Here is a 44,024-nt window from a genome sequence, read left to right as displayed (position 1 = left end):
ATGTGTATAAGAGACAGGACCGGGTCCGCCCGCCGGTACGCCCGTGGTGACTCTCGGGCCGGACGGCGCCTGGGCCGAACTCCGGGCGGTCGACACCGACTTGATGGGTACGGTCCCGGCCGGTGCCGACCTCGGGGCCATCAGCACCGTCCCCGTGGCCGGCGCCAGCGCCCTGCGCGCGCTGCGCCGGATCGGTCCGCTCCTCGGCAGGCGGATCCTGGTCACCGCCGCGACGGGCGGCACGGGGCGGTACGCCGTACAGCTCGCCCGGCTCGGCGGCGCGCACGTCATCGCCTCCACCGGCGACCCGGACACCTACGGGGACGGCCTGCGGGCGCTCGGCGCGCACGAGGTGGTCGCCGGTCCCGCCGGTCTCGGCGCGCCCGTCGACGGAGTCGTCGATCTGGTCGGCGGCGGTCAACTCGTCGACGCCTTCACACGGTTGACGAAGGGCGGGACGCTGGTCTCGGTCGGGCACGTCGCGACCGACGAGGGTGAGAACTTCCCGTACGGCGCGCTGTTCGGCGACGACGGACGGCACGACCGCTCGCTCGTCACCTTCTACCTGCTCGACTGCCCGGACCTCGGGCCGGACCTCGCCCTGCTCGCGGCCAAGGTCGCCGCCGGCGAACTCGACGCCCACGTCTCCTGGCGCGGCGGCTGGGACAAGGCGCCGGAGGCGGTCGAGGCCCTGCTCGAACGCCGGCTTCACGGCAAGGCCGTCCTCGACCTGCGCTGATCCGGATACGGCGTCGGCCCCCGGGACAGGTCCCGGGGGCCGACAGTCGAACTACGCGGAGACGAAGGTCAGTTGGAGTTGACCAGTTCGTGCGCCGGCACCTTCACCGTGCGCGCGCCCGGCTTGCCGCCCAGGACGACCTTGCGCAGCGCGCTGTTGTTGGTGAGGCTCGTCTCCTTGAGACGGTTCTCGGGGTTGGCCAGCACCTGGATGTAGTAGGTGCCGTTCGCCAGGTTGGTGATGTCGAAGGACTGGCCCGGCAGGTCCTGCGTGTACGTGTCGCCGGAGCCGACGTCGAGCACCTCACGGACGGAGATTGAGTTCTCCTGGCCGCACGCGGTGGACAGGTCGGTGTTGTCCGGGTGCCAGTTGGCGTTCTTCACCGTGTAGTCGACGGCGTCGGTGTTCGCCAGGCAGAACGCCTCCTTGCCGCTGCGCACCTGCTCCTGCTGGTCCGCCTTCAGCAGCCGGTAGCTGGCGAAGTCGGTGAAGTGCCAGTGCTCGTGACCCGGACGCGGGTCCCACTCCATGGTGCCGGTCGGGGTGTAGCCGATCTGCTTGCCGTCGGCGTCGTAGAAGTACTGGTAGGCGTCCATCAGCTCCTTGCCGGGCTTGCGGAAGCCGTCCACGACGAGCTGCGCGGGGCCCGCGTTCCAGACGTTGGCGCTGAAGGCGAGGTAGTCCTTGTTCTTGACGTCCTGGTCGCCGTCGCTGATCTGGATGCCGTAGGCCGGCAGCGAACGCAGGTCGGGCTTCGGCACGTCCGGGACGGACGCCTTGCCGGTCGGGCGCTTGGCGTTGGGCTGCGCGCCGGGGGCCTGGCGGGAGCCGTCGGTGCGGCCGGGGCCGTCACCGACGGGCGCCACCGCGCTCCGGAGCGAGGACTTCTTCAGCGCCCACGGCAGGGCCGGCGGGGCCGGGATGAGCGGGCCGTGGCCCACGTTGTACGAGGGGATGGCGCCGCTCGTCGGGGCCGCGGGGGCCTTGGGGCGCATCGAACCGTGCCCGGCCATGGCCGACATGTCGTGGCCGCTGTGGCCGGACGCCGCGCTCTTGCTGCGCATGCCGACGCCGTTCTCGTCCTCCCAGCTGCGCTCACGGACCGTCAGCTTGATGATCTGCGGCTTGCTGGAGATGCCGAAGAGGTCGCGGTAGCGCTTGGTCACCGTCACCTTGGCGGTGTACTTGCCGGCGGCGAGCTTGACCGGGGCGGAGTCGAAACCGGCGTACGTGTTGGACGCCCAGCCCTTCTCGACGCCCCACACGGAGCCGAGGGTGAACGCGTTCGGCGGGCAGCTCTCGGGGTACTTCGACTTCGCCGGTCCGGCCGGGTCGATCCGGCCGGCGGCGTTGTTCGGGCAGTACTTCTCGCTCTTGTTGAGCACGACCTTGCGGTTCGTGTCGGTGACGCTGATCTGCGCGAAGTCGGGCAGCCCCGAGAAGTCCTTCACCAGGCCCGCGGGAAGCGTCTTGGTGCTGGTCTTGTCGCCGTCGTGGATGATCTGCTTGGCGACGACCGGGTCCTTGTACGACTTGCGGGTCACCTTGAGCTCGAAGGGCCCGCCCTCGGCCGTCAGGTAGGTGCCGAGGTCGAGATAGACGCCCGGATCCTCCTTCCACGAGTCGAGCGTCAGCGAGTTGGTCGCGGCGATCAGGCTGAGCTTCGGCGTGGTCTGCGCCGAGCCGCTGTCGGGCGCCGCGGCCACGACGCCGGCGGTCACGGCGAGCGCCGCGGTGGCGGCCAGGGCCGAACGCCGGAGCCGGGCGTGGTGCGTTCTGGTCATCGTTCCTCGTTTTCCGAGTTCTCCGAATGCCTGCGTGGACGGTGGACGAACAGCCGGCGCGAAGTGCGGAATCCTGTCGCGGAACTGTTTCCCATGTACTGAGAGGCGGGAGAGGGTGCTGTGGGTTGTCTGTGAACCGGTTAGACCTGAATCGTTGGCCGAAAGTTGCCGTCCGTTGCCGGATCAGGTCGTCTTTGTAACATTTGTGACCGACGTGCGTTCCGGTCGTGGTACCGCGCCGCAGGACGGGCGTACAGGCGGACGAACAGGCGGGCGGGCCGCGCTCAGTCCAGGTCGCGCTCGGGCGACGTCGCCCACCAGTGGATGAGCTGGTAGACCGTCTCGTAGCCCAACTCGGTCCGCAGATTGGTCAGATGGACGTTGATGGTGCGCGAGCTGTAGCCGAGGGCCGTCGCGATCTGCTGCTGGTCCTGCCCGGATACCAGCGCGCGCAGGATCGAGCGCTGGAGCTGCGTACTGACGGCACTGCCCGCGGTGACCTCGCCGGGCCGCTCCGGAGCGTGCCACTCCTGTCCGAGGGTCCACTCCTGCTCGAAGGACTGGGCCAGATACGCGCACACGGCCGGGTCCCAGACCATCCACACACCCGCGGAGTCCGGGCGGCCCTCCAGATGGTCGGAGAAGAAGGCGACCTTCCGGTCGAACAGGAGTACGCGCATAAATGGCCTGGCGAGAGTGCGGAACGACCCACCTATCGGCGCCATGATGGCGACCCGTTCGCGTACGTCGGGATTGGTGCGCGCGCTCACGTGGTACAGCGTGCGTACCCTGGCGCCTTTGGCCAGTGCCTTCTTGTCCCGGTCCAACGCCCTCGCGAGGACCTGCCGAGGGCGGATGCCGGGCTGCGCGGCGAGCATTTCGCGTGTCTCGTCGGCGGCCTCGCCGATGTGGCGGTTGGCGGCGTCGAGGCCCTCGATGTACCGGGCCCCGGTCCGCAGGGCATCGGCCGTCGAGGGCTGGTGCGAGCGGAGTTCGCCGAGCAGGGCCGGAATCTCGTCGAGGCGCCGGGCGGTCCGCAGCAACTCACCCCGTACGGACGCCTGGAGGCGACGCTCCAGTCTGTCGAGGCTCACCGGGACGTAGCCGCCGAGCGGGTCGGCCATGACGGCGCCCAGCGCGAGGAGCGGGGCGAGTCCCGCCGCGTCCTCCGGCGTGTCGTCCGGCACGGTCTCGCCCGCGACGAGGCGCGCGTAGACGGCCCGTGACGCGGGCGGCAGGGTGGAGTCGATGTCGACCGAGTCCGCTCTCGGGTTCGTGGTCTTCGGCTTCGTCGCCTTCGGGTTTGTCGCCTTCGGGTTCGTCTCAGCCGTCATCGCTTCTACGCACGCCTTCACATCCCGGAACTTCCGACGTCCGAACAGCCGTATTCCTTGATCCAGGCCGCAGGACGAGACAGCCTACTTCTCACCGGCCGCTTGCGCTTCGGACGTCCAGATCCAGCAGACAGGCCCTCCGAGCGAGGACAGGCGAAAGGGTGTGCTCAGGCGAGAGGGAGACAATGAACGTTCGGCTTCTGGGCTTGATCGAGCTGTCCGACGGCGGTCGCGCACTGCCACTGCCGTCAGCCCGTGCCCGCGCTCTCCTCGCGTCGCTGGCCTGGCAGCCGCGCACCGTGGTCACCGATTCGGTGCTGATGGAGCGCATCTGGGGAAGCGAACTGCCGGAGAATCCACGGGACTCCCTCTATACGGCCGCGAAGCGGCTGCGCCGGGGCCTGGAGGTGTCCGGCTACACCCACCGGCTGGTACGGCTGCGCGGCGGCTATCTGCTGGACGTGACTCCGGCCGAGGTCGACGTCCACCGCTTCCGGTCGCAGGTCGTGCCGGCCCGGGACGCCGTACGCCGTGGCTTTCTGTACGAGGCGAACGACGCGTTCGAGGCGGCGCTGAGCGGCTGGACGGGCACGGCCCTGGCCGACGTCGACAGCGCCTGGGCGGTGCGGTGCCGCGCGTCGCTGGGCCGGGAGCGGCTGCTGGTCCAACTGGCCGCCGTCGAGGTGAAGGTACGGCTCGGCAGACACAGCGAGGTCGTGCCCGAACTGTCCGAGCTGGCCGCCGAACACCCCCTGGACGAAGGCGTCGCGGCCCTCCTGATGCTCGCGCTGCACCGCTGCGGTCTGCGCGGCGCCGCACTGGGCGTGTACGCCGAGGCCCGTCGGCACCTCGTCGCCGAGCTGGGCGTCGAGCCGGGGGACGCGCTGCGGCGGATGCACGGGGAAGTGCTCGGGGAGAGCGGCGCCGCGAGGGGAGACATGGCAGCGTGCGGCGATGTGCAGGAGACGCCGTCGACGCGGCTCCGACTCGCGGGGTGATCTCGGCCGGATTCCTTGGCCGTTGGCCAGTTGACCGTTGGCCGTTGGCCCGTTGGCGCCTCAACCCGCCGGCCCTTGGCCCTTGTGTCCTTTGTCCGGCTTCCGAGCCCGGCCGTCCCGGCCGCCGGCCGGCCGTACAGTGCGGAGCCCGCGCACGCTGTCCGCCGGGTGGCCACCACGACGGACGGCGTGAACTCCCCCGAGTAAGGGACTTCCCGCACCTACGGCTCGGCCCTGCCGGGGCCGCCCCCGATCGTGCGGGACACCGCCGCACGGACCGGACAGGCCACAGCCTGGTTCAGCCGTCGGTCCCGGCCCGGTCTCCGGTCGGTCCCCGGCCGGTCACCCCGCGGTCACCGGCAGACCTGGCCGCGATCGGGGCCGGGGCCCCGAGGGGACACGCGCTACCGCAGTCGTGCCGTCAGGCTGCGCCCGTGCGCCCGGCGGGTGTCGACGTCGACGCGGGTGCCGCCGAGGACCCTGCGGACGCGGACCCGGTCGTCGGACGACACCGCACGCAGCCAACGGCCGCGCAGGGTGACCGAGACCGTGTTCCGCTCCGTCGTCGGGTCGGACACCGCGATCGAGACCGTGCCGTCGCGTGACGTCCGCAGGAGTACCGACGCGGCGCCGTCGATCGACAGGCGGTCGGCGCGGTGCGTGCCGGGCGTGAAGGTGTTGGCGGCGAGGAGGGACAGGCCGCGGTGTTCGACGGCCTGGACCCGGGTGGTGTTGGCGACGACCGACAGCGGGCCGCGCCCACGCCCGTACGCCGTCAACTGCCGCTCCGTGGCGTTCGGTACGAGCGCGTGCGCCGTCGACAGGCGCCGCGCGCCCGCCGGTTGGTCGACCGAGAGCGAGAACACCTGTTTGGTGACCGGGGTGTCGGGGTTGGACGTGCGCACGAGGCGGCGGCTCCTGGTGACGGTGTCGAGCGCGGCTGTCGGAAGACCGCCCCTCGGGTCCCGGTCCGCGCGCCTGCCGATGTCGCTGTCCCCGTCCCCACCCCCGTCCAGGAAGACGTACCCGACCGACACCCCCTGCCCGGCGTCCGCGTAGCGCAGCCAGGCCACCGGGCCCGGAGCCGTACCGCCCCCCGACCAGGCCGCGCCGTCCCGCAGCCGCCCCGTGACCGTGACGGCGTCCGACGCGGCGGCGATCCTGCTGTCGAGCGTGGTCGTCACCGCGCGGCCCGCCGGGTCACCGACCCCGGCCGCCAGGACGACGATCTCGTCGTCGAACATGAACCACGACTTGGTGGCGGCGGCGTTCCGGTACGCGACGAAGTCGTCGGGCAGCTCGCCGGCCCGCTTCGCGGCGTACGCGACGTCGTCGCCGAGCACGAGTCCGACCGCGCCGTACGTGCCCAGGCGGGCGCCCCCGGACAGGGTGTTGGTGCCGCGCGGGAAGTAGACGTAGGTGTTCTGCGACTCGGAGGACGAGGTGAAGCCGCGCTCCGGGTTGTCGTACCACGCCGTGCCGTACAGCTCGGGGACCGTGCGCCGGGTCTCCACGGGCGCGGTGACGCCGGCCAGCCGGTACGGCGACACGGTGGTGAAGTAGTCGACGCCGAAGGCGCGCGTCTGGTCCTGGCCCGCGAGGTACAGATAGTGCGCGCCGTCGCCCTGGAACCACGGCATCAGATTCTCGCCGCTCATGTACTCGTACTTGCTGATCCGGCTTGAGCTGCGCGCCAGCGCGAACGCGTAACCGGGCCGCCGGTGCACGGTCCTGTCCATCGAGTTGAACGCGGTGTGGCTCTCGGCGTCCCCGAGGTCCCGCGCCGGCACGGACGTGTCGGCGAGGATGTCGGCGTAGCGCGCGACGCTGACCGGTGAGACGAAGACGACGGGGTCGAGCGCGGCCTTCGACGTCTGCCGTACGAACTTCACGTACCCCTGGAGCGCGGTGGCGTCGGCGCCGGCCGCGTGTCCCGAGAGGTCGACGACGGCCTCGACGACGACGGCGACGTCCGTGTAGCCCGTCGCCGTCCGCGACACCCCCCGGCCCTTGACGACCTCCATCATCCAGCCCTCGAAGACCAGCGGGGCGAAGCCGTCGGCCACCCAGCCCCGCACGACGGACACCAGGGCGGCGGTGTCGATGTAGTCGGTGCCTTCGAGGATCTTGACGGTTTGCACGGCGCGGGTGAGCAGGACCTTGCCGTACGAGCCGGTGTAGGCGACCGAGTCGTGCTGGATGAAGGAGCCGTCGGCGTAGAAGCCGTCGGTGACGCCGTGCTGCGGCTGGTACGGATCGACCGTCGCGTACACGGTCAGCTGGTCGGCGACGGCCTTGGTGACGCGCGCGTCGTCGCCGGTGGCAGCGCCCTGGAGGATCCGGTTGGTGGTGATGTCGGCGAGGTTGGCGCCGGTGTGGAAGCGCGAGTCGAGGTCGACGTCGCCGTCCTCGCCGTTGCGCAGATAGGCGTCCATGGAGGCGACGTATGTGGCGGTCAGACCGGGCCGGTACGCGGCGAGCTCCTCCTTGAGGAGGACGAGGGTCTTGGTCACGCTCGCCGATATGCCGATCTCCCAGTTGAACCAGTTTCCGTAGTAGCCCCTGGCCTGGTCTCCGTAGTACGTGTCGTGGAGCAGCGTCAGGGCGTCGATGACGCGGCGCTGGACGCCCGCGTCGTCCCGGAGATCCGAGGCGGCGGGGCCGGGGGCGCGGGTGGCGAGGGCGATCTCGTACAGGTACTGGTACGACGTGTTGAGGTTCGCGTCGCTCGTGCCGAGGGCGAGGCCCTTGAACAGCTCCCCGGGGCCCGCGGCGTTCAGGGCGGCGAGGCGGGTGCGCGCCGTCGAGGTGAGGGCGGCGAGCTTCGCGGCGACCTCGGGGCGGGCGTTGGACTCGGCGGTGCCGGCGAAGATCGCGAGGGTGTTGGCGAGGAGCGCGGCGTGGTTGGGGCCGGGGCCGGGGTCGGCGGCGCCCGCGGATGTGGGCCGCGCGGCGGCTCGCGCGCGCAGTGGCGCGGCCAGGGCGAGCAGGGCGGACGCGGGCAACGTCGTCAGCAGGGTGCGGCGCGAGAGCTGCAAGGGAATGCTCCAAACTCGGCAAACCGGGCGCGTGAAAGCGCTTGCCGGATCGCCCCGCATCCAAACAACCGGGATGGTGCCTGTCAATGAATCCGCGGCCGTGAACGCATGGGCCGCACGGGTCCCGCGGTCCGTCGCGACCTCGCTATACACGGCATGTATACGCGGTGTGTAGAGTGTCCGCCATGTCAATCGGTCACACCCTTCTCGGGCTCCTCGAATCCGGCCCCCAGCACGGCTACAACCTGAAGCGCGCCTTCGACGACTCCTTCGGCCACGATCGCCCCCTGCACTACGGACAGGTCTACTCGACCATGTCCCGGCTGCTGAAGAACGGGCTCGTCGAGGTCGACGGCATGGAGGCCGGGGGAGGGCCCGAGCGCAAGAGGTACGCGATCACCGAGGCCGGGATCACCGATGTCGAGCGCTGGCTCGCGCAGCCGGAGAAGCCGGAGCCGTATCTCCAGTCGACCCTCTACACGAAGGTCGTCATCTCGCTGCTCACCGACCGCAGCGCCGCCGAGCTGCTCGACACGCAGCGGGCCGAGCATCTGCGGCTGATGCGCGTCCTGACCGAGCGCAAGCGGCACGGCGACCTCTCGGACCAGCTCATCTGCGACCACGCGCTGTTCCATCTGGAAGCCGATCTGCGCTGGCTGGAACTGACCGCCGCCCGCCTGGACATGCTCGCCGAGGAAGTACGCCGATGAGCGCCGCACCCACGACCCCCTCGTCCCGCGCCTCGGGCACCCCCGCGGCCCCCGAAGGCTCGCTGCTCACGGCGTACGACCTGCGCAAGACGTACGGCACCACCCCCGCCCTCGACGGCGCCTCGTTCTCGATCCACGCCGGCGAGGTCGTCGCCGTCATGGGCCCGTCGGGATCCGGCAAGTCGACGCTGCTGCACTGCCTCGCCGGCATCGTGCCCGCCGACTCCGGGACCATCACCTACCAGGGCCGCGATCTCACCGAGCTGTCCGACAGCGCGCGCAGCACGCTGCGCCGTACGGACTTCGGCTTCGTCTTCCAGTTCGGCCGGCTCGTGCCCGAGCTGACCTGTCTGGAGAACGTGGCGCTGCCGCTGCGCCTGAATGGCATCCGCCGTAAGGAGGCCGAGCGGATCGCGCTGGAGTGGATGGAGCGCCTGGAGGCCGCCGACGTACGGGCCCAGCGCCCCGGCGAGGTCTCCGGCGGTCAGGGGCAGCGCATCGCCGTCGCCCGCTCGCTCGTCACCTCGCCCCGCGTGCTCTTCGCCGACGAGCCGACCGGCGCGCTCGACTCGCTCAACGGCGAGCGTGTGATGCGGCTGCTGACCGACGCGGCGCGGACGGCGGGCACGGCCGTCGTCCTGGTCACGCACGAGGTGCGGGTCGCCGCGTACTCCGACCGCGAGGTCGTCGTACGGGACGGCAGGACGCGCGACATGGACGCGTACGCCGGCGGCGGCGGAGGCGGTGGTGGTCACGACGGCGGCCACGGCGGTGGCGGTCGCGATGGCAGTCGCGACACTGGCCACGGCGGCGGCGTGGGGCGAGCGGCATGACGCTTCTCGACCGGGAGGCACCCCCGCTCACCCCGCCCCGGCCCACCGCCGTCGCTCCCACCGGCGTGCGCGCCTGGGCGCGGGACCTCGCGCTCGGCATGCGCTTCGCCGTGTCCGGCGGACGCGAGGGCTGGACCCGTACGGCGCTGACCGCACTCGGTGTCGGTCTCGGTGTCACGCTGCTCCTCGCCGCCGCCGCCGTACCGCAACTCCTCGACGGGCGCGAGAGCCGCGCCGAGGCGCGCGAAACCCCGAAGTCCACCTCGCAGGCGGTCGGCAAGGGCAGCACCGACACCACCTTCCTCTGGGCCGAGGCGAGCACCGAGTACCGCGGCGACGCGGTGGGCGGCCGGCTGCTGCGCCCGGAAGGCGCCGACGCGCCGCCACCGCCGGGGGTCGCGAAGATCCCCGGCCCCGGCGAAATGGTCGTCTCGCCCGCGCTGCGCGATCTGCTCGCGTCGTCCGAAGGCGCGCTGCTGGCGCAGCGGTTGGACGACCGGATCGTCGGCACCATCGGGGACGCCGGACTGGTCGACCCCGGCGAACTGCGCTTCTACGCGGGCAGTTCGACGCTGCGCGTCGACGGCGTCGGCATCCGGTCGTCCGGCTACGGCCTCGACGGGTCCAAGGCGCCGTTCGACCCACTGCTCGTGGTGCTGGTCATCCTGATGTGCGTCGTGCTGCTGGTGCCGGTGACCATCTTCATCGCCACCGCCGTCCGCTTCGGCGGCGACCGCAGGGACCAGAGGCTGGCGGCGCTGCGCCTGGTGGGGGCCGACGCCAGGACGGTGCGGCGTATCGCGGCGGGGGAGGCCCTGTTCGGGACGGTGGCCGGGCTGGCCGTCGGTGCTGTCCTCTTTCTGGTGGTGCGTCAGATCGTGGGCCACGTACGGCTCTGGGGGTACAGCTCCTTCCCGTCCGACGTGACCCCGATGCCCCTGGCGGCCCTGCTCATCGTGCTCGCGGTGCCGGTCGCCGCCGTCCTGGTCACCCAGGCCGCGCTGAGCTCGGTGGCCATCGAACCGCTCGGAGTCGTACGCGACACCGGTCCGCGCAGGCGAAGGCTCTGGTGGCGGCTGCTGCTGCCCGTACTCGGCCTCGGCGTTCTCGCGACCACCGGGAGCGTGGACGCCATGTCGCAGTCGATCGGGGAGATCCCCATCGCCTTCGGCGCCGCGTGTGTGCTGCTCGGACTCGCCGGGCTGCTTCCCTGGCTCGTCGAAGCGGCCGTCTCCCGGCTGCGCGGCGGACCGGTGCCCTGGCAACTGGCCATCCGCAGGCTTCAGTTGAGCAGTGGCGTGGCGGCGCGGGCGGTGAGCGGCATCACCGTCGCGGTGGCGGGCGCCATCGCCCTGCAGATGATGTTCGGCGCCATGCAGAAGGACTTCCTGGAGATCACCGGGCAGGACACCGAGCGGGCCGACTTCTACGTCTCCAGCGACTACGGCGACTCCGTGCTCGCCGAGCGGATGATCCAGGACTTCCGTGACACGAAGGGGGTCTCCGAGGTCATCGGCACCGTCGAGGTCTATGTGGCCGCCACCGGCGCCCCCACCGAGCACGGCTGGCAGCCGATCACGACCCTCACGGTGGCGACCTGCGCGACGCTGAGGGAGATCGCCGAGCTGCCCACCTGCCGGGACGGGGACGCCTTCGTCGGGCACCTCGACGCCAGGGCGGCCAGGACGGTCGGGGCGGCCGGGGTGAAGGAGCAGAACGACCGTACGGACGAGGCCGCCGTCCCCGGCAGGCCCGTCGACCTGACCGGGAACCTCGGGGAGGGCAAGGGCGAGCCCCGGCTGTGGACGCTGCCCGAGTCGGCCCGCACGGTGACGGCCTTCCCCGATCCGATGGGCGACCTGCACGACGGCATCCTCGTCACGCCCGGCGCTCTCGGCTCCGTGGAACTGCCCGGGGCCACGGCCCGGGCCTCCATCAAGGTCGACCGGACGGTGCCGGACGCGGCCGAGTACGTACGCGGAACGGCGGCGGACATCGACCCGACGCTGCGGATCAACCCGCTGGAGAACCTGGAGCGCGACAAGCAGTACGACAGTGTGCGCAGCGGCCTCCAGGTCGGCGGCACGCTCACGATGATGCTGATCGCCGCCAGCCTGCTGGTCTCCCAGATCGAGCAACTGCGCGAGCGCAAGCGCCTGTTGTCCGTCCTGGTGGCCTTCGGTACGCGGCGCGGGACGCTGGCCTGGTCGGTGCTGTGGCAGACGGCGGTGCCGGTGGTGCTGGGCACGTCCCTCGCGGTCGTCGGCGGGCTCGTCCTCGGCAGGTTCATGCTGGGCATCGTCGGGAAGCCGATCGGTGACTGGTGGGTCTTCGTGCCGTACGCGGCGGTCGGCGCGTCGGTGATCCTGCTGGTGACGCTGGCGAGCCTGCCACCGCTGTGGCGGATGATGCGACCGGAGGGTCTGCGTACGGAGTAGCGGGCGCGGGCGGGCGCGGGTCGGCGGCCCGGCGGGGGCGGACGCGGGCGCGGGTCGGCGGCCCGGGGGAGGTACGCCGACCGGCCCTGCGGTTGTCCATCCGCTCCCTCGAAGCCTCACCAAATATTCATGAACGGGCTAATCCGCCAGCTTCCGGGTCGAGTTCGTACAACGCGACAACCCGATACCTCCTTGACACGCCTATTGGTCTAAGCCAACATCCGATTGGCCTGTACCAAGTTCAAGGGCGGTTCGCTGAGCCGGCCGCCGAGCGATGCGCCTTCGGAGGACCCGCATGGAGCCGAGCAGCCGGCCGAGCAGCCGTCACCAGCAACTGACGCGTCTCGCGGGGACGGTGCTCCAGCCCGGGTTCGTGGGCACGACCGTGCCCGACTGGGTCCGCCGCGGAATCGCGGACGGCCTCACCTCCGTCGTCCTGTTCGGCCGGAACATCGTCGACCCCGAACAGGTCGCGCGCCTCACCGCCGAACTACGCGCGGAGAACCGCGACCTGATCATCGCCATCGACGAGGAGGCCGGCGACGTCACCCGGCTCGAAGCCTGGACCGGCGCCTCCCGGCCGGGCAATCTCGCGCTCGGCGCCGTGGACGACGTGGATCTGACCGAGTCCGTCGCCCGCGACATCGGGCGCGAACTCCACGCCGCCGGTATCTCCCTCAACTACGCGCCCAGCGCCGACGTCAACTCCAATCCCCTCAACCCCGTCATCGGAGCCCGCTCCTTCGGCGCCCGTACGGATGTCGTCTCCCGGCACACCGCCGCCTGGGTCCGCGGACTCCAGTCGGCCGGCGTCGCCGCCTGCGCCAAGCACTTCCCCGGCCACGGGGACACCTCGGTCGACTCCCACCACGGGCTGCCGCAGGTCTCCGCGAGCGCCGAGGAGATCGCCGCCACCGCGCTGCCGCCCTTCGTCGCCGCCATGGAGGCGGGCGTACGCGTGGTGATGACCGCACACCTGCTCGCGCCCGCGTACGACCCCGAACTCCCGGCCACCCTGAGCCCTCGCATCCTCGTGGATCTGCTCCGCGGTGAGCTGGGCTTCGACGGGCTGGTGGTGACGGACGGCATCGAGATGAGCGCGGTCACCGCCCGCTACGGCATCGACGGGGCCACCGTACGGGCGGTCACGGGCGGCGCCGACGCGGTGTGCGTCGGCGGCGAGCACGCCGGCGAGGCCACCTTCGACCAGCTCACCGACGCGCTTGTCCAGGCCGTGCTCGACGGCACGCTGCCCGAGGCGCGGATCTGTGAGGCGGCGGCGCGGGTCGCGGAGTTCGCCGCCTGGTCGGGCAGCCGTACGCGCGCCGTGGCCACCGATGGCGCCGCGTCCGACATCGGCCTGGTCGCCGCCCGGCGCGCGCTGCGCGTACGGACCGAGCAGGGCCGGGAGTCGGTGCTGCCGCTCGTCGGCGCGCCCCACGTGGTGGAGCTGTCGCCGACGATGAACCTGGCCGTTGACGGGCAGACCCCGTGGGGCGTGGCGGCTCCGCTGAGCGACCTGCTGCCCGGCACGACATCCGTACGGCTGACGGAGGCCGACCTGACGGAGTCCGGCGCCCTGCCGGACCTGCTGGACCTGCTGGAACGCAAGGTGCTCGACCCGGCGGCCGAGCGTTCGCTGGTCGTCGTCGTGCGCGACGCGGCGCGGCACGGCTGGATGTCGGCGGCGATGACACGACTGCTGGGCAGCCGGCCCGACGCGGTGGTCGTGGAGATGGGCGTACCGAACGGTTCGGCGCCCGGTGCCGTCCACCTGGTCACCCACGGCGCGACGCGCGTCTCGGGGGTCGCGGCGGCGGAGTTCCTGGCGGGGCGCCGCTGACGTCGGCCTGCGGGCGGGTGTTGGGTCCCCGGGAGCCCGGGGTCCCAACACCCTTGCCACAGCGGTGTGTTGAGACCTGTTTACGGTCCCACCCGTCCCGCTTGTCCTACTCGGTCGCGTCCGGTGCGACGTTGCCGTACGGCTGCGTGATCACTTCCAGATAGTGACCCGCCGGATCGAGGAAATACACGCCCCGCCCGCCGTGGTTGTGGTTGATCCGGCCGGGAAGCCCGCCGTGCGGGTCGCCGAAGAAATCGACTCCGGCGTCCTTGATCCGCCCGAAGATTCCGTCGAAATCCTCCTCGGGCACCAGGAAGGCGTAATGCTGCGGGGTGATGGACTCCTGACCGATGGTCGCGAAGTCGAGTGTCACGCCGTTGCCGGTGTCGACCGGAATGAAGGGGCCCGATTCGGTGCCGATCTCCAGATCCAGGATGTGCGCCAGAAATTCGGCGGAAGCCCGGTTGTCCCGGGAGTGAACGATCGTGTGATTCAGCTCTACTGACACAGTGGAATGCCTCCAGAGGCATCTCACGGGAACCTCCACGCTTCACCCGGCCGGTGACCAACGCGCGATGCCCACCCGGGATCGTAAACGCCCAGGGAGCGAGGCTCCAACCTTTTTATCCGCCCGGTCGCACGGCGGTTTCCCCGGCCGGGCGACGTCCGACCCGGTGACCTGCTCGGCACTCTCACCCGCCGTCGTCGCCTCACGCACTCGCCTCACGCACTCGCCTCACGCACTCACTTCGCGTACTCACTTCGCATCCGAATACCGCTCCACCGTCGCCGTCGTGAAAGGAAACCGCACCGGCGTCTCCCCGAAGGCGATCCGGCCCGCCAGCTCACCCGCCTCGCGGATCGCCACCGCCACGTCCGCCGCCTCCGACAGCGGACAGTGCACGATCACCTCGTCGTGCTGGAAGAAGACCAGCTCGGCCCGCATGCCCGCGGTCGCGCTCCGCAGCGCCGCCAACATCAGCAGAGCCCAGTCGGCCGCGCTGCCCTGCACCACGAAATTCCGTGTGAAGCGCCCGCGCGCACGGGCGTTGGACGACGCGTACCCCGGCGTGAACTCGTCTCCGCCGGAAGGCACTTCGGTGGACGACGGGTCGTCGGCCTCCTGGGGGATGCCCGCCTCGCCGCCGTCCTCCGAACCGGCCGCCGGAGGGCTCGTCCGGCCCAGCCACGTCCGTACGAGCCTGCCCTCCTCGCCCGCCCGCGCCGCGTCGTCGACATACTCGACGGCCTTGGGAAACCTTCTTCGCAGGGCGGCCAGATTCTTCAGGCCGTCACCGGACGTCTGGCCGTAGATCGCGCCGAGCAGCGCGAGCTTGGCCTGCCCTCGGTCACCGGCGAACGCCCGGTCCGACAGCACTTTGTACAGATCGTCGTCATGCCCGGCGACCTCCATGAGCCCCCGGTCGCGGGAGATCGCGGCCAGCACGCGCGGTTCCATCTGGTCGGCGTCCGCCACGACCAGCCGCCACCCGTCGTCGGCGACGACCGCTCCCCGTATGACGCGCGGGATCTGCAACGCGCCGCCGCCGTTGGTCGTCCAGCGGCCGGAGACCGTACCGCCCGGCAGATACTCCGGGCGGAAGCGGCCGTCCCGCACCCAGTCCTGGAGCCAGCTCCAGCCGTGCGCCGTCCAGATGCGGTACAGCTTCTTGTACTCGATCAGCGGAGCCACCGCGGGATGGTCGATCTCCTCCAGCTCCCACCGCCGCGTCGACTTCACCTTGAACCCGGCCCCCGTGAAGGCCTTCACCACGTCCGCCGGCAGATCGGGCCGTACGCGCCGCCCGAACGCCTCCGAGACCTGGTCAGCCAGCTCCGCCAGCCGCCGAGGCTCACCCCCGCCCGCGTACCGCTCGCCCAGCAACTCGTCCAGCAGCCCACGGTGCACATCCGCCCGCCACGGCAGACCCGCGGCGTGCATCTCGGCGGCCACCAGCATCCCCGCCGACTCCGAGGCCGTCAGCAGCCGCATCCGGCCCGGATGCGCCGCCTCGTCGTGCCTTCGCTGCTGCTCCGCGTACACCTCCAGCAGCCCGTCGAACGGCACGTCCGCCCCCGCCCGCGGCTCGAAGAGCGCGGACTGTGAACCCGGCTCGGCGGCACGCTGCGGCGGATCAGGCGGTACGGGCCCACGCCGCAGCCGCGCCCAGGCGGCGGCGGCCGACCTGGGCTCCCCGAGCCGCCCCTCGTGGCCGAGGAGCAGCAGCTCCGCCGCCTCGATGTCGTAACACCGCTCCACCCGCACCCCGGCGGCCAGCAGCCGGGGCGCCAGCTCGGCGGTGGACCGCCACACCCACCGCGTCACCTCCGGGAGCCGTGCCCGGACCGCCTCGACGAGATCGGGCTCGCGCAGCACGGGACCGGCGGGGCGCGCGTCCGCGCCCAGCGGCGCGAGCCACGCGCCGCCGCCCTCCGCCGGGGCCAGAGCCCACCGTCCGATCATGCGTCCGAGTCTCCCAGCAGGGTCTGACAACGGGCCGGTGCGCAACTGACCCGGTGGAGCGGACGCGGACGGAACTGACCCGGGCGGAACATTCGAGAGGCGGACGGGGCTGTGCCCGGAGAACATCGAAATGACTCACATGACATGACTCACTCACTCACTCCGACCACATCGACATCGCTCCACGGAGTTCTACGGAGGCTGACATGCAGGCGATCGTTTTCGAGGAGTACGGCGGTCCTGAGGTGCTTCAGCTCACGGACATCGAGCAACCGCAACCGGGGCCGGGTCAGATCCGCGCGTCCGTCCGGGCGGCGGGGGTCAACCCGGCCGACTGGAAGATCCGTAAGGGCTGGATGCAGGAAGCCTTCCCGATGAGCTTCCCCGCCGTCCCCGGCAGTGAGTTCTCCGGGGTCGTGGACGCCGTCGGCGACGGCGTCATCGGACTCTCCGTAGGAGACGAGGTCCTCGGCTGGTCCGTCGGCGGCGCCTACGCGCAGTACACGCTGGCCACCATCGTCGTGCCCAAGCCGGCCGGGCTGAGCTGGGACGTGGCGGCGGCACTGCCGGTCGCGGGGGAGACGGCCCGGCGGGTGCTGGACGACCTGGCCCTCAAGCGGGGGGAGACCGTCCTGGTGCACGGCGCGGCCGGATCGGTCGGCTCGATGGCGGTCCAGCTCGCCGTGGCGCGCGGCGCGACGGTCGTCGGCAGCGCCTCCCCGGCCAACCACGACTACGTACGGCTGCTCGGCGCCACCCCGGTGACGTACGGCGACGGCCTGGTCGAGCGCGTCCGCGCCGCCGCGCCCCAGGGCGTGGACGCGGTCTTCGACGCCGCGGGCAAGGGCGCCTTGCCGGACTCGATCACCCTGCGCGGGGGCACGACCGACCGGATCATCACGATCGCCGACCCGACGGCCGCCGAGCACGGCGTGCCGTTCTCCTCTGGCGGCTCGACCCCGGAGGAGAGCCGCGCGGGCCTCACCGAGCAGGCCCGACTGGCGGCGGACGGCACGCTGCGCGTCCTGGTGGCGCAGACTTACCCCTTGGCGGACGGGGCCCAGGCGCAATCGGCGAGCGAGTCGGGCCACACGCGCGGCAAGCTGATCATCAAGCCATGACCTGACGGACCCCTGGGACGGGACGGGGCTGGACGAGGTGCTGGACGAGGTGGGACGGGACGCGGCGGGGCTGGACGAGGCGGGGCTGGACGATGCGGGACACGGAGGGACGGTGGACGGGGCCGGTCGGAGTCGGGGACTCGCGGTGTCGGATGTCGGGGGTCTGTCAGCTCCCTGTCGGTCGCCGCTGCGAGCCTTGGAGCCGTCGGACGGGTGAAGGCGGCGCGCGTGAGCGCGCCGCCCCGTCCATCTCCGGCGAACCCAGCCGGCCAGTCGGCCGGTTGTCCCGAGTACGAGGAGCCCGCCCTCATGTCTTCCCGATCCGGCACCCGGCCGTGGGACGTTCGACAGCTGCCTCCTGCCCCGGGCCGGACCTTCCTGGTCACCGGCGGCAACGCGGGGATCGGCTACTTCGTCGCGGAGCAGCTCGCCGCCACCGGAGCCACGGTCGTGCTCGGCAGCCGTAGCGGCGAGAAGGCGGAAGCCGCGAAGGTCTCCATCCGCTCGCGTGTCCCGGGCGCCGACATCCGCCACCTGCCGCTGGACCTCGCCGATCTGTCGTCACTCAAGACCTCGGTGGACACCCTGGAACTCGACCATCTCGACGCGGTCGTCCACAACGCCGGGGTGGCGCTCGACGAGCCCCCGCGCCGCGAGACCGACGGCGGCGACGAGCTGATGTTCGGGACCAATCACCTCGGTCACTTCGTACTGACCCAGTGGCTGGCGCCCTTGCTGTCCGCCGCGCCGGAGGGGCGCGTCGTGACGGTCGGCAGCTTCGCGGCGAAGTCCGAGCGACTGGACCTGGCCGATCTCCAGTCCACCGTGGACTACCGCCCCAAGCGCGCCTACGGCCGGTCGAAGCTCGCTCAGATGTACTTCGGCCTCGAACTCGACCGCCGCCTGCGCGCCGCGAACAGCACGGTGCTCAGCGTGCTGGCCCACCCCGGAGGCGCGCTCGACTCCCTCACTCCGTCCCGCCCGCCGGTCCACGTCCGTACCGCCGGTGAACGGCTGCGTGGTCTGCCCGTCGGTCTCCTCATCCAGGGCAAGGAGGCCGGAGCGTGGCCCGCCGTGCGGGCCGTCCTCGACCCGGAGGTGAGCGGAGGGCAGCTCTGGGGGCCGCGAGTCTTCGGCCTGCGCGGCAGGCCGCGGACCGAGACCGTCCGGGGCCACCTGGCCGACACCGCTGTCGCGGCGCGCCTGTGGGACGCCACTCGCGAGATGACCGGCGCCGATCCCGCCCTCGGATTCGGCCCCCGCCTCCAGTAGTGCGCGGGGCCCGTTACTCCAGCTCGCGGACCACCCGCGCCGGGTTGCCGACCGCCAGGACCCCGGCCGGCAGGTCCTTCGTGACCACGGCTCCCGCGCCGACCACCGTGTTCTCGCCGATCGTCACGCCCGGACAGACGATCACGCCGGCGCCGAGCCACACGTTGTCTCCGATGATCACGGGCGACGCCCGCTCGAAGCCCGCCCGGCGGCGCTCGGTGTCGAGTTCATGGGTAGGCGTGAGCAGTTGCACGTTCGGGCCGATCTGGACGTCGGAGCCGACGGTGATCGGCGCGCAGTCGAGGAAGACCGCGCCGAAGTTGATGAACGTGCGGGCGCCGATGCTGATGTAGGTGCCGAAGTCGCAGTTGAACGGGGGCCGGATCCGTACGCCCTCGGCCACCGACCCCAGCAGCTCGCCCAGGATCCGCTCGCGCCCGTCCGCGTCGGGCAGCCCCTCCCCGCCCGTCCCGTTGTACGCGGAGCACAGATCGGCCCGCCGCCGGGACTCCGCCTCAAGCTCCTCGTCGTCCGGCAGGTACCACTCGCCGGCCAGCATCAGCTTCTTGTTGTCGCCCATGTGCGTGCGTGTCCTCTCGTCGGGAGTTCCACCACGGTAGGGCGGGGCGCCGGATCGCGGGGCGGAACCCCCTCATCCTGTGGACAGACGGGCGACTGTGCAGGTCGCGCAGTAGTTCGATATGCACAGCCTGTGGATAACTCATCTTCTGGGACCATGGACGGTGGCCCGTCGTCGCGACGGCCGGGGGCGGGACGATCAAGGGACAAGGGGAGACGCTGCCATGCCAGGTGCGCCAGGCGAGTCGGAAGCGGTCGGCGGAACGGTCGACGGCGCCTTCGCCGCCGCGCTCTACGCCGACGCGGCGGCGGGCGGCGGCAGGGGCCTGGACACCGGCGCCTCGCTGCTGGCCGCAGACCCGGCGGCCGACACCGAACTGCGCCGGCGCGGCGAGCGATTCCTGCGCCGCTCCTGGGAGCGGGGCTGGCAGCCCGCCGATGTCGTACGGCTCGTGAGCCGTGACCTCGACGAGCCGCACATACGGCTCGTCGGTGAGCTGATATCGGCGGAGGCCGTCCGGTACGAACGGGTCGCCCCGCGCTGGGGCGCCCAGCTCGCGGAGATCGCGGCGGACCTCGAAGCCGACCGCAAGGCCGGGACCGCGCCCCGGTCCACCGACCGCTTCTCGTACGCGACCACCGCGCTGGAGCTGTACCGGCTGCTCGTCAGGCTCCCGGCGATCGAGGCCGTGGGACCGGTGCCCGGCACGCCCGTCCATGTTCCGGCGGCCGACGGCGAACCGCGCATGCTCACTCGGATCCGCGCCCTGCTGGCCAAGGCGGAGGGCACCGACTTCCCGGAGGAGGCCGAGGCGCTGAGCGCCAAGGCGCAGGAGCTGATGGCCCGCCACAGCATCGACGAGGCCCTGCTCGCCGACCGCGCGCACCGCGGTGACGTACCGGGCGCCTGCCGGATCGGGGTGGACGCGCCGTACGAGACGGCGAAGGCGATCCTGCTCGACGCCGTCGCGTCCGCCAACCGCTGCCAGTCGGTGTGGAACAGCGGATTCGGTTTCTCCACCGTGGTCGGTTTTGAGCCGGATCTGGAGGTGGTGGAGCTGCTGCACACGTCGCTGCTCGTGCAGGGGACCGCGGCGATGACCCGCGCGGAGGCCGCCCAGCGGGCGTCGGGCCGCAGGCGGACGAAGACTTTCCGGCAGTCGTTCCTGATGGCGTACGCCCACCGGATCGGCGAACGGCTCGCGGCCACGGCCGAACAGGTCACGGCCGACGCCGCCGGCGCCGAGGCCGCTGGTGCCGGCTCCGGTACGAGCGCCCTGACGGCCGGCGGAGAAGGGCGGCTGCTGCCCGTCCTGGCGGCGCGGGACATGGCGGTCACCGACCGCGCGGAGCGGATGTTCCCCGAAACGGTGCGGACGAGGGTGCGCGGCGTGACCGACGGCGAAGGGTGGGCGCACGGCACGGCGGCGGCGGACCGGGCCCGCGTCACCTCCTCATAAAGAGGGCGCCGTTTTCTCGTAACCCGGCGCCCTCATCGAGAGAAAGCGGTCTCCATTACGGCACCGGAATGTCCGTCGGCAGCCCCTCGGGCAGTTTGCCGGGCTCCGTCTTGGCGAGGCTGTCCTTCGTGCCGCCCTCCCACGAAAGCACCAGCGTCTTCCCGTCGTTGGAGTCGATCGACCCCATCGTGCGGTCGGTGTCCCCGTCGGCGCACTTGAGCGACAGCATCGGCTTGCCGCCCATGTCCTGGACGTCGCCCTGGCAGATGTGCTCGTCGGCGATGAGGGCGGCCTTGCCCTCCTTGACGGACAGCGCGACCGCCTTGCCCTCCGTCATCCCCGCCCAGCTGCCTTCGAGGCTGTCGGCGGTGGAGCCGGTGTCCGGGGTGGATTCGCCGGTAGCGCCGTCCGGCTCGCTCGGGGCCGGTGCGCCGGTGCCCTTGTCCTTGCCGGAGTCGTCACCGCTGTCACTGCCGCCACAGCCGGTGAGAGTGAGCGCGACGACGAGTCCGGCCGCGGCGACGCTGCTTCGTACGAGCTTGTGCATGTCTCTGTCCCCCATCACTTCCACGACCGCGCCAAGCTACCAGGACGGCCGCCGCGAAACTGCTGCGGCGAGTTCCGGACGAGTACGGGAAACACCGGCACCGAAAGGGCTTTCCGTTCGTCTCAATGAATGAGGCATAGTTCGCAAGCCTGTAGTCAAGGGAACACCCCCCGTGCACGTGCATCTGCTCATGCATTGGCATGTGAACACAGCTATGATCCGAGCTAGTTGACACTTGCACCATGCAACTCGGGGAGCGTCCTGTGCACCACGCGTACAATGGCATGGCGGCCACCGAGCTTCACGGAGTCGTCTGGCAGAAGAGCAGGCACAGCAATTCCCAGGGCTCCTGCGTCGAGTTCGCCAAACTGCCCGGCGGGGGTGTGGCGGTCCGGAATTCACGCCACCCCGAAGGACCCGCCCTCGTGTACACCCGGGCCGAGATCGTGGCCATGCTGGCGGGTGTGAAGGACGGGGAATTCGATCATCTGACGGCCTGAGGTCAAGTCCTCAAGCCGCCCGTCGGTCATTCGGTCCGTAGCCGGAACAGTGCCCAGACCACCTTGCCGTGCAGCGAGCCGGCGAGCGGATGCCAGCCCCACGTATCGCTGAACGAGTCCACCAGGAACAGTCCCCTGCCGGACTCCGCGGCGAAATCCTCGTCCGACTCGCGCGCCGCGGGACCCGCGTGGCTGGGATCGCGCACCGCGCACACCAGCCGGGTCGTCCAGCGCATCAGATGCAGCCGTACGGGTGGTTCCTGCGGTTCGCGAGGCGTGTCCGAAGGGAGGGCGTGCCGCAGTGCGTTGGTGACGAGTTCGGAGACGACCAGCGCGACATCGTCGAACCGGTCGTCGAGTTGCCACTGACAGAGTGTCGTCCGGGTGAACTGCCGCGCGCCGCGCACCGCTTCGTAACGGGCGGGCAGCGCGCACGACGCCGAACTGGAGACGGCTGCGGGATCGATCGGCGGAAGCCCCTGCCTTAACGGCTCGAGCACGGTCGATCCATTCGTCCCCATGCGAGGCACTCCCCGGGATTCGCGGCCGTAGCGATACTGCGGTGGTACAGCGTCACAACACGTCAAACACGAACGAGCACGCAGGTGCGGCGAGGCCCATGGTTCCCAATGCGCAGAGCAGATGCAAGGGCAGATGCACGTGCACGCGCCCGACTTATCCAAGAATGTGGCGTTCCGGATTATTTCTTCTCTCGACCACTTTCTTGCTCTTCCCAAAGGCTTCTCATTTCTGTAATCGAATGAGTACGGGCTGAAGCGTTTGATGGCACAATCCGGCTCTCAGGGTTCGGGGGTGCTCCGAGGGTGTCGTGGGACAAATAGTGGGAGATGGACCGTATGGGGAGGGTTGGAGACGTGACCGCATTGGAACCGGGCGGATCCGTGGTGCGGCGCATACTGCTGGGCTCGCAGCTGAGGCGGCTGCGCGAGTCGCGCGGCATCACGCGCGAGGCGGCCGGATACTCGATCCGCGCGTCCGAGTCCAAGATCAGCCGTATGGAGTTGGGCCGGGTGAGTTTCAAGTCCAGGGACATCGAGGACCTGTTGACGCTCTACGGAGTCGCCGACGAGATGGAGCGAGGGTCCCTGATCGGTCTCGCCCGTGAGGCCAACGTCGCCGGCTGGTGGCAGAGCTTCGGCGACGTACTGCCCGGCTGGTTCCAGACGTACATCGGACTCGAAGGCGCCGCCTCATTGATCCGTATCTACGAAGTCCAGTTCGTGCACGGCCTGTTGCAGACCGAGGCGTACGCGCACGCGGTCGTCAAGCGCGGCATCCCGAACGCACCCCAGGCGGAGATAGACCGCCGCGTCGCGCTGCGTCAGGAGCGCCAGAAGGTGCTCGTCTCCGAGCGCGCCCCGCGCTTCCACGCGGTGCTGGACGAGGCCGCCCTGCGCCGCCCGTACGGCGACCGGTCCGTGATGCGCGGCCAGTTGGCCCATCTCATCGAGGTCTCCGAGCACCCGACGGTCACGCTCCAGGTGATGCCCTTCAGCTTCGGCGGGCACGCGGGCGAGAGCGGCGCCTTCACGATGCTGCGCTTCCCCGAGTCCGACCTCTCCGACCTCGTCTACCTGGAACAGCTCACGAGCGCGCTGTATCTCGACAAGCGGGAGGAAGTCACCCAGTACGAGCGGGTGATGACGCGGCTGCACGAGGACAGCCTCGGGCCGGCCGAGAGCCGTGATCTGCTGCGAGGTCTGCTGCAACTCTCCTGAACGAGCGCGCGGTCGACCATGAATGACCGTCAGTGACCACGAATGACCGCAACCGATCGAAGCCGTCCGAGCCGCGCGAGCGACGATATTCGGACGTTCTTGAAGCCCCTTGACTCTGATGCGGCGTAAGTATGATGACGTGACATCAGTTTTCCGGTTCTGAGGTTAGGGATCACATGTCCTTCTTCGCCGAACTCGACCAGCAGTACATCGACGGCGAGTGGCGGCCCGGCAGTGGCTCGTGGGACATCATCGTTTTCAATCCCTACAACGGCGAGAAGCTGGCCTCGATCGCGGTGGCGACCGCCGACGAGGTGGACCAGGCGTATCAGGCCGCCGAGCGCGCACAGGCGACGTGGGCGGAGACCAACCCGTACGCCAGGAGGCAGGTCTTCGAGCGCGCGCTGCGCGTCGTCGAGGACCGCGAGGAGGAGATCACCGAGGCGATCATCGCCGAACTCGGTGGTACGCGTCTGAAAGCGGCGTTCGAGCTGCGCCTCGCCAAGGAACTCCTGCGCGAGGCCGTACAGCTCACGCTGCGCCCCGAGGGCCGGATACTCCCCTCGCCCGTGGACGGCACGGAGAACAGGGTCCACCGCGCGCCCGTCGGCGTGGTCGGTGTCATCAGCCCCTTCACCTTCCCCTTCCTGCTGTCGCTCAAGTCGGTCGCCCCGGCGCTGGCGCTCGGCAACGCCGTCGTACTGAAGCCGCACCAGAACACGCCGATCTGCGGCGGGTCCCTGGTGGCCAAGGTGTTCGAGGACGCGGGGCTGCCCGCCGGACTGCTGAACGTCGTCATCACCGACATCGCCGAGATCGACGACGCGTTGATCGAGCATCCGATACCGAAGGTCATCTCCTTCTCCGGCTCCGACCGGGTGGGACGGCACGTCGCCGTCGTCTGCGCGAAGAACCTCAAGCGCTCCGTGCTCGATCTCGGCGGGAACAGCGCGCTGATCGTGCTCGCGGACGCAGATGTCGACTACGCGGTCCACGCCGCGGTCTTCAGCCGGTTCGCGCACCAGGGCCCCGTCCGTATGGCGGCGAACCGCATCCTTCTCGACCGCGCGGTCGAGAAGGAGTTCACCGAGAAGTTCGTCGCGAAGGTCAGGACGCTGACCGTCGGCGACCCGGCCGACCCGAAGACGGTCATCGGCCCGCTCATCAGCTCCCAGCAGGCCGACGCCGTCGGCGCGCTGGTCGACGAGACCGTCGCGGCGGGTGCGACCGCGCTGGTGCGCGGCACCGTCGACGGCAATCTCGTCTCCCCGACCGTGCTGACCGGTGTGGCCGTCGACTCCCCCGCCCTGACCCAGGAGATACTCGGCCCGGTCGCGATCCTGCTGCCGTTCGACAGCGAGGACGAGGCGATCAGGATCGCCAACGACACCCGGTGCGCGCTCAGCGGCGCCATCCACACCGGCGACATCGAGCGGGGTGTACGGGTCGCGCGGCGGATCAACACCGGCATGATCCACGTCAACGACGGCACCGGCCGCGACGAACCGATCGTCCCGTTCGGCGGCGAGAAGCACTCCGGGGCGGACTGGCTGAACGCCGAGTCGATGGTCGACGCCTTCACCACCCAGAAGTGGATCTCGGTGCAGTACGGGCGCTCCAGCTTCCCGTTCTGAGCCGGAGACGGCCGGGAGCTAGCGGCTCTCCGCCGGGATGTCCGGGAGATGCCGGAGTGACTCCAGCAGTTCCGCGGCCCGCCCCGTGTCGTCACTCACCTCCGTGCGTTCCGCCTCCGTCAACCCGACGGCGGCGGCCCTGTCGAGGAAGCCACGTGCCTCGTCGATGTCGTCCAGACGCTGCGCGATGTCGCCGCGCAGCACGAGCATCCGGTAGAGCTGCACGGCGGTCGGCGACGCTCCCTCCTTACGGATGCCGCCGTCGCTCGCCTCGGCGTCCTTGAGGGAGCGGTCGAGGATCTTCACGGCGGCCCCGAGATCCTGCTTCGAGTCGGCGAAGGCCACCGCCAGGTGCAGGGCTCGCGCGTACGGCTCCTTCGGAGGACGCTGATGGTGCCCGTCGCTGTCGGCGTCGTTCGGCTGTCCGATCCGGATGGTGTTGCCGGCCGGGTCCGTCATGAGGAACTGCCGTACGCCGTACGACATCTCCTTGACCGGCCCGATCCGGGGCAGCCCGCGGGTCGGGATCCTCCCGTACGCCGCTTTGAGCCCGGTCCGGAAGGCGCTGTGCATCCCGTCGACGTCGTCGGTCAGCACGTAGCAGCCGCTGAACGACTCGGTGGGCTCGTACTTCTTCATCCCGAAGAACTGCAGCTCCACGTCACCGCGCTCGACGACCGCGTAGGCGTAAGGACTCTTCTGTATGAAGGTGATCTCGAAGCCGAGTGCCGAGTAGAAGTCGACTACGGGTTGGATGGTCTGGCACGGGAGGAGCGGGATGGTCTTCTCTGTCATGTCGAGTAGTCTAGTCAAAGTTGAATAGAAGGGTACGGCGATGTCAGCGATCCGGCTGCTGGTGCTCGGCGCGGTGCGCCAGCACGGCCGCGCGCACGGCTATCAGATCCGCAACGACCTGGAGTTCTGGGGCGCGCACGAGTGGTCGAACGCCAAGCCCGGCTCGATCTACCACGCTCTCAAGCAGATGGCGAAGCAGGGCGAGCTGCTGGCGCACGAGGTCGCGCCGAGCACGGCGGGTGGTCCTCCTCGTACGGAGTACGAGCTCACGGAGGCCGGGACCGCGGAGTACTTCCGGCTGCTGCGTGAATCCCTGGTCGCCTACGACCAGAAGACGGACGTGCTGTCGGCCGGTGTCGGCTTCATCGTCGACCTGCCACGCGCGGAGGCCGTCGAGCTGCTGAAGGAGCGCGTGCGGGCGATCGAGGGCTGGCGGGCGTCCGTGACCGAGCACTACGTCCCCGAGGATGGCCCGGAACAGCTCGGGCACATCGGCGAGATCATGAATCTGTGGATCAGTCAGGCCGACTCCGGGGCGGAGTGGACACGCGGATTCATCGAGCGCATCGAGGCCGGCGCGCATGTCTTCTCGGGTGAGGGGGACCCCTTCGTCGGGGTGCTCGCCAAGGGTGAGGAGAACCCGTACGCGACGGGCGTCCCCGCCGAGGGTGACGACGACTGACCATGGCGGACCCGGCGGGAAATCGCAACTAATCAAGTTTGATTAATCTCCTCCCGGGGGTTATCTTTCTGCTCGTAGTCAAGTTTGACTACGAGGTGGAGGGGCTGGAGGCGAAGGCATTGACCGACGTGACGGAAGTGATCGTCATGGCAGGTGTACGCAAGCGGTACGGCGAGAAGGCCGCGCTCGACGGGCTCGATCTGGTGGTGGCGCGCGGCACCGTGCACGGGGTCCTCGGGCCGAACGGAGCGGGCAAGACGACGGCCGTACGGGTGCTGGCCACGCTGCTGCGGCACGACGAGGGCGTGGTGCGGGTGGCAGGGCACGACATCCGTACGGAGGCGCGGGAGGTACGCCGGCGGATCGGGCTGCTCGGGCAGCACACGGCGGTGGACGAGGAACTGAGCGGACGTCAGAACCTGGACGTGTTCGGGCGGCTCCACCACCTCGGCGCCCGGCGGGCCGCCTCGCGCGCCGAGGAACTGCTGGAGCGCTTCGGGCTCGCCGACACCGGACGCAAGGCGATCAAGCAGTACAGCGGGGGAATGCGGCGCCGCCTCGACCTGGCGGCCTCGCTGATCACCGATCCGGCGGTGCTCTTCCTGGACGAGCCGACGACCGGACTCGACCCGCGCGGGCGGGCCGAGGTGTGGGCCGCCGTGCGCTCGCTCGTCGGCGGAGGCACGACCGTACTGCTGACCACGCAGTATCTGGAGGAGGCGGACCAGTTGGCGGACCGGATCTCGGTCGTCGACGGCGGACGCGTGATCGCCGAGGGTACGGCGGACCAGCTGAAGGCGGAGGTCGGCGGCGACCGGATCGACATCGTCGTCCGCGACGCGGGGCAACTGGGCGCGGCGGCGGGGCTGTTCGGGGACGAGGCGACGGTGGACGAGGACCGCCGGCGGATCGGGGTGCCCGCCGCGGACCGGATGGCGGCGCTGACGAGGACCGTACGGGCGCTGGAGGCGGCCGGCATCGAGGCGGAGGACATCGTGGTGCGCAGGCCGACGCTGGACGAGGCTTTTCTGCGACTGACGCACCGTACGACGGAGGCCGTATGAGTACGACGAACGCCTGGGTGCTCACCGACAGCTGGACGATGACGCGGCGCGAACTGGCCCGCTGGCAGCGGCAGCCGGTCCAGGTGGTCATCGGGTTGATCTTCCCGGTGCTGCTGTTGCTGATGTTCGGCTACCTGATGGGGGCGGGGCGTGGTATCGAGGGCGAGTACATCGGCTTCCTCGTCCCCGGAATGCTCGCGCTGACCATGGTCTTCGGGCTTGAGGCGACGATGTTGGCCGTCACCCAGGATCTGGGCAAGGGGGTCATCGACCGGTTCCGCTCCATGCCGATGGCGTCCTCGGCGGTGCTGGTCGGCCGGAGCGTCGCGGACATGTTCCAGTCGGCGCTGAGCCTGGTGGTGATGATCGGGGTCGGGTTCGCGCTCGGCTGGCGCTGGCACGGCGGATTCGCTGCACTGCTGGGGGCGGTGGGGCTGCTGCTCCTGCTGCGGTTCGCGATGCTGTGGCTCGGCATCCAGCTGGCAATGGTGGCCGGCAAACCGGAGATGGTGCAGGCGGTGCAGATCCTGGTCTGGCCGATCGGTTTCTTCTCCAACGCCTTCGCGACTCCGGAGTCCATGCCGGGCTGGCTGGGGGCCGCGGTCGAGTGGAACCCGCTGTCGGCGACGGCGACCGCGGTACGTGATCTGGGGGGCGTGCCGGGGCAGTTGAGCGGCTCGTGGGCGGCGGAGCACGCGCATCTGCTGGCGGTGGCGTGGCCGGTGGTGCTGATCGCGCTGTTCTTCCCGCTCGCGGTCGGGCGGTTCCGCGGACTGAGCCACTGACCGTCCGGCGATCGGCCGGCGTCCGGACGCCGGCCGATCGCCGGGTGGAACCTTCCCGGGGTTCGCGGTGTATCAGAGGCAGAACCGCACGCGGCGCACGGTGCGCCGCGGATCTCGGGGGGACTCCATGCGCGCAATCTCTACGCCCAGGCGCCGGTCAATGGTGGAAGGCCGTGGCCGCCGACTTGTCCCGGCCCAAGGGGTGCGGCTGGCGCCGCAGTTCCGGCAGCAGCAGCCGCAGATCGGCGAGCAGCAGCGCGGCGAGGTCGGCCGAGAATCCGTTGCGGCACACCACGCGCAGGACGGAGAGATCCTCGCGGTTGGCCGGGAAGGTGTAGGCGGGCATGAGCCAGCCGTGCTCCCGCAGCCGCCGCGAGACGTCGAAGACGTCGAAGTTCGTCACATGGGGCGCGGTGGTGAAGGCGAAGACGGGCAGTTCGTCGCCGTGGGTGAGCAGCCGGAATTCGTCGATCGCCCCGATCTGGTCGGCCAGCCCGCGGGCCACGTCCCGCGCCGCCTGCTGGACGGCCCGGAATCCGTCCCTGCCGAGCCGGAGGAACGTGTAGTACTGGGCGACCACTTGCGCGCCCGGCCGCGAGAAGTTCAGCGCGAAGGTGGGCATGTCCCCGCCCAGGTAGTTGACGCGGAAGACCAGTTCCTCGGGCAGTTCGGCCGACGTGCGCCACAGCGCCCAGCCCACGCCCGGGTAGACCAGGCCGTATTTGTGCCCGGAGGTGTTGATCGAGGAGACGCGCGGGAGCCGGAAGTCCCAGACGAGCTCCTCGTCGAGGAAGGGCGCGACCATGGCGCCGGACGCGCCGTCGACATGGACGGGGACGTCCAGACCCGTGCGCTCCTGGAGGGAGTCGAGGGCCGCGCAGAGCTCGGCGACGGGTTCGTACGAACCGTCGAAGGTGGAGCCGAGGATGGCCACGACCCCGATCGTGTTCTCGTCGCAGAGATCGACGGCCGCCTGCGGGTCGAGGTGGAAGCGGTCGCCTTCCATGGGAAGGAGTCGGGCCTCGACCTCCCAGAAGTTGCAGAACTTCTCCCAGCAGACCTGGACGTTGACTCCCATGACGAGATTGGGCTTGGCGCTCCCCGGATAGCGGTCCCGGTTCTTCGCCATCCAACGGCGCTTGAGCGCGAGCCCGGCGAGCATGCAGGCCTCGCTGGAGCCGGTGGTCGAGCAGCCGACGGTGGCGGACGGGTCGGGCGCGTTCCAGAGGTCGGCGAGCATCGTGACGCACCGCCGCTCCAGCTCGGCGGTCCGTGGGTACTCGTCCTTGTCGATCATGTTCTTGTCCCGGCACTCCGCCATCAGCACACCGGCCTGGGTTTCCATCCAGGTGGTGACGAAAGTCGCCAGATTGAGCCGGGAGTTGCCGTCCAGCATCAGCTCGTCATGGACCAGCTGGTAGGCCGTGGACGGGGGCATGGGGCCGTCGGGCAGCCGGTGGGTGGGCGGGGCGGACGTCATCCCGTTGGTGGGGTCGGCCTCGCCGAAGAAGGGGTTGAGCGACAGCCGGAGCCGCTCGGTGTGGTCGTCCGCCGGATCGTCCGCCGGGCCTCTCATGTTGCCTTCGGCGCGCTGCTTGCCGCGGTCAAGTGCCATCGTTCTCCCTGCCTCCCGTGGTCTCTCGCCTCAGCCGCCGAGGCCGGCCTTGATGGCGCGGGCGAATTTCACGACCCGCTCGGCCTGGACGCGGGCGGCGGTCAGCGTCTGCTCGTTCACCGGGAGGTCCCCCTGCCCGGAGACGTGCGACGTGCCGTACGGATTGCCGTCGACGTACTTCGACTCGTGCGTGTAACCGGGAGTGACGAGGATGCCGCCGAAATGGTGGACGGTGTTGTAGAGCGCGATCAGCGTCGTCTCCTGGCCGCCGTGCGGCGTCGCCGACGCCGTGAAGCCGCTGTAGACCTTGTCGGCGAGCTGCCCCTGCTGCCAGAGGCCGCCGAGGGTGTCCAGGAACTGCTTGAGCTGCGCCGAGACATTGCCGTAGCGGGTGGGGGAGCCGAAGATCACGGCGTCCGCCCAGCGCATGTCGTCGGGTGTGGCCTCGGCGATGTCGGCGGTCGCCTCGATGTTGGCGCCCCAGGCCGGATTGGTGTCGATCGCCGCCTGCGGGGCCAGTTCGGCAACTTTGCGGAGCCGTACGGCCGCTCCCGCCGCCTCGGCGTCCTTGGCGATGGCCTTGGCCATCGTGGTGAGGGTGCCGGTGGCGGAGTAGTAAATGACGGCGACGTTCACGGACGTGGGCATGGTGGCTACCTCGGTGGTCGGGGCTTCGGCGGCAGGGACGTCAGGCGCGACGATACGGACAAAACTGGCTATTGGCTCGCCGGGCGTCCGTTCGGGGTCTTCTGCCGGCGTCCGTCACCGCAGGGCCGCCCCGTCCGGGTCGAGCTGCATCTTCGGGCGGCCGGTCACCAGCAGCCAGGCGGGCAGCACGGCCACGCACAGCAGCGGGAGCAGGTTCGGGTCCGCGGCGAGTACGGCCGCGGTGAACAGGCTCAGCCAGCCCTGCCGGGTGATGGCGAGCAGTACCCCGAGGACACCGCAGACGACCGCCACGGTCAGATGTACGGCGGGCACGAGCGCGTGGGCGAACAGTCCGAGGGAGACACCGATGAAGACCGCCGGGAAGATTCGCCCGCCCCGGAAGCCGCAGGCCGCCGAGATCACCAGCGCGACCGTCTTCACCCCGCACATCAGCGCGAACTGCCCGGCCGACCAGCCGTCCGGGTCGGCGGTCAGTGTCTTCACCTCGTCCAGTCCCTTGAAAAGGGTGAGGTATCCGCCGAGCGCCCCGAGGAGGCCCAGGATCAACCCCCCGACGGTCAGGGTGAGTACGGGCCGTCCGAGGCGCCGGAAGGCGCTGTGGGCGTACGGGAAGGCGTACACGGCGGCCATGCCCAAGGCCGCGGCGACCGGCGCGATCACGAGCGCGGCCAGGGCGTCACTCCAGCCGGCGCCCGGATGGTCGGGAAGGGACAGGTCGAAGGTCGGATGGTCGATCAGCACCGTCGTCAGCCCGCCGGCTCCGGCGGCGACCAGCGGCCCGAACAGCTTGTCCCAGAGAGAGCCCGGCCCCGGTCGGGCCGCGAAGGTCTCCGTGAGGATCAGCGCGGCGGCCACGGGGGTGCCGAAGAGCGCCCCGATCGTGCCGGCGGCGGCCAGCGAGAGCCAGAGCGCGGCTGGGGCGGCGGGAGCGGCCTTGCGGCCGAGCCAGTAGGCGAGGGCGATGTTGGACGCGGTGATCGGGTTCTCCGGCCCGAGGCTCACGCCGCCCGCCAGCGCCAGAGAGGTGGCCAGCAGCAGACCGGGCACGATGCCCGGCGGCAGTGGGGGGTCGACGAGCCCGGTCGTGGCGGGATCGGGTCCCGCGTGCCCGTACACGTGCTGTACGACGAGCCCCACCGCGAGCCCGGTCGCGGTGAGCACCACGATCATCCAGAGAGAGGAGTGTCGGCCGATGCCGAGCGCGTCGGGCAGTGCCTGCCAGAGCACGTTCTCGAGCAGTCCCGCCAGCTCGCTCACCCCGAGCAGGACGAGGCTCGCGACCACACCGACGACCAGGGAGGGGGCGATCAGCGGAAGGAGCGTGCGCCCGGACGGGGACGGGGGAGCGGACGGAGTGTCTGTGGCCACGTGCATACCGTAATGGCACAAATGCGGCAAAACGTCTCGATTGGAGAGGGCTCGCACCGCACGTGGCGTGGGGCCGCGGCCCTGGTGCCGTACCGAACACGACCGGCCACCGCTGACCGGTGGACGGCGGGGAGCGCGGATACACGCCCGTCTCAAGCCGTGCGGACCGGGTGGAACCTCAGTCAGGGGTGGAGCGTTGATAGCTTTGGGCAGCCGACAACCGCTGATGGCGGCTGGACGACGCTGATGCAGCGACGGCCGATTTCGACGATCGACCGACTATCGACTCAGGAGCCCGGACCTCGTGACAACCCTTGCGCTCGGACCGAGCTGGCTCGACCCGGACTATCTGATCGGGACCTTCGGTCTCATCGGCGTCCTGGTCATCGTTTTCGCCGAATCAGGCCTGCTCATCGGCTTCTTTCTGCCGGGCGACTCGCTGCTCTTCACCACCGGCCTGCTGGTGACGTCCGGCACACTCGACAAGCCGCTGTGGCTCGTCTGTCTCCTGATCGTGCTGGCGGCGATCATCGGCGATCAGGTCGGCTATCTCTTCGGCCGCAAGGTCGGCCCCGCACTCTTCAAGCGCCCCGACTCCAAGCTGTTCAAGCAGGAGAACGTGGAGAAGGCGCACGAGTTCTTCGAGAAGTACGGCCCCAAGTCGCTGGTGCTCGCGCGCTTCGTGCCCGTCGTGCGGACGTTCACGCCGATCATCGCGGGCGTCAGCCGCATGAACTACCGGTCGTTCGTCACGTTCAACATCATCGGTGGCGTGCTCTGGGGTGCGGGCGTCACGCTGCTCGGTGCCGCGCTGGGCAAGATCGATTTCGTCCACAAGAACATCGAGATGATCCTGATCCTGATCGTGGTGCTCTCGGTGCTGCCGATCGTGATCGAGTTCCTGCGGGCCCGCTCCAAGTCCAAGAAGGCCGCCGCGTCGGGCGAGCCCGCAGCGCCCGCGTCGCCCACGGGGTACGCGCCGCCGGCCGAGCAGTCGCAGGCACCGCAGGACTTCCAGACCCAGCAGCTCCGCGTCACGCGCGACGAGTACGGCGCCCCCCGGCCGTACGTCCAGCCGGACGACCCGGAGGCCCCGCCGCGCGGGCGGCACGCCAGGCGCTGACGCGCGCGGGCCCACCGGGCACCGCACTGGTGGCACCGGCCGTATCAGCCGTATCAGAAGCCGCGCGTCCGCTTGGCCGCGCGGCGGCTCGACCCGCGTCCCGGGCCCGGCACCTTCAGGAACAGCCGGGAGATCTCGCCACCGAAGTTCACCCCGATGGCGATCGCCATGGCCAGCGCCGCGGCTTTCGACAGCGAGGCCAGTCCGTCGTCGACATGGTTCTGGGCGAGACCGAGCAGCCCGAAGTACGTCGCCGAGCCGGGCAGCAGCGGACCGATCGCGGCGGTGACGTACGGCAGCGCCGACGCGAACCGGTAGCGGGAGAACAACTGCCCGAACAGCCCCACCACACCGGCCGCGACCGCCGTCGCCGCCACCGGGGAGATCCCGCCGGTGACGTGCATCGCCCCGTAGACGGTCCAGGCCACGCCCCCGTTCAGGGCCACCATCAGCACGGTGGATCGTTCCTGCTGGAGCAGGATCGCGAAGGCGAAACTGAGGGCCACCGCGGCACAGATCTGGAGCACCGGCCGCCCCTCCCCGGCCTGGAGCGCCGCGTCCGGGTCGAGCTGGGCGTCCAGCTGAACGCCCAGATACAGCGCGATCAGCACGCCCATCACGATCGCGATGAAGAAGTACATGACTTCGAGCAGGCGCGCGGCGGCGGTGATGTAGTAGCCGGTCAGACCGTCCTGCACGCCCGCCACCAGGGCCCGCCCCGGCAGCAGCGCGAAGAGCCCACCGGTGATCACGGCGGACGGCCGGCCGTCCCAGTTCATGGCGGACCCGGCCAGCGTCAGTGCCACCCCCATCGCGGCCGGCGGCATCGCCGCGGCCACGAACTGGTAGAACTCCGGAATCCCGCGCCCCGCGCACAGCCACGCGAGCCGGTCGCCGAGCATCGCGCCGACCATCGCCGCGATGAACACCACCAGATCACCACCGACCAGTACCGACGCGGAGCCGGCCAGCAGCCCGCTCGCGGCGGTCAGCGCCCACCCCGGATAGGGGTGCCGGTTACGCCGTATCTCGGCCAGCCGCCGGTACGCCTCCTCCAGGGTGACGTCGGTGTCCTCGGTGGTGATGTCGTCGACGAGCGTGAAGACGGCGGCGAGCCGGGTGTAGTCGGTGCCCCGCCTGCGTACGGTACGACTGGCCGTCACCGGGTCGTCCACCAGCGACGGCTGGTACGAGATCGACAGCAGTGTGAAGGTGACGTTCGGCTCGCAGCGGTCCAGGCCGTACGCGCGGCTTACCGCGAACATCGCGGCCTCGACGTCCTCGGCCCCCTCACCGCCCGCCAGCAGCAACTCGCCGATACGCAGCGTCAGGTCGAGCACGCGGGGCACGGCGGGCCCGGCCTCGTCGTGCCGCTGCACGATCTCCGCCACCGGCCGGTCCCCGACCGGCATCCGCAGCAGCGTGCGCATCTGGTCCTGCCAGGGCGCCTCCTTGCGCAGCCGGACGACGGGCACGCCCTCCGCGGGCGTGAACGCCTGGGGCGACTCCCGCGCGCGGTAGGTCCGCGGCGGATCGAAGGCGGACCGGTCGGTCTCCTGCGTGCTCTCCGGGCTCAGTCCCTGCGGAACCGCGAACTCCGAGGTGGGACTGTCCTCCTCGGAGGCCGGCACCTGGTCCGTCCCGGACGGCGGAGTGAAAGCGCTGTGCGCCTCGTCGGACGGAGGCTTACGGCCCTCCGCCTCGTCCCGCTCGGCCACCACTGTTCTCGCCCTCACTCACTCTCGTCGGTGCCGCTGCGGCACGGTTCGCACAGTCATCCGTTCAGTATGGACACGGGCGTTGAAACAGGCGCACGCGAGCGGCGGACGGCGCACCCGCATGGTGCGCCGTCCGCCGCTCGTAGGCGCCGGCTCCCGGCCCGTCAGGGCCGAGGCCGGATGGGACGCGCGCTCAGTGCGCGCCGCCCTGCGCCTCAAGGCGCTTGTACGAGGCCTCGATCTCGGCCTCCGCCTCGGCGCGGCCCACCCAGTCCGCGCCTTCGACCGACTTGCCGGGCTCCAGGTCCTTGTAGACCTCGAAGAAGTGCTGGATCTCCAGGCGGTCGAACTCCGACACGTGGTGGATGTCCCGCAGGTGCTCCACGCGCGGGTCCGAGGCGGGGACGCACAGCAGCTTGTCGTCGCCACCGGCCTCGTCCGTCATCCGGAACATGCCGATCGCGCGGCACTTGATGAGACAGCCGGGGAACGTCGGCTCGTCCAGGATGACCAGCGCGTCCAGCGGGTCGCCGTCCTCGCCGAGGGTGTTCTCGACGAAGCCGTAGTCGGCCGGGTAGCTGGTCGAGGTGAAGAGACGACGGTCAAGGCGGATCCGGCCGGTCTCGTGGTCCACCTCGTACTTGTTTCGCGAACCCTTAGGGATCTCGATGGTGACGTCGAACTCCACGGGAGGCTCCTCCATGATCAACACAAGTGTCGGTGATGCTGCTGTCGGTGATACCGCACGTCACCGGGGCCGACCCCGGGGCAGAGCAGGATCGGCCATCGCTGGCCGGGCCATCGTGCTCGTGGCAACGCGCAGTGATTAAGTGTCCCCCACGCAGCTTTGTGATCGCGAAAGGGGCTGGTCAACCGTGCTTGAGCCGAAAGTGTGGCAGCTCACGGCAGGTTCCGCCGTGCTCGGCCTGGTGTTCGCGGCCGGGGCGGTGGCCATGGCCGGCCCCTGGGACTCCGGTCAGCGTAAGGCCGAGCGCGACTGGGCGGCCGCTCAGGGCCGTACAGGTGGCGCACATCACCCGGGTGGACACCCGGGCAAGCCCGCGCCCGCGCCCAGCGCCGCCGGAGTGCTCGACGAACTCGCCGCACCGGTCGGTTCCTTGTCCGTGCCCGCCGATCTCCCCGCCGACCTCAGGGGGACTCTCGGGCCGCTCCTCGGATCCCCCGACCTCGGACCGGCGCCCGCGGCGTCCGTCGTCGATGTCGCGACGGGCGAGCAGCTGTTCGGTGAGCGCGCCGACCGGCCGATGACACCGGCCTCCACCATCAAGATCGCCACGGCGGTCGCCGCGCTCTCGGCACTCGGCCCCGACCACCGCATCCCCACCACCGTGGTCACCGGCGACGACAAGGGCAAGGGCGACGACAAGGGCGAGGGCGGGAACGAGAACGAGAGCGGCGACGACAAGGGCGACGACGACCCGACCGAGATCACCCTCGTCGGCGGCGGCGATGCCACCCTCGACCGCAAGGGCCTGCGCGCCCTCGCCGAGGACACCACCAGGGCGCTGCGCGACCGCGGCGTGCACGAGGTCACCGTCCGTTTCGACGTATCCCTGTACTCCGGGCCACGCGAACACCCGATCGGCCCCAACGACAACATCGCCCCGGTCACCGCCCTGATGACGGGCCAGGGCCGCCTCGACGACTCCGCCCGAGACGCCTTCGGCGGCCCGGCACCGCGCAGCGGCGACCCGGCGGGCGACGCCGCCGACGTCTTCGCCGAGCTGCTGCGCGAACGGGGCCTCAAGACCTCGAAGCCCCCGGTCGCGGGCAAGGCTCCCAAGGACGCCGACCGTCTCGCGGTGACGTACTCGCGCCCCGTGTCCGCCCTGGTCGAACGGATGCTGACGAACAGCGACAACGACATCGCCGAGTCACTCGTCCGGCAGACCGCCATCAAGGCGGGCAGGCCCGCGAGCTTCGCCGGCGCCCAACAGGCCGTCCAGGCCGAGCTCAAGGAGCAGAAACTGCCCGTCGGCGGCGCGCTCCTGCGCGACGGCAGCGGTCTCAACCGCCATGACAGGATCACCACCGGTCTGCTCACCGCGCTGCTCGCCCGGGCGGCAGATCCCGACCGGCCCGAGTTGCGGCCGGTCCTCACCGGCCTCCCGGTGGCCGGATTCAGCGGCACGCTCCAGGGCCGGTACGCCGACGCCGACGCGATCACCGGCAGCGGTCTGATCCGTGCCAAGACCGGCACGCTGACCGGCGTGAACTCCCTGGCGGGCACGGTCGTCGGCCCCGGCGGACGGCTGCTCGCCTTCGCCTTCCTGGCGGAGAAGGCCCCGGCCCCCGATACGGCCCAACGGGCCCTGGACCACCTCTCGGCGGAACTCGTCTCCTGACCACCCTCGCCCCCACCCGGCGACAAGCGCGCTCACACGCACCGACACGCGGCGACGCGGACCGGCCGGGACAGCGACAGCCCGGTCGACACCTCACCGCCTTTCGGCCCGAGCACGTACGGTTGACGCATGACGAGCATCGGTGGGGCCGAGATGGTGGACTGGAATCTCGCGGTGGCAACCGCGACCCGCCTCGCGCGGCCGGGACCGGAAGTGAGCCGGGACGAGGCCCGCGAGATCGTCGCCGAGCTGCGGCGGCACGCCAAGGCGGCCGAGGAGCACGTGCGCGCCTTCACGCGGATGATCCCGGAAGGCCATGAGCCACCGGACACCCCGGTCCTGGTCGTGGACCGGGCGGGCTGGATCAAGGCGAACGTCGCGGGCTTCCGTGAGCTGCTCAAGCCGCTTCTCGACAAGATGCAGGACCGCCGTTCGAGCACGGCCGGCGGCGCCGTCCTCGGCGCCGTGGGCGGCAAGGTGACCGGCGTCGAGCTGGGCATGCTCCTGTCGTTCCTGTCGTCCCGCGTCCTCGGCCAGTACGAGACGTTCGCGCCGCCGAGCCGCGACCTCCCTTCGAGTGACGGCGGCGGCGGCCGACTGCTGCTCGTCGCGCCGAACATCGTCCACGTCGAGCGCGAACTGGAGGTCGACCCGCACGACTTCAGGCTCTGGGTCTGCCTGCACGAGGAGACCCACCGCACCCAGTTCACCGGCGTGCCGTGGCTCCGTGACCACCTTGAGGGCGAGATCCAGTCATTCCTGGAGGAGACCGACGTCGACCCCTCCACCGTCGTGGAACGCCTGCGTGAAGCGGCCCAGTCGCTGACCGGCAGCCGTCCCGAGGGCGAGGAGGACGAGGAGGGCCGCAGCCTGGTCGAACTGGTGCAGACCCCCGGCCAGAAGGAGATCCTCGGCCGCCTCACCGCCGTCATGTCGCTGCTCGAAGGCCATGCCGACTACGTGATGGACGGCGTCGGGCCGCAGGTCGTGCCCTCGGTGGCCGAGATCCGCGAGAAGTTCCAGCAGCGCAGGGCCAAGGGCGCCAGCCGACTCGATCAGGCGCTGCGCAAGTTGCTGGGGCTGGACGCGAAGCTGCGCCAGTACCGGGACGGGGAGCGTTTCGTACGGGCCGTGGTGGACGAGGTCGGCATGGACGGCTTCAACCGTGTCTGGACCTCCCCCAACACCCTTCCCACGAAGGCGGAGATCGCGAAGCCCGCGGACTGGATCGCGCGGGTGCACCGCAAGGCCGACTCCTAGAACCCCGTCAGGAGGGGCCCCGGTCTCCCAAGGAGGAGGCCGGGAGGGCCCCGTGCCGGATGTCAACGTCCACACGTGTCCACCGGAATGGGCCAGCATCACCCATCCGAGGGACCGTGGGCGCTGGGTAGGCGTGCAATGCTCGGGGAACGGCCCGGTTCTGTCACCATCGACGCACTCTGTGTGACTGAACCCCGTCCCTACTCCGACCGAGGCACCCCCCAAACATCACGAAGGGCACCGGACATGGGTCCCCATCCTGCGGTCGCGGCGATACGCCTGGCGGTCCGCCGCGTACTCCACGACGTCATCACCGAATGCTCCGAACTCGCGAACTTCGACAACGAGCGTCCCCGGCACACTCCGGCAGCCGTCGCCGACCGCGCCGCCGCACCGCTGCCGGCCGACGATCTGCCGCTGGTGCTCGTCGCCTGTTCCGGAGGCGCCGACTCCATGGCGCTCGCCTCCGCCCTCGCCTTCGAGGCCCGCAAGCTCTCCGTCCGCGCGGGCGCCGTCACCGTCGACCACGGCCTCCAGGCCGGCTCCGCGCTCCGTGCCGCCGAAGTCGTCTCCCGGCTCGCCGCCATGCGGCTCGACCCCGTCGAGTCCGTCGCCGTGACCGTCGGTCGCGACGGGGGACCCGAGGCCGCGGCCCGCGACGCGCGCTACGCCGCCCTGGACGCCGCCGCCGAGCGCCATGGCGCCGCCGCCGTCCTGCTGGGCCACACCCGGGACGACCAGGCGGAGACGGTCCTGCTCGGCCTCGCCCGAGGCTCCGGCACCCGTTCGCTTTCCGGGATGGCCCCCGTCTCCGGCGCCACCGGACGCTACCGCCGCCCCTTCCTCCAACTCGACCGGCAGACGGCCCGCAAAGCCTGCCTGGTCCAGGCGATCCCGGTCTGGGACGACCCCCACAACGCCGACCCCGCCTACACCCGTTCGCGCCTGCGCCACGAGGGACTGCCCGCCCTGGAGAAGGCGCTCGGCAAGGGCGTCGTCGAGGCGCTTGCCCGTACGGCGCAGCTCTCCCGCGACGACGCCGACGCCCTCGACGCCTGGGCCGCCGACGTCGAGTCCGCCGTACGGGACGATGCCGGACAGCTGGAATGCGCCAAGCTGTACGCGCTGCCGCCCGCCGTCCGCCGCCGCGTCCTGCGCCGGGCCGCCGTCGTCGCGGGGGCGCCCGCCGGTTCGCTGTTCGCCCGGCACATCGAGGAGGTCGACCGCCTGATCACGGGCTGGCGAGGCCAGGGCGCCATCAACCTGCCGGGCCGCGTCGAGGCCCAACGGCAGGGTGGCAGACTGGTCATCCGGCAGGGCTGAAGCGCTGAAGCACGACGGCTGTGTCTCCGGGGTGGCGAGTTCCGGCCTCCTGGCCGACAACGAAAGTGATGCGGGTGGACCACAAGGACATGGGCGCCGACCTCCAGTCGGTGCTCATCACCAAGGAAGAAATCGACGCGAAGCTGGTCGAGCTGGCCGCCAAGATCGACGCGGAGTACGCGGGCAAGGACGTCCTCCTCGTCGGCGTCCTCAAGGGCGCCGTCATGGTGATGGCGGACCTGGCGCGTGCACTGTCCACCCCTGTGACGATGGACTGGATGGCCGTGTCCTCGTACGGCGCCGGGACGCAGTCGTCCGGCGTGGTCAGGATCCTCAAGGATCTGGACACCGACATCAAGGGCAAGCACGTCGTGATCGTCGAGGACATCATCGACTCGGGGCTCACGCTCTCGTGGCTGCTGTCGAACCTCGGTTCGCGCGAGCCCGCCTCGCTGGAAGTCTGCACGCTGCTCCGTAAGCCGGATGCCGCAAAGGTCGCGATCGATGTGAAATGGATCGGATTCGACATTCCCAATGAGTTTGTCGTCGGTTATGGCCTTGATTACGCGGAGAAGTACCGCAATCTGCCATTTGTCGGCACACTCGCCCCCCATGTGTACGGCGGCTGAGCCGCGCACCCGGCCCGCCGGGCCGGGCCGGGAACCCCCACACCCTTCCCGCCGTTGGAGCATGGGAAGACGGGTTTACCGGCAGTCCCGTGCGGTCGCGGGTGACAATGCTGGGGTACCGTCCGAAGAACAGTCTTTTCTCACAGCAGCATTTACCTACGGGCAGGAGGGACGGGGCGTTCTCGCTCCGTATGGATGGACGTGAAGCGATACTTCCGTGGGCCGGTCATGTGGATCGTGCTGGCCGTCCTCGCCGTGGTCGTGTTGATGCAGGTCGTCGGCTCGTCGGGCGGCTACAAGACGGTGGACACCGGCGAGGTCGTCCAGGCGATCGACAAGAACCAGGTCGACCAGGTCAAGCTGACCACAGGCGACGAACAGATCATCAAGATCGACCTCAAGGACGGCACCAAGGTCCAGGGCGGCGACAAGGTCCAGGCCAGCTACATCGGCTCGCAGGGCTCCGCCCTGGCCGCCAAGCTGCAGGACAAGTTCGAGAGCGGCGACATCAAGCAGGGCTACACGGTCTCGCCCTCGAAGCAGAGCCCGTTCGTCTCCGTACTGCTCTCCCTGCTGCCGTTCGTCCTCATCGTCGTGGTCTTCCTGTTCCTGATGAATCAGATGCAGGGCGGCGGCTCCCGAGTCATGCAGTTCGGGAAGTCCAAGGCCAAACTCATTACCAAGGACACCCCCAAGACGACGTTCGCCGATGTCGCAGGGTCCGACGAGGCCGTCGAGGAACTTCACGAGATCAAGGAGTTCCTCCAGGAGCCCGCGAAGTTCCAGGCCGTCGGCGCCAAGATCCCGAAGGGCGTGCTGCTCTACGGCCCGCCCGGTACGGGCAAGACGCTGCTCGCCCGCGCCGTCGCCGGTGAGGCCGGCGTCCCGTTCTACTCGATCTCCGGTTCCGACTTCGTCGAGATGTTCGTCGGTGTCGGTGCCTCCCGAGTGCGTGACCTCTTCGAGCAGGCCAAGGCGAACGCCCCGGCGATCGTCTTCGTCGACGAGATCGACGCCGTCGGCCGGCACCGCGGTGCGGGCCTCGGCGGTGGCCACGACGAGCGCGAGCAGACGCTCAACCAGCTGCTCGTCGAGATGGACGGGTTCGACGTGAAGGGCGGCGTCATCCTGATCGCCGCCACGAACAGGCCCGACATCCTCGACCCGGCGCTGCTGCGCCCGGGACGATTCGACCGCCAGATCGCGGTCGACCGCCCGGACATGCTGGGCCGTCTGGAGATCCTCAAGGTCCACCAGAAGGGCAAGCCGGTCGCCCCGGACGTCGATCTGGGCGCTGTCGCCCGTCGTACGCCCGGCTTCACCGGAGCGGACCTGGCGAACGTGCTGAACGAAGCGGCGCTCCTCACGGCGCGCGGCGACAAGAAGCTCGTCGACAACCACTCCCTGGACGAGGCCATCGACAGAGTCGTGGCGGGCCCGCAGAAGCGGACCCGGATCATGTCCGAGAAGGAAAAGAAGATCACCGCCTATCACGAGGGCGGCCACGCCCTGGTCGCGGCGGCGTCTCCGAACTCCGACCCGGTGCACAAGATCACGATCTTGTCCCGAGGCCGGGCCCTGGGTTACACCATGGTCCTGCCGGACGAGGACAAGTACTCGACCACGCGCAACGAGATGCTCGACCAGCTGGCCTACATGATGGGCGGGCGCGCGGCGGAGGAACTGGTCTTCCACGACCCGACCACCGGCGCGGCCAACGACATCGAGAAGGCGTCGGCGACGGCACGGGCCATGGTCACGCAGTACGGCATGACCGAGCGGCTCGGCGCGATCAAGTTCGGCGGCGACAACACCGAGCCCTTCGTCGGGCGTGAGATGGGCCACCAGCGCGACTACTCGGAAGAGGTCGCCGCGCTGGTCGACGAAGAAGTCAAGAAGCTGATCGAGACCGCGCACAACGAGGCCTGGGAAATCCTCGTCGAGAACCGCGACGTTCTCGACAACCTGGTCCTCGCGCTGCTGGAGAAGGAGACGCTCAACAAGGAGCAGATCGCCGAGATCTTCTCGACGATCGTGCGGCGCCCGGCCCGTCCGGCCTGGACCGGCTCCTCGCGGCGTACGCCTTCGACACGTCCCCCGGTGCTCTCGCCCAAGGAGCTGGCCCTCACCAACGGAGCGACCGGCACCAACGGCGCGCTTCCCGGTGTGACGACCGGCGACCCGGCGGCCGAGGCCGTTCCGGAGGAGCGTCCGGAAAGCTGATCCCGGGCTTCTCACCAGGCCCGGAATAGATGCCGCGTCCCACAGGTCTTAGCCTGATGGGGCGCGGCATTTGTGTGGCCGCGCACGGAACGGCAGAGGAACGAGGCCCAGATGACCAACCCCGTGAGGCTGGACGGCGAGGGTGTGATCGGCGAGTTCGACGAGAAGCGGGCCGAGAACGCCGTACGGGAGCTTCTGATCGCGGTCGGGGAGGACCCGGACCGCGAGGGCCTGCGCGAGACGCCGGGGCGGGTGGCCCGCTCGTACAAGGAGATATTCGCGGGACTGTGGCAGCGGCCCGAGGACGTCCTGACGACGACGTTCGACATCGGCCACGACGAGATGGTCCTGGTGAAGGACATCGAGGTGCAGAGTTCGTGCGAGCACCATCTGGTGCCCTTCCACGGCGTCGCGCACGTCGGGTACATCCCGTCGTCCGACGGGAAGATCACCGGGCTGTCGAAGCTGGCGCGGCTGGTGGACGTGTACGCCCGCAGGCCGCAGGTCCAGGAGCGGATGACCACGCAGATCGCGGACTCGCTGATGAAGATCCTGGAGCCGCGAGGAGTGATCGTGGTCGTCGAGTGCGAGCACATGTGCATGTCCATGCGCGGAGTGCGCAAGCCCGGTGCCAAGACGATCACCTCGGCGGTACGGGGGCAGTTGCGCGACCCGGCGACCCGCAACGAGGCGATGAGCCTGATCATGGCCCGCTGAACCACGGCGAGTACCGCGGGCGGTGGTGCCGCCGGTGCGATCAGGCGTGGGCGGTGCCCTGGCCCTCGTCGTCCGGCCCGTCGGGGAGCTTGCAGACGCGCTCCAGGAAGAACGCGGCGGCGATCACCGCGATGCCGGCCAGCACCGAGAAGCCCGCGTAGTAGGCCTGATCCCGCCGGGCGGGGATGTCCAGGGAGCCGAGCAGGAAGACACCCGTCCCGCCGTACATCCCGGCGACCAGCGCCGCGACCAGCGCGCTCGCGTGGCCGAAAACGACCGCGCGGGCCGCCATCAGCGGGTCGACGCCCTTGGCTCCCGGCCGGCGCTCACGCTGGGCGCGCAGCCGGGACCGGAGCGAGAGCGCCGTCGCCGTGAGGACGACGGCGATCACCGCGAGCACGATGGGCGCGGCGAGGGGCACGCTGGGCAGGGTGCCGAGCGAGTCCCAGAGGCGCGTACCGCCCCACGAGAGAACCCCGGCCACGGCGAAGAGGCCCGCCAGAACCCCGATCCGCAATTCCCTCACCGCGAGAGCCCACCCTTCACCCGTACTCGTCACGCACAACGCCGCCGGCACCGTGACCGATCGACCGATTCGCAGAGCCTAACGACTAGGCCCTGTCCGGTGGGTCTTCGGGGGCCCGGGACGCCTGG

At 70.4% G+C, this 44,024-nt stretch carries 36 protein-coding genes and 1 pseudogene; 22 read left to right on the top strand and 15 right to left on the bottom strand.

Annotated elements, in window-relative coordinates; all coding sequences use genetic code 11:
* Positions 1-43: 43 nt before the first annotated feature.
* Entirely contained in the window at positions 44-739 is a 696-nt protein-coding gene (locus P3L51_RS14060) for a zinc-binding dehydrogenase (RefSeq protein ID WP_354605519.1), read from the top strand.
* Between the two features lie 68 nt (positions 740-807).
* Here P3L51_RS14060 and P3L51_RS14055 read toward each other — a convergent pair whose 3' ends face one another.
* Positions 808-2,523 carry a lysyl oxidase family protein gene (locus P3L51_RS14055; protein ID WP_354605518.1) on the bottom strand — a complete coding sequence of 572 codons (1,716 nt, stop codon included), beginning with the start codon at positions 2,521-2,523 and terminating at the stop codon, positions 808-810.
* A gap of 284 nt (positions 2,524-2,807) precedes the next feature.
* Positions 2,808-3,857, bottom strand: a complete 1,050-nt coding sequence (locus P3L51_RS14050; RefSeq protein WP_354605517.1) for a helix-turn-helix transcriptional regulator — start codon at positions 3,855-3,857, stop codon at positions 2,808-2,810.
* Between the two features lie 185 nt (positions 3,858-4,042).
* Between P3L51_RS14050 and P3L51_RS14045 the strand changes: the two genes are divergently transcribed.
* On the top strand, positions 4,043-4,855 hold the full coding sequence (locus tag P3L51_RS14045) for an AfsR/SARP family transcriptional regulator (protein ID WP_354605516.1): 813 nt from the start codon (positions 4,043-4,045) through the stop codon (positions 4,853-4,855).
* A gap of 404 nt (positions 4,856-5,259) precedes the next feature.
* Here the strand turns inward: P3L51_RS14045 and P3L51_RS14040 are convergent, their stop codons facing one another.
* Positions 5,260-7,893: a polysaccharide lyase family 8 super-sandwich domain-containing protein gene (locus P3L51_RS14040; protein ID WP_354605515.1), complete on the bottom strand. Its 2,634-nt coding sequence runs from the start codon at positions 7,891-7,893 to the stop codon at positions 5,260-5,262.
* 185 nt (positions 7,894-8,078) lie between these two features.
* Between P3L51_RS14040 and P3L51_RS14035 the strand changes: the two genes are divergently transcribed.
* From P3L51_RS14035 to P3L51_RS14020, 4 genes and pseudogenes are all read left to right on the top strand, one after another.
* Complete coding sequence (locus tag P3L51_RS14035) at positions 8,079-8,603, top strand: PadR family transcriptional regulator (RefSeq protein WP_354605514.1); 525 nt, start codon at positions 8,079-8,081, stop codon at positions 8,601-8,603.
* A pseudogene (locus tag P3L51_RS14030) lies at positions 8,600-9,322 on the top strand (ABC transporter ATP-binding protein); the annotation flags it as partial. The gene P3L51_RS14035 and the pseudogene P3L51_RS14030, both read left to right, overlap by 4 nt.
* A gap of 110 nt (positions 9,323-9,432) precedes the next feature.
* On the top strand, positions 9,433-11,874 hold the full coding sequence (locus P3L51_RS14025; protein ID WP_354605513.1) for an FtsX-like permease family protein: 2,442 nt from the start codon (positions 9,433-9,435) through the stop codon (positions 11,872-11,874).
* Positions 11,875-12,169: 295 nt separating this feature from the next.
* Positions 12,170-13,717 (top strand): glycoside hydrolase family 3 protein, encoded by a 1,548-nt coding sequence (locus tag P3L51_RS14020; RefSeq protein ID WP_354605512.1) that lies wholly within the window; start codon positions 12,170-12,172, stop codon positions 13,715-13,717.
* A gap of 106 nt (positions 13,718-13,823) precedes the next feature.
* On the opposite strand, the gene P3L51_RS14015 is transcribed toward P3L51_RS14020, so the two are convergent.
* Together P3L51_RS14015 and P3L51_RS14010 are read right to left on the bottom strand one after the other, a co-directional pair.
* Positions 13,824-14,225 carry a VOC family protein gene (locus P3L51_RS14015; protein WP_354605511.1) on the bottom strand — a complete coding sequence of 134 codons (402 nt, stop codon included), beginning with the start codon at positions 14,223-14,225 and terminating at the stop codon, positions 13,824-13,826.
* Positions 14,226-14,474: 249 nt separating this feature from the next.
* Positions 14,475-16,181, bottom strand: coding sequence for a bifunctional 3'-5' exonuclease/DNA polymerase (locus P3L51_RS14010; protein ID WP_354605510.1), 1,707 nt, complete (start codon positions 16,179-16,181; stop codon positions 14,475-14,477).
* A 206-nt stretch (positions 16,182-16,387) separates the two neighbouring features.
* Here P3L51_RS14010 and P3L51_RS14005 point away from each other — a divergent pair, with 206 nt between their 5' ends.
* Positions 16,388-17,302, top strand: a complete 915-nt coding sequence (locus P3L51_RS14005) for an NADP-dependent oxidoreductase (protein ID WP_354605509.1) — start codon at positions 16,388-16,390, stop codon at positions 17,300-17,302.
* Positions 17,303-17,611: 309 nt separating this feature from the next.
* Positions 17,612-18,574 (top strand): SDR family NAD(P)-dependent oxidoreductase, encoded by a 963-nt coding sequence (locus P3L51_RS14000; RefSeq protein WP_354605508.1) that lies wholly within the window; start codon positions 17,612-17,614, stop codon positions 18,572-18,574.
* Positions 18,575-18,587: 13 nt separating this feature from the next.
* On the opposite strand, the gene P3L51_RS13995 is transcribed toward P3L51_RS14000, so the two are convergent.
* Positions 18,588-19,154 (bottom strand): sugar O-acetyltransferase, encoded by a 567-nt coding sequence (locus P3L51_RS13995; protein ID WP_354605507.1) that lies wholly within the window; start codon positions 19,152-19,154, stop codon positions 18,588-18,590.
* A 223-nt stretch (positions 19,155-19,377) separates the two neighbouring features.
* Between P3L51_RS13995 and P3L51_RS13990 the strand changes: the two genes are divergently transcribed.
* Entirely contained in the window at positions 19,378-20,613 is a 1,236-nt protein-coding gene (locus tag P3L51_RS13990; protein WP_354605506.1) for a DUF2786 domain-containing protein, read from the top strand.
* 55 nt (positions 20,614-20,668) lie between these two features.
* On the opposite strand, the gene P3L51_RS13985 is transcribed toward P3L51_RS13990, so the two are convergent.
* Positions 20,669-21,160: a hypothetical protein gene (locus P3L51_RS13985; protein WP_354605505.1), complete on the bottom strand. Its 492-nt coding sequence runs from the start codon at positions 21,158-21,160 to the stop codon at positions 20,669-20,671.
* A 263-nt stretch (positions 21,161-21,423) separates the two neighbouring features.
* Between P3L51_RS13985 and P3L51_RS13980 the strand changes: the two genes are divergently transcribed.
* A complete protein-coding gene (locus P3L51_RS13980) occupies positions 21,424-21,660 on the top strand; it encodes a DUF397 domain-containing protein (protein ID WP_031230206.1) in 237 nt (78 codons plus the stop codon).
* Positions 21,661-21,686: 26 nt separating this feature from the next.
* Here the strand turns inward: P3L51_RS13980 and P3L51_RS13975 are convergent, their stop codons facing one another.
* Entirely contained in the window at positions 21,687-22,181 is a 495-nt protein-coding gene (locus tag P3L51_RS13975; RefSeq protein WP_354605504.1) for an ATP-binding protein, read from the bottom strand.
* A gap of 336 nt (positions 22,182-22,517) precedes the next feature.
* On the opposite strand from P3L51_RS13975, the gene P3L51_RS13970 reads away from it, so the two are divergent.
* Both P3L51_RS13970 and P3L51_RS13965 read left to right on the top strand, forming a co-directional pair.
* Positions 22,518-23,399 carry a Sco1979 family transcriptional regulator gene (locus tag P3L51_RS13970; protein ID WP_354605503.1) on the top strand — a complete coding sequence of 294 codons (882 nt, stop codon included), beginning with the start codon at positions 22,518-22,520 and terminating at the stop codon, positions 23,397-23,399.
* Positions 23,400-23,575: 176 nt separating this feature from the next.
* Positions 23,576-25,033: an aldehyde dehydrogenase family protein gene (locus tag P3L51_RS13965; RefSeq protein WP_354605502.1), complete on the top strand. Its 1,458-nt coding sequence runs from the start codon at positions 23,576-23,578 to the stop codon at positions 25,031-25,033.
* 18 nt (positions 25,034-25,051) lie between these two features.
* Here P3L51_RS13965 and P3L51_RS13960 read toward each other — a convergent pair whose 3' ends face one another.
* Complete coding sequence (locus tag P3L51_RS13960; protein ID WP_354605501.1) at positions 25,052-25,828, bottom strand: bleomycin resistance protein; 777 nt, start codon at positions 25,826-25,828, stop codon at positions 25,052-25,054.
* Between the two features lie 40 nt (positions 25,829-25,868).
* On the opposite strand from P3L51_RS13960, the gene P3L51_RS13955 reads away from it, so the two are divergent.
* From P3L51_RS13955 to P3L51_RS13945, 3 genes are all read left to right on the top strand, one after another.
* A complete protein-coding gene (locus P3L51_RS13955) occupies positions 25,869-26,510 on the top strand; it encodes a PadR family transcriptional regulator (RefSeq protein WP_354605500.1) in 642 nt (213 codons plus the stop codon).
* Positions 26,511-26,638: 128 nt separating this feature from the next.
* Complete coding sequence (locus P3L51_RS13950; RefSeq protein ID WP_354605522.1) at positions 26,639-27,574, top strand: ATP-binding cassette domain-containing protein; 936 nt, start codon at positions 26,639-26,641, stop codon at positions 27,572-27,574.
* Positions 27,571-28,359 (top strand): ABC transporter permease, encoded by a 789-nt coding sequence (locus P3L51_RS13945; RefSeq protein ID WP_354605499.1) that lies wholly within the window; start codon positions 27,571-27,573, stop codon positions 28,357-28,359. The genes P3L51_RS13950 and P3L51_RS13945 overlap by 4 nt, the downstream gene beginning before the upstream one ends.
* A gap of 157 nt (positions 28,360-28,516) precedes the next feature.
* Here P3L51_RS13945 and gad read toward each other — a convergent pair whose 3' ends face one another.
* The 3 genes from gad to P3L51_RS13930 all read right to left on the bottom strand — a co-directional run bounded on the left by gad (position 28,517) and on the right by P3L51_RS13930 (position 32,017).
* Positions 28,517-29,935, bottom strand: a complete 1,419-nt coding sequence (gene gad, locus P3L51_RS13940; protein ID WP_354605521.1) for a glutamate decarboxylase — start codon at positions 29,933-29,935, stop codon at positions 28,517-28,519.
* A gap of 69 nt (positions 29,936-30,004) precedes the next feature.
* Entirely contained in the window at positions 30,005-30,622 is a 618-nt protein-coding gene (gene wrbA / locus P3L51_RS13935; RefSeq protein WP_354605498.1) for an NAD(P)H:quinone oxidoreductase, read from the bottom strand.
* Positions 30,623-30,736: 114 nt separating this feature from the next.
* A complete protein-coding gene (locus P3L51_RS13930; protein ID WP_354605497.1) occupies positions 30,737-32,017 on the bottom strand; it encodes an ion channel protein in 1,281 nt (426 codons plus the stop codon).
* Positions 32,018-32,315: 298 nt separating this feature from the next.
* Here P3L51_RS13930 and P3L51_RS13925 point away from each other — a divergent pair, with 298 nt between their 5' ends.
* Entirely contained in the window at positions 32,316-33,134 is an 819-nt protein-coding gene (locus tag P3L51_RS13925; protein ID WP_354605496.1) for a DedA family protein, read from the top strand.
* Between the two features lie 53 nt (positions 33,135-33,187).
* On the opposite strand, the gene P3L51_RS13920 is transcribed toward P3L51_RS13925, so the two are convergent.
* Entirely contained in the window at positions 33,188-34,855 is a 1,668-nt protein-coding gene (locus P3L51_RS13920) for a threonine/serine exporter family protein (RefSeq protein WP_354605520.1), read from the bottom strand.
* Positions 34,856-35,045: 190 nt separating this feature from the next.
* Positions 35,046-35,540: an inorganic diphosphatase gene (locus P3L51_RS13915; protein ID WP_003968257.1), complete on the bottom strand. Its 495-nt coding sequence runs from the start codon at positions 35,538-35,540 to the stop codon at positions 35,046-35,048.
* Positions 35,541-35,727: 187 nt separating this feature from the next.
* On the opposite strand from P3L51_RS13915, the gene dacB reads away from it, so the two are divergent.
* The 6 genes from dacB (at position 35,728) to folE (ending at position 43,370) form a co-directional block, all read left to right on the top strand.
* Positions 35,728-37,218 carry a D-alanyl-D-alanine carboxypeptidase/D-alanyl-D-alanine endopeptidase gene (dacB, locus tag P3L51_RS13910; protein WP_354605495.1) on the top strand — a complete coding sequence of 497 codons (1,491 nt, stop codon included), beginning with the start codon at positions 35,728-35,730 and terminating at the stop codon, positions 37,216-37,218.
* Positions 37,219-37,347: 129 nt separating this feature from the next.
* Complete coding sequence (locus tag P3L51_RS13905; RefSeq protein WP_354605494.1) at positions 37,348-38,478, top strand: zinc-dependent metalloprotease; 1,131 nt, start codon at positions 37,348-37,350, stop codon at positions 38,476-38,478.
* A 246-nt stretch (positions 38,479-38,724) separates the two neighbouring features.
* Positions 38,725-39,801, top strand: coding sequence for a tRNA lysidine(34) synthetase TilS (gene tilS, locus P3L51_RS13900; RefSeq protein ID WP_354605493.1), 1,077 nt, complete (start codon positions 38,725-38,727; stop codon positions 39,799-39,801).
* Between the two features lie 68 nt (positions 39,802-39,869).
* Positions 39,870-40,430, top strand: coding sequence for a hypoxanthine phosphoribosyltransferase (hpt, locus tag P3L51_RS13895; protein WP_023539606.1), 561 nt, complete (start codon positions 39,870-39,872; stop codon positions 40,428-40,430).
* A 195-nt stretch (positions 40,431-40,625) separates the two neighbouring features.
* The gene (gene ftsH, locus P3L51_RS13890; RefSeq protein ID WP_354605492.1) at positions 40,626-42,653 is read left to right on the top strand and encodes an ATP-dependent zinc metalloprotease FtsH; all 2,028 of its coding nucleotides are present in this window, start codon (positions 40,626-40,628) and stop codon (positions 42,651-42,653) included.
* 111 nt (positions 42,654-42,764) lie between these two features.
* Positions 42,765-43,370, top strand: a complete 606-nt coding sequence (folE, locus tag P3L51_RS13885; protein WP_354605491.1) for a GTP cyclohydrolase I FolE — start codon at positions 42,765-42,767, stop codon at positions 43,368-43,370.
* A gap of 40 nt (positions 43,371-43,410) precedes the next feature.
* On the opposite strand, the gene P3L51_RS13880 is transcribed toward folE, so the two are convergent.
* Positions 43,411-43,896, bottom strand: coding sequence for a DUF3180 domain-containing protein (locus P3L51_RS13880; protein WP_354605490.1), 486 nt, complete (start codon positions 43,894-43,896; stop codon positions 43,411-43,413).
* Positions 43,897-44,024: the final 128 nt, after the last annotated feature.

Source organism: Streptomyces panacea (genome assembly GCF_040560175.1).
GTDB classification, from domain to species: domain Bacteria; phylum Actinomycetota; class Actinomycetes; order Streptomycetales; family Streptomycetaceae; genus Streptomyces; species Streptomyces panacea.
Note: the sequence above shows the minus strand (reverse complement) of the source record. Positions and strands in the feature narration are given on the sequence as shown.

Excerpts from the sequence above, each read along its gene's own strand:
- P3L51_RS14055 (WP_354605518.1), bottom strand. The coding sequence starts at position 2,523 with ATGACCAGAACGCACCACGCCCGGCTCCGGCGTTCGGCCCTGGCCGCC.
- P3L51_RS14050 (WP_354605517.1), bottom strand. The coding sequence starts at position 3,857 with ATGACGGCTGAGACGAACCCGAAGGCGACAAACCCGAAGGCGACGAAG.
- P3L51_RS14045 (WP_354605516.1), top strand. The coding sequence starts at position 4,043 with ATGAACGTTCGGCTTCTGGGCTTGATCGAGCTGTCCGACGGCGGTCGC.
- P3L51_RS14035 (WP_354605514.1), top strand. The coding sequence starts at position 8,079 with ATGTCAATCGGTCACACCCTTCTCGGGCTCCTCGAATCCGGCCCCCAG.
- P3L51_RS14025 (WP_354605513.1), top strand. The coding sequence starts at position 9,433 with ATGACGCTTCTCGACCGGGAGGCACCCCCGCTCACCCCGCCCCGGCCC.
- P3L51_RS14020 (WP_354605512.1), top strand. The coding sequence starts at position 12,170 with ATGGAGCCGAGCAGCCGGCCGAGCAGCCGTCACCAGCAACTGACGCGT.
- P3L51_RS14010 (WP_354605510.1), bottom strand. The coding sequence starts at position 16,181 with ATGATCGGACGGTGGGCTCTGGCCCCGGCGGAGGGCGGCGGCGCGTGG.
- P3L51_RS14005 (WP_354605509.1), top strand. The coding sequence starts at position 16,388 with ATGCAGGCGATCGTTTTCGAGGAGTACGGCGGTCCTGAGGTGCTTCAG.
- P3L51_RS14000 (WP_354605508.1), top strand. The coding sequence starts at position 17,612 with ATGTCTTCCCGATCCGGCACCCGGCCGTGGGACGTTCGACAGCTGCCT.
- P3L51_RS13995 (WP_354605507.1), bottom strand. The coding sequence starts at position 19,154 with ATGGGCGACAACAAGAAGCTGATGCTGGCCGGCGAGTGGTACCTGCCG.
- P3L51_RS13990 (WP_354605506.1), top strand. The coding sequence starts at position 19,378 with ATGCCAGGTGCGCCAGGCGAGTCGGAAGCGGTCGGCGGAACGGTCGAC.
- P3L51_RS13985 (WP_354605505.1), bottom strand. The coding sequence starts at position 21,160 with ATGCACAAGCTCGTACGAAGCAGCGTCGCCGCGGCCGGACTCGTCGTC.
- P3L51_RS13975 (WP_354605504.1), bottom strand. The coding sequence starts at position 22,181 with ATGGGGACGAATGGATCGACCGTGCTCGAGCCGTTAAGGCAGGGGCTT.
- P3L51_RS13970 (WP_354605503.1), top strand. The coding sequence starts at position 22,518 with ATGGGGAGGGTTGGAGACGTGACCGCATTGGAACCGGGCGGATCCGTG.
- P3L51_RS13965 (WP_354605502.1), top strand. The coding sequence starts at position 23,576 with ATGTCCTTCTTCGCCGAACTCGACCAGCAGTACATCGACGGCGAGTGG.
- P3L51_RS13960 (WP_354605501.1), bottom strand. The coding sequence starts at position 25,828 with ATGACAGAGAAGACCATCCCGCTCCTCCCGTGCCAGACCATCCAACCC.
- P3L51_RS13955 (WP_354605500.1), top strand. The coding sequence starts at position 25,869 with ATGTCAGCGATCCGGCTGCTGGTGCTCGGCGCGGTGCGCCAGCACGGC.
- P3L51_RS13945 (WP_354605499.1), top strand. The coding sequence starts at position 27,571 with ATGAGTACGACGAACGCCTGGGTGCTCACCGACAGCTGGACGATGACG.
- gad (WP_354605521.1), bottom strand. The coding sequence starts at position 29,935 with ATGAGAGGCCCGGCGGACGATCCGGCGGACGACCACACCGAGCGGCTC.
- wrbA (WP_354605498.1), bottom strand. The coding sequence starts at position 30,622 with ATGCCCACGTCCGTGAACGTCGCCGTCATTTACTACTCCGCCACCGGC.
- P3L51_RS13930 (WP_354605497.1), bottom strand. The coding sequence starts at position 32,017 with ATGCACGTGGCCACAGACACTCCGTCCGCTCCCCCGTCCCCGTCCGGG.
- P3L51_RS13905 (WP_354605494.1), top strand. The coding sequence starts at position 37,348 with ATGACGAGCATCGGTGGGGCCGAGATGGTGGACTGGAATCTCGCGGTG.
- tilS (WP_354605493.1), top strand. The coding sequence starts at position 38,725 with ATGGGTCCCCATCCTGCGGTCGCGGCGATACGCCTGGCGGTCCGCCGC.
- hpt (WP_023539606.1), top strand. The coding sequence starts at position 39,870 with ATGCGGGTGGACCACAAGGACATGGGCGCCGACCTCCAGTCGGTGCTC.
- ftsH (WP_354605492.1), top strand. The coding sequence starts at position 40,626 with ATGGACGTGAAGCGATACTTCCGTGGGCCGGTCATGTGGATCGTGCTG.
- folE (WP_354605491.1), top strand. The coding sequence starts at position 42,765 with ATGACCAACCCCGTGAGGCTGGACGGCGAGGGTGTGATCGGCGAGTTC.